The organism is Pseudomonas sp. FG35, from assembly GCF_057809295.1.
On sequence record NZ_JBMDJR010000022.1, the window covers coordinates 1 to 56,222 of the forward strand.

Annotated in this window: 55 protein-coding genes, 1 pseudogene and 1 riboswitch (1 of these 57 running past the window's edge); of the genes and pseudogenes, 16 read left to right on the forward strand and 40 right to left on the reverse strand. The window is 60.8% G+C overall.

The genetic code is table 11. From position 1 onward, the window contains the following. The first annotated feature begins 205 nt into the window (after positions 1-205). From rdgC to sugE, 3 genes are all read left to right on the forward strand, one after another. A complete protein-coding gene (gene rdgC / locus ACODTD_RS27170; protein WP_007950430.1) occupies positions 206-1,126 on the forward strand; it encodes a recombination-associated protein RdgC in 921 nt (306 codons plus the stop codon). A gap of 74 nt (positions 1,127-1,200) precedes the next feature. Then, positions 1,201-2,166 (forward strand): bile acid:sodium symporter family protein, encoded by a 966-nt coding sequence (locus tag ACODTD_RS27175; RefSeq protein ID WP_085611471.1) that lies wholly within the window; start codon positions 1,201-1,203, stop codon positions 2,164-2,166. A 118-nt stretch (positions 2,167-2,284) separates the two neighbouring features. Continuing rightward, a complete protein-coding gene (sugE, locus tag ACODTD_RS27180) occupies positions 2,285-2,599 on the forward strand; it encodes a quaternary ammonium compound efflux SMR transporter SugE (RefSeq protein ID WP_285354599.1) in 315 nt (104 codons plus the stop codon). 42 nt (positions 2,600-2,641) lie between these two features. On the opposite strand, the gene ACODTD_RS27185 is transcribed toward sugE, so the two are convergent. The 4 genes from ACODTD_RS27185 to ACODTD_RS27200 form a co-directional block, all read right to left on the reverse strand. Continuing rightward, complete coding sequence (locus tag ACODTD_RS27185) at positions 2,642-4,516, reverse strand: MFS transporter (protein ID WP_489105386.1); 1,875 nt, start codon at positions 4,514-4,516, stop codon at positions 2,642-2,644. 110 nt (positions 4,517-4,626) lie between these two features. Then, a complete protein-coding gene (locus ACODTD_RS27190; RefSeq protein ID WP_221616133.1) occupies positions 4,627-5,778 on the reverse strand; it encodes a TDT family transporter in 1,152 nt (383 codons plus the stop codon). A gap of 106 nt (positions 5,779-5,884) precedes the next feature. Further along, entirely contained in the window at positions 5,885-6,196 is a 312-nt protein-coding gene (locus ACODTD_RS27195) for a cupin domain-containing protein (protein ID WP_011333157.1), read from the reverse strand. 55 nt (positions 6,197-6,251) lie between these two features. Next, complete coding sequence (locus ACODTD_RS27200) at positions 6,252-7,439, reverse strand: MFS transporter (protein ID WP_221616134.1); 1,188 nt, start codon at positions 7,437-7,439, stop codon at positions 6,252-6,254. Between the two features lie 91 nt (positions 7,440-7,530). Here ACODTD_RS27200 and ACODTD_RS27205 point away from each other — a divergent pair, with 91 nt between their 5' ends. Next, positions 7,531-8,073, forward strand: a complete 543-nt coding sequence (locus ACODTD_RS27205; RefSeq protein WP_221616135.1) for a TetR/AcrR family transcriptional regulator — start codon at positions 7,531-7,533, stop codon at positions 8,071-8,073. 132 nt (positions 8,074-8,205) lie between these two features. After that, on the forward strand, positions 8,206-11,676 hold the full coding sequence (locus tag ACODTD_RS27210) for a hybrid sensor histidine kinase/response regulator (protein WP_285354598.1): 3,471 nt from the start codon (positions 8,206-8,208) through the stop codon (positions 11,674-11,676). A 9-nt stretch (positions 11,677-11,685) separates the two neighbouring features. Here ACODTD_RS27210 and ACODTD_RS27215 read toward each other — a convergent pair whose 3' ends face one another. Both ACODTD_RS27215 and ACODTD_RS27220 read right to left on the reverse strand, forming a co-directional pair. Continuing rightward, positions 11,686-13,050 (reverse strand): DNA recombination protein RmuC, encoded by a 1,365-nt coding sequence (locus ACODTD_RS27215; RefSeq protein WP_285354675.1) that lies wholly within the window; start codon positions 13,048-13,050, stop codon positions 11,686-11,688. 175 nt (positions 13,051-13,225) lie between these two features. Then, positions 13,226-13,549 (reverse strand): SEL1-like repeat protein, encoded by a 324-nt coding sequence (locus ACODTD_RS27220; protein ID WP_011333152.1) that lies wholly within the window; start codon positions 13,547-13,549, stop codon positions 13,226-13,228. A gap of 954 nt (positions 13,550-14,503) precedes the next feature. Here ACODTD_RS27220 and ACODTD_RS27225 point away from each other — a divergent pair. From ACODTD_RS27225 to ACODTD_RS27235, 3 genes are all read left to right on the forward strand, one after another. Continuing rightward, positions 14,504-14,728, forward strand: coding sequence for a hypothetical protein (locus ACODTD_RS27225; RefSeq protein ID WP_007950419.1), 225 nt, complete (start codon positions 14,504-14,506; stop codon positions 14,726-14,728). A 276-nt stretch (positions 14,729-15,004) separates the two neighbouring features. Beyond that, complete coding sequence (locus ACODTD_RS27230) at positions 15,005-15,487, forward strand: hypothetical protein (RefSeq protein WP_011333151.1); 483 nt, start codon at positions 15,005-15,007, stop codon at positions 15,485-15,487. 146 nt (positions 15,488-15,633) lie between these two features. Beyond that, positions 15,634-16,905, forward strand: coding sequence for an OmpP1/FadL family transporter (locus ACODTD_RS27235; protein ID WP_011333150.1), 1,272 nt, complete (start codon positions 15,634-15,636; stop codon positions 16,903-16,905). Positions 16,906-16,984: 79 nt separating this feature from the next. Here ACODTD_RS27235 and ACODTD_RS27240 read toward each other — a convergent pair whose 3' ends face one another. The 14 genes from ACODTD_RS27240 to cobO are packed head-to-tail and all read right to left on the reverse strand — an operon-like array spanning position 16,985 to position 28,228. Continuing rightward, positions 16,985-17,545: a glutathione peroxidase gene (locus ACODTD_RS27240; RefSeq protein ID WP_011333149.1), complete on the reverse strand. Its 561-nt coding sequence runs from the start codon at positions 17,543-17,545 to the stop codon at positions 16,985-16,987. Positions 17,546-17,600: 55 nt separating this feature from the next. Further along, positions 17,601-17,723, reverse strand: coding sequence for a hypothetical protein (locus ACODTD_RS27245; RefSeq protein WP_007950415.1), 123 nt, complete (start codon positions 17,721-17,723; stop codon positions 17,601-17,603). Further along, positions 17,720-18,928, reverse strand: a complete 1,209-nt coding sequence (locus ACODTD_RS27250; RefSeq protein WP_011333148.1) for an MFS transporter — start codon at positions 18,926-18,928, stop codon at positions 17,720-17,722. The genes ACODTD_RS27245 and ACODTD_RS27250 overlap by 4 nt, the downstream gene beginning before the upstream one ends. Positions 18,929-18,982: 54 nt before the next feature. Next, a complete protein-coding gene (locus tag ACODTD_RS27255) occupies positions 18,983-19,387 on the reverse strand; it encodes a MarR family winged helix-turn-helix transcriptional regulator (protein ID WP_007950413.1) in 405 nt (134 codons plus the stop codon). A 56-nt stretch (positions 19,388-19,443) separates the two neighbouring features. Continuing rightward, entirely contained in the window at positions 19,444-20,175 is a 732-nt protein-coding gene (locus tag ACODTD_RS27260; protein WP_489105387.1) for an adenosylcobinamide-GDP ribazoletransferase, read from the reverse strand. A 1-nt stretch (position 20,176) separates the two neighbouring features. Further along, positions 20,177-20,752 (reverse strand): alpha-ribazole phosphatase family protein, encoded by a 576-nt coding sequence (gene cobC / locus ACODTD_RS27265; protein ID WP_201820484.1) that lies wholly within the window; start codon positions 20,750-20,752, stop codon positions 20,177-20,179. Then, a complete protein-coding gene (cobT, locus tag ACODTD_RS27270) occupies positions 20,749-21,804 on the reverse strand; it encodes a nicotinate-nucleotide--dimethylbenzimidazole phosphoribosyltransferase (RefSeq protein ID WP_489105388.1) in 1,056 nt (351 codons plus the stop codon). Before cobT ends, cobC begins: the two co-directional genes overlap by 4 nt. Next, positions 21,801-22,322 (reverse strand): bifunctional adenosylcobinamide kinase/adenosylcobinamide-phosphate guanylyltransferase, encoded by a 522-nt coding sequence (gene cobU, locus ACODTD_RS27275; protein ID WP_011333144.1) that lies wholly within the window; start codon positions 22,320-22,322, stop codon positions 21,801-21,803. The genes cobT and cobU overlap by 4 nt, the downstream gene beginning before the upstream one ends. Next, complete coding sequence (locus ACODTD_RS27280; protein WP_489105389.1) at positions 22,310-23,776, reverse strand: cobyric acid synthase; 1,467 nt, start codon at positions 23,774-23,776, stop codon at positions 22,310-22,312. The genes cobU and ACODTD_RS27280 overlap by 13 nt, the downstream gene beginning before the upstream one ends. Continuing rightward, positions 23,773-24,780 (reverse strand): threonine-phosphate decarboxylase CobD, encoded by a 1,008-nt coding sequence (gene cobD, locus ACODTD_RS27285; protein ID WP_285354595.1) that lies wholly within the window; start codon positions 24,778-24,780, stop codon positions 23,773-23,775. The genes ACODTD_RS27280 and cobD overlap by 4 nt, the downstream gene beginning before the upstream one ends. Next, the gene (gene cbiB / locus ACODTD_RS27290; protein ID WP_285354594.1) at positions 24,773-25,681 is read right to left on the reverse strand and encodes an adenosylcobinamide-phosphate synthase CbiB; all 909 of its coding nucleotides are present in this window, start codon (positions 25,679-25,681) and stop codon (positions 24,773-24,775) included. Before cbiB ends, cobD begins: the two co-directional genes overlap by 8 nt. Continuing rightward, positions 25,678-26,328 carry a 5,6-dimethylbenzimidazole synthase gene (gene bluB / locus ACODTD_RS27295; RefSeq protein ID WP_011333140.1) on the reverse strand — a complete coding sequence of 217 codons (651 nt, stop codon included), beginning with the start codon at positions 26,326-26,328 and terminating at the stop codon, positions 25,678-25,680. Before bluB ends, cbiB begins: the two co-directional genes overlap by 4 nt. After that, the gene (locus ACODTD_RS27300) at positions 26,325-27,620 is read right to left on the reverse strand and encodes a cobyrinic acid a,c-diamide synthase CobB (RefSeq protein ID WP_201820471.1); all 1,296 of its coding nucleotides are present in this window, start codon (positions 27,618-27,620) and stop codon (positions 26,325-26,327) included. Before ACODTD_RS27300 ends, bluB begins: the two co-directional genes overlap by 4 nt. Then, positions 27,617-28,228 (reverse strand): cob(I)yrinic acid a,c-diamide adenosyltransferase, encoded by a 612-nt coding sequence (cobO, locus tag ACODTD_RS27305; RefSeq protein ID WP_489105390.1) that lies wholly within the window; start codon positions 28,226-28,228, stop codon positions 27,617-27,619. The genes ACODTD_RS27300 and cobO overlap by 4 nt, the downstream gene beginning before the upstream one ends. Positions 28,229-28,309: 81 nt before the next feature. Continuing rightward, positions 28,310-28,535, reverse strand: a riboswitch (cobalamin riboswitch). A 166-nt stretch (positions 28,536-28,701) separates the two neighbouring features. On the opposite strand from cobO, the gene ACODTD_RS27310 reads away from it, so the two are divergent. Both ACODTD_RS27310 and ACODTD_RS27315 read left to right on the forward strand, forming a co-directional pair. After that, entirely contained in the window at positions 28,702-29,286 is a 585-nt protein-coding gene (locus ACODTD_RS27310; protein WP_041475179.1) for a hypothetical protein, read from the forward strand. 65 nt (positions 29,287-29,351) lie between these two features. Then, a complete protein-coding gene (locus tag ACODTD_RS27315; protein ID WP_011333137.1) occupies positions 29,352-30,665 on the forward strand; it encodes a PQQ-dependent sugar dehydrogenase in 1,314 nt (437 codons plus the stop codon). Between the two features lie 64 nt (positions 30,666-30,729). Here the strand turns inward: ACODTD_RS27315 and ACODTD_RS27320 are convergent, their stop codons facing one another. From ACODTD_RS27320 to ACODTD_RS27340, 5 genes are all read right to left on the reverse strand, one after another. Next, positions 30,730-31,266: a C40 family peptidase gene (locus ACODTD_RS27320; RefSeq protein WP_011333136.1), complete on the reverse strand. Its 537-nt coding sequence runs from the start codon at positions 31,264-31,266 to the stop codon at positions 30,730-30,732. Between the two features lie 219 nt (positions 31,267-31,485). Then, positions 31,486-32,106, reverse strand: a complete 621-nt coding sequence (locus ACODTD_RS27325) for a C40 family peptidase (RefSeq protein WP_039769810.1) — start codon at positions 32,104-32,106, stop codon at positions 31,486-31,488. Between the two features lie 214 nt (positions 32,107-32,320). Further along, positions 32,321-33,025 (reverse strand): DnaA regulatory inactivator Hda, encoded by a 705-nt coding sequence (gene hda, locus ACODTD_RS27330; protein WP_007950396.1) that lies wholly within the window; start codon positions 33,023-33,025, stop codon positions 32,321-32,323. A 210-nt stretch (positions 33,026-33,235) separates the two neighbouring features. Continuing rightward, a complete protein-coding gene (locus tag ACODTD_RS27335) occupies positions 33,236-34,309 on the reverse strand; it encodes an AI-2E family transporter (protein WP_221616144.1) in 1,074 nt (357 codons plus the stop codon). 35 nt (positions 34,310-34,344) lie between these two features. Further along, positions 34,345-35,403, reverse strand: coding sequence for a DUF2066 domain-containing protein (locus ACODTD_RS27340; RefSeq protein WP_221616145.1), 1,059 nt, complete (start codon positions 35,401-35,403; stop codon positions 34,345-34,347). A gap of 375 nt (positions 35,404-35,778) precedes the next feature. Between ACODTD_RS27340 and purM the strand changes: the two genes are divergently transcribed. From purM to ACODTD_RS27355, 3 genes are read left to right on the forward strand one after another with little or no spacing between them, the layout of a single operon-like run. Further along, positions 35,779-36,837 carry a phosphoribosylformylglycinamidine cyclo-ligase gene (purM, locus tag ACODTD_RS27345; RefSeq protein WP_011333132.1) on the forward strand — a complete coding sequence of 353 codons (1,059 nt, stop codon included), beginning with the start codon at positions 35,779-35,781 and terminating at the stop codon, positions 36,835-36,837. Continuing rightward, on the forward strand, positions 36,837-37,487 hold the full coding sequence (gene purN / locus ACODTD_RS27350) for a phosphoribosylglycinamide formyltransferase (protein ID WP_011333131.1): 651 nt from the start codon (positions 36,837-36,839) through the stop codon (positions 37,485-37,487). Before purM ends, purN begins: the two co-directional genes overlap by 1 nt. A gap of 8 nt (positions 37,488-37,495) precedes the next feature. Continuing rightward, the gene (locus ACODTD_RS27355; RefSeq protein WP_007950391.1) at positions 37,496-38,209 is read left to right on the forward strand and encodes a DUF3108 domain-containing protein; all 714 of its coding nucleotides are present in this window, start codon (positions 37,496-37,498) and stop codon (positions 38,207-38,209) included. A 53-nt stretch (positions 38,210-38,262) separates the two neighbouring features. On the opposite strand, the gene ACODTD_RS27360 is transcribed toward ACODTD_RS27355, so the two are convergent. The 3 genes and pseudogenes from ACODTD_RS27360 to ACODTD_RS27370 all read right to left on the reverse strand — a co-directional run bounded on the left by ACODTD_RS27360 (position 38,263) and on the right by ACODTD_RS27370 (position 41,017). Next, positions 38,263-39,126, reverse strand: a complete 864-nt coding sequence (locus ACODTD_RS27360; RefSeq protein WP_489105391.1) for a methyl-accepting chemotaxis protein — start codon at positions 39,124-39,126, stop codon at positions 38,263-38,265. After that, positions 39,118-39,888, reverse strand: a pseudogene (locus ACODTD_RS27365) (MCP four helix bundle domain-containing protein); the annotation flags it as partial. The pseudogene ACODTD_RS27365 and the gene ACODTD_RS27360, both read right to left, overlap by 9 nt. Positions 39,889-40,018: 130 nt before the next feature. After that, the gene (locus ACODTD_RS27370) at positions 40,019-41,017 is read right to left on the reverse strand and encodes an amidohydrolase family protein (protein WP_373423152.1); all 999 of its coding nucleotides are present in this window, start codon (positions 41,015-41,017) and stop codon (positions 40,019-40,021) included. A 186-nt stretch (positions 41,018-41,203) separates the two neighbouring features. On the opposite strand from ACODTD_RS27370, the gene ACODTD_RS27375 reads away from it, so the two are divergent. Both ACODTD_RS27375 and ACODTD_RS27380 read left to right on the forward strand, forming a co-directional pair. Beyond that, complete coding sequence (locus ACODTD_RS27375; protein WP_007959010.1) at positions 41,204-41,620, forward strand: OsmC family protein; 417 nt, start codon at positions 41,204-41,206, stop codon at positions 41,618-41,620. A gap of 61 nt (positions 41,621-41,681) precedes the next feature. Then, positions 41,682-42,572 carry a pirin family protein gene (locus ACODTD_RS27380; RefSeq protein WP_285354591.1) on the forward strand — a complete coding sequence of 297 codons (891 nt, stop codon included), beginning with the start codon at positions 41,682-41,684 and terminating at the stop codon, positions 42,570-42,572. A gap of 42 nt (positions 42,573-42,614) precedes the next feature. Here the strand turns inward: ACODTD_RS27380 and ACODTD_RS27385 are convergent, their stop codons facing one another. From ACODTD_RS27385 to ACODTD_RS27400, 4 genes are all read right to left on the reverse strand, one after another. Continuing rightward, positions 42,615-43,343, reverse strand: a complete 729-nt coding sequence (locus ACODTD_RS27385) for a dienelactone hydrolase family protein (RefSeq protein WP_285354590.1) — start codon at positions 43,341-43,343, stop codon at positions 42,615-42,617. Between the two features lie 68 nt (positions 43,344-43,411). Further along, positions 43,412-45,316 carry a molecular chaperone HtpG gene (gene htpG / locus ACODTD_RS27390; protein WP_285354589.1) on the reverse strand — a complete coding sequence of 635 codons (1,905 nt, stop codon included), beginning with the start codon at positions 45,314-45,316 and terminating at the stop codon, positions 43,412-43,414. An 81-nt stretch (positions 45,317-45,397) separates the two neighbouring features. Continuing rightward, the gene (locus tag ACODTD_RS27395; RefSeq protein ID WP_011333125.1) at positions 45,398-45,850 is read right to left on the reverse strand and encodes a PaaI family thioesterase; all 453 of its coding nucleotides are present in this window, start codon (positions 45,848-45,850) and stop codon (positions 45,398-45,400) included. Next, on the reverse strand, positions 45,847-46,323 hold the full coding sequence (locus ACODTD_RS27400; RefSeq protein WP_285354587.1) for a PaaI family thioesterase: 477 nt from the start codon (positions 46,321-46,323) through the stop codon (positions 45,847-45,849). The genes ACODTD_RS27395 and ACODTD_RS27400 overlap by 4 nt, the downstream gene beginning before the upstream one ends. A 158-nt stretch (positions 46,324-46,481) precedes the next feature. Here ACODTD_RS27400 and ACODTD_RS27405 point away from each other — a divergent pair, with 158 nt between their 5' ends. Further along, positions 46,482-46,718, forward strand: a complete 237-nt coding sequence (locus ACODTD_RS27405) for a hypothetical protein (protein ID WP_011333123.1) — start codon at positions 46,482-46,484, stop codon at positions 46,716-46,718. A 77-nt stretch (positions 46,719-46,795) separates the two neighbouring features. On the opposite strand, the gene ACODTD_RS27410 is transcribed toward ACODTD_RS27405, so the two are convergent. The 8 genes from ACODTD_RS27410 to ACODTD_RS27445 form a co-directional block, all read right to left on the reverse strand. Beyond that, positions 46,796-47,197, reverse strand: a complete 402-nt coding sequence (locus tag ACODTD_RS27410; protein ID WP_085655465.1) for an MAPEG family protein — start codon at positions 47,195-47,197, stop codon at positions 46,796-46,798. Next, on the reverse strand, positions 47,197-47,934 hold the full coding sequence (locus tag ACODTD_RS27415; RefSeq protein ID WP_011333121.1) for a DUF599 domain-containing protein: 738 nt from the start codon (positions 47,932-47,934) through the stop codon (positions 47,197-47,199). The genes ACODTD_RS27410 and ACODTD_RS27415 overlap by 1 nt, the downstream gene beginning before the upstream one ends. 151 nt (positions 47,935-48,085) lie before the next feature. After that, positions 48,086-49,399, reverse strand: coding sequence for a branched-chain amino acid transport system II carrier protein (gene brnQ, locus ACODTD_RS27420; protein WP_011333120.1), 1,314 nt, complete (start codon positions 49,397-49,399; stop codon positions 48,086-48,088). Positions 49,400-49,727: 328 nt separating this feature from the next. Next, on the reverse strand, positions 49,728-50,612 hold the full coding sequence (sucD, locus tag ACODTD_RS27425) for a succinate--CoA ligase subunit alpha (protein WP_011333119.1): 885 nt from the start codon (positions 50,610-50,612) through the stop codon (positions 49,728-49,730). Then, entirely contained in the window at positions 50,612-51,778 is a 1,167-nt protein-coding gene (gene sucC / locus ACODTD_RS27430; protein WP_007959029.1) for an ADP-forming succinate--CoA ligase subunit beta, read from the reverse strand. Before sucC ends, sucD begins: the two co-directional genes overlap by 1 nt. Positions 51,779-51,979: 201 nt before the next feature. Next, entirely contained in the window at positions 51,980-53,416 is a 1,437-nt protein-coding gene (lpdA, locus tag ACODTD_RS27435; protein ID WP_011333117.1) for a dihydrolipoyl dehydrogenase, read from the reverse strand. Positions 53,417-53,513: 97 nt separating this feature from the next. Beyond that, positions 53,514-54,737 (reverse strand): 2-oxoglutarate dehydrogenase complex dihydrolipoyllysine-residue succinyltransferase, encoded by a 1,224-nt coding sequence (gene odhB, locus ACODTD_RS27440; protein ID WP_085648494.1) that lies wholly within the window; start codon positions 54,735-54,737, stop codon positions 53,514-53,516. Between the two features lie 42 nt (positions 54,738-54,779). Continuing rightward, a protein-coding gene (locus ACODTD_RS27445; RefSeq protein ID WP_011333115.1) for a 2-oxoglutarate dehydrogenase E1 component crosses the window boundary here: on the reverse strand, positions 54,780-56,222 show its 3' portion. It continues 1,389 nt past the right edge of the window; the window shows 1,443 of its 2,832 coding nt (coding positions 1,390-2,832); its start codon lies beyond the right edge, outside the window; the stop codon is at positions 54,780-54,782.

Genomic DNA, 56,222 nt, shown 5'->3' on the forward strand with positions numbered 1-56,222 from the left:
CATTCTGCTTGTAAGGCAGACGCTCTCCCAGCTGAGCTAATCACCCTTCGCTTCGGTGTGGCGCGCATTCTACGGAGCGACCCAACCTCTGGCAAGCACTTTTTTAAATAATTTTCTTAGCCCTTCCAAAGGCTTAGAGAAGGGTTGGCCTATGACCCGGCGAAGACAATAATGCCCCCCTTTGTATGAAGGAGAGACTCACCCCATGTGGTTCAAAAACCTGCTTATCTATCGCCTGACCCAAGACCTGCCTGTCGATGCCGAGGCGCTGGAAACTGCACTGGCCACCAAACTGGCGCGTCCATGTGCAAGCCAGGAGTTGACCACTTACGGTTTTGTCGCGCCGTTCGGCAAGGGCGAAGATGCTCCACTGGTGCACGTCAGCGGTGACTTTCTGCTGATCTCCGCCCGTAAAGAAGAACGCATTCTGCCGGGCAGCGTCGTGCGTGACGCGGTCAAGGAAAAGGTCGAAGAGATCGAAGCCGAGCAGATGCGCAAGGTCTATAAGAAGGAACGCGATCAGATCAAGGATGAAATTATCCAGGCTTTCCTGCCGCGCGCCTTTATCCGCCGCTCGTCGACCTTCGCCGCCATCGCGCCGAAACAGGGTCTGATCCTGGTCAACTCGGCCAGCCCGAAACGCGCCGAAGACCTGCTCTCCACCCTGCGTGAAGTGATCGGCACCCTGCCGGTTCGTCCGCTGACCGTGAAAACCGCGCCGACCGCCGTGATGACCGAGTGGGTCACCACCCAGCAAGCCGCCCCGGACTTCTTTGTGCTGGACGAGTGCGAACTGCGCGACACCCACGAAGACGGCGGCATCGTGCGTTGCAAGCGTCAGGACCTGACCAGCGAAGAAATCCAGCTGCACCTGAGCACCGGCAAGGTGGTGACTCAACTGTCGTTGGCCTGGCAGGACAAACTGTCGTTCATGCTCGACGACAAGATGACCGTCAAGCGCCTGAAGTTCGAAGATCTGTTGCAGGATCAGGCGGAACAGGACGGCGGCGACGAAGCCCTCGGCCAACTGGACGCCAGCTTCACCCTGATGATGCTGACGTTCGGCGACTTCCTGCCGGCGCTGGTTGAAGCACTGGGCGGCGAAGAGACACCGCAGGGGATCTAAGCCTCTGCGCAGTCTTTGGGTTATCTTCAAACGCCACCGCTTCGGTGGCGTTTTCACATAATAAGGAACAGGCCATGCGCGCACTGGCTGCACTGAGTCGTTTTGTCGGCAATACCTTCGCTTACTGGGTTCTGATTTTCGCGGTGATCGCGTTCCTCCAGCCGGCCTGGTTCCTCGGCCTCAAAGGCGCCATCGTGCCGCTGCTCGGGCTGGTGATGTTCGGCATGGGCCTGACCCTCAAACTCGACGACTTCGCCGCCGTCGCTCGCCATCCGTGGCGTGTGGCGCTGGGGGTCGTCGCGCATTTCGTGATCATGCCGGGGATGGCGTGGCTGCTGTGCCAGATCTTTCATTTGCCGCCGGAAATCGCCGTCGGCGTGATTCTGGTCGGTTGCTGCCCGAGCGGCACCTCCTCGAACGTCATGACCTGGCTGGCCCGTGGCGACCTGGCGCTGTCGGTGGCCATCGCCGCCGTCACCACCCTCCTCGCCCCGCTGTTGACCCCGGCGCTGATCTGGCTGCTGGCCTCGGCGTGGTTGCCGGTTTCGTTCATGGAATTGTTCTGGTCGATCCTGCAAGTGGTGCTGCTGCCGATCGTTCTCGGCGTGGTCGCGCAACGTGTGCTTGGTGACAAGGTGCGCCACGCGGTGGAAGTGCTGCCGCTGGTGTCGGTGGTCAGCATCGTGATCATCGTTGCCGCCGTGGTCGCCGCCAGCCAGGCGAAAATTGCCGAATCCGGTCTGCTGATCATGGCCGTGGTGATGTTGCACAACAGCTTCGGCTATTTGCTGGGGTATTTCACCGGACGCCTGTTCGGCCTGCCGCTGCCGCAGCGCAAGTCCCTGGCGCTGGAAGTCGGCATGCAGAACTCGGGGCTGGGTGCTGCGCTGGCCAGTGCGCACTTTTCGCCACTGGCGGCGGTGCCAAGTGCATTGTTCAGTGTGTGGCACAACATTTCCGGGGCGCTGCTGTCGACCTGGTTCCGGCGGATGAGCGAAAAAGAAGACCGTGAGACGTTGGCACAACAGACGGCCGACTGATTCCGGATCGCGGTGCAGCGCACATTTTTAGGTAGTATGTGCGCCACGCGGGGACGACCCTGCGGCTCAATCGAGTTTTCAATCAGGGGACGGCCCCGTCAATCGATGGAGGTCTTCCATGTCCTGGATCATTCTGTTTTTCGCCGGCCTGTTCGAAGTCGGCTGGGCTGTCGGCCTGAAATACACCGACGGCTTCAGCCGTCCGCTGCCCACCGCTCTCACCGTCGCCGCCATGGCAGTCAGCTTGGGCTTGCTGGGGCTGGCGATGAAGGAACTACCGCTGGGCACGGCTTATGCGATCTGGACCGGGGTCGGTGCCGTGGGCACGGTGATTGCCGGAATCATTTTGTTTGGCGAATCGATGGCGTTGATCCGCCTGGCCAGTGTGGCGTTGATCGTCGCAGGGCTGATCGGGCTCAAGGTCAGCGCCTGAGCCGTTGCCGCCATCCGTCAGGGATGGCGGCTTTCTTAACAACTACCTGACAGTCCCGCGCAACTCCCCGACCAACGCCTGCAACTCCGCCGGCTGCGCCGCTTCCACGGCGACCGGTGCACCCGCCACAAGCGTCACCCGCGACCACAAGCGCCGGAATACCCCTTTGTTCGGATCGCGACTGAAGAAACTCCCCCACAACCCCTGCAACGCCAGCGGAATCACCGGCACCGGCGTTTCTTCGAGAATCCGCGTCAGCCCGCCCTTGAACTCGTTGATCTCGCCATCGGCGGTCAACTTGCCCTCCGGGAAGATGCAAACCAGCTCACCGTCCTTCAGATACTGGGCAATCCGGGTGAAAGCCTTTTCGTAGATCTGAATGTCTTCGTGACGTCCGGCGATAGGAATCGTCCCCGCCGTGCGGAAGATAAAGTTCAACACCGGCAGGTTGTAGATCTTGTAGTACATGACAAAGCGAATCGGCCGACGCACCGCGCCGCCGATCAGCAAGGCATCGACGAACGAAACGTGGTTGCATACCAGCAACGCCGCGCCCTCATCGGGAATCGCCTCAAGGTTGCGATGCTCTACGCGGTACATGGAATGGCTGAGCAGCCAGATCATGAAACGCATGCTGAACTCGGGGACGATCTTGAAGATGTAGGCGTTGACGCCGATGTTCAGCAGCGACACCACCAGGAACAGCTGCGGAATCGACAGTTTCACCACACTCAACAACACGATGGTGACAATCGCCGAGACCACCATGAACAGCGCGTTGAGAATGTTGTTGGCCGCGATCACTCGCGCCCGCTCGTTCTCGGCGGTGCGTGACTGGATCAATGCGTACAACGGCACGATGTAAAAACCGCCGAAAATTCCGAGGCCCAACACATCGATCAACACCGCCCACGCATGGCCAAAACCGAGCACTTCGGTCCAGCTGTGGCCGACGGCGCTTTCCGGAATTCCACCGGAATGCCACCACAGCAACAAACCGAAAACCGTCAGCCCGAACGAGCCAAACGGCACCAGGCCGATCTCGACTTTGCGCCCGGACAGCTTCTCGCACAGCATCGAGCCCAGTGCGATACCGACCGAAAACACCGTCAGAATCAGGGTAACGACGGTTTCGTCGCCGTGCATCCACTCCTTGGCATAAGCCGGGATCTGCGTCAGATAAATCGCCCCGACGAACCAGAACCACGAGTTGCCGACAATCGAACGCGACACCGCAGGCGTCTGCCCCAGGCCGAGTTTCAAGGTCGCCCACGACTGACTGAAGATGTTCCAGTTCAGGCGCATTTCCGGGGTCGCCGCTGCTGCGCGCGGGATGCTGCGACTGGCCAGATAACCCAGCACCGCGATGCCGACAATCGCGGCGGACACCACCGGCGCGTAATTGGCCGACGACATCATCACCCCGGCCCCAATGGTCCCGGCCAGAATGGCCAGAAACGTGCCCATCTCCACCAGCCCGTTGCCGCCGACCAGTTCGTCGTCGCGCAAGGCCTGTGGCAGGATCGAATATTTCACCGGCCCGAACAGCGCCGAGTGCGTGCCCATGGCGAACAGCGCCACCAGCATCAATGACAGGTGATCGAACAGGAAGCCGACGGATCCCACGGCCATGATGGCGATTTCTGCCAGCTTGATCAGACGGATCAGCGCATCCTTGGCGAATTTTTCCCCGAACTGCCCGGCCAGCGCCGAGAACAGAAAGAACGGCAGAATAAACAGCAACGCACACAGGTTGACCCAGATCGAGCGGTCACCCTCGATGGTCAGCCGATAGAGAATGGCGAGGATCAGCGACTGCTTGAACACGTTGTCATTGAACGCGCCCAGCGACTGGGTGATGAAAAACGGCAGGAAGCGCCGGGTACGCAGCAGGTTGAACTGTGAGGGGTGACTCATCTTCCGTGTGACCCTGTTGTTTTTGGAAAGAGAAGGTAGTCAGTGGCCTGGCTACGATTATAAGAATCTCGAACCGCGATCCAGGCCACACATTACCTAATCTTCGCAGGTTATTTCTTCAAACCTGCAATGCACGGTGAAACAAACAGCTCGCCGCGCCACGCACCTTGCAGCGTGCGTTTGCCGACGATCAGCCACATCACCGCCAGCAACGCCACCAGCACACAACCGGCCACACTGAAGAACGTCAGGTGCAAGGTGCTGCCCAGTTTCAGGGTTGCCAGCGAATACACACCCAACGGGAAGGTGAAGCCCCACCAGCCGAGGTTGAACGGAATGCCGTCACGCAGGTAACGCAAAGTGATCAGCAGCGCCATCAACATCCACCACAGACCGAAGCCCCACAGCGTGAGCCCGGCGACCAGGCCCAGGCCCGACGCCATTTCGCCGATGCCCGGCAGACCGTTGGCCGTGAAGATCGCCGGGGCGTCGCCACCCAGCAGCAACATGCCCAGGGCGCCGGTGCCGATTGGCCCCAAGGCCAGCCAGCTCGAGGCTGCCATGTTTTCGTGGGGCAGTTTGTGCAAGGCCATGCGCAGCAAGAGGATGGTCAGGATGCTGAACGCCACTGGCAGGGAAAAGGCCCAGAGCACGTAACTGGTCACCAGCACCACCAGTTGCGAGTGCGCATCAGCGAGATGCGGCACCAGCAGTCCACCGCTGGCCGCGGCCACTTCTGCCGCCACCACCGGCAGCAGCCAGACGGCGGTCATCTGATCGATGCTGTGTTCCTGACGGGTAAACATCATGTAGGGGATCAACACACCGCAGGCCAGCGACATCCCCACGTCCAGCCACCACAATGCTTCAGCTAGATGAATGACCCCGTCGCCCCAGCGCGGCAGACCGAACAGCAGAAAGCCGTTGATGATGGTCGCCAGGCCCATGGGAATGGTGCCGAAGAACATCGAAACCGTGGAGTGGCCGAAGATCCGCCGCGCTTCGTCGAAGAACAGAATCCAGCGCGCGGCGTAGGCAGCGGTAAACAGCACGAACAACAGAATGTTGAACAGCCACAGCCCTTCGGCCACCGCGCGCAGGCCGGGAATGGACACCGGCAATTGCGCCAGCGCCAACGCCAGCACGCCGGTGCCCATGGTGGCGGCGAACCAGTTCGGGGTGAATTGACGGATCACTTCAAGCGGGTGCTGAAGCTGGCTGAATGGCTTGATGCCGGGTTTGACGCTATTGGGGCAAATCATTCATGAACTCCTGTCCTCAGGTGAGGTTGAGTCCATGGTAGAACTGAATCGAATATCTATATAACGGGTAATATCTCTAACTGTTATCTGTTTTGTAGATATGCGGTCAGACACTACCTTCGGTTTCGATCACCAGAATCCGCGCTGCGCCCTGAGGATGAGCGACGTGTTCAGTGCCAATGCACGCGTAAAAGATGTCGCCAACGTCGAGCAAGGCCTGCTTCTCCTCACCTTCTTCGCGATAGTGCATGAGCACCTGACCGTCAAGCACCACAAACACTTCTTCACCGTCATTGACGTGCCATTTGTAAGGCTGATCGGTCCAGTGCAGGCGCGTGGTGATGCCGTTCATATTGGCGATGTCGAGCGCGCCCCAGGCGCGCTCGGCGGTAAAGGTCTTGCTGCGGATAATCTTCATGCGTCGATCCGTGAGAAGAAGTGGGGCTGGCCAAGGCTAACCGAATCCGACGGGCTTATGGAGCGCTGCAGGTCTTCGCCGCTTGCGCCCGGAAACTCATCAACAGCGCACCGACCGCCAACACGATCAGCACTGCACCATACACATCGGTGGTGGCCAGCAGGCCCACGCTATGAGTGAAGTGCCCTGCCAGCAACGCCGGCAGGCAGAACGCCAGGTAACTCAGCACATAAAACGCCGACATCAAACCAGCCCGCTCATGGGGCAACGCCAGCGGCACCAGGCTGCGCACAGCGCCGAGAAAACCGGAGCCAAAGCCACAACCGGCCACCAGCGTGCCGAAGAAGAACAGCGACAGGCTGGCGCTGTGCACGCCCAACAGAATCAGCACGACACCGGCCGGCAGCAGACTCGCCCCGAGTTGCAGCGCGCGGGAGGCAGGACGATTGCGCAACGTGAAGATCATCAATGCACCGGTCACGGTCAGCGCCGCCACGGTCGCGCCGCCGATCAGATTGGAGGTGGAGCCGGTGGCCGTGCGCACCAGCGACGGCGCCAGCGAGGCATAGAAGCCGCCGAGCGCCCAGGTCGCGGTGTTCAGCGGCAACACTCGCCACAGCGTCGAGCGGGCCTGAACCGGCACGTGCAGGGTCGGCCGTAACGAGGCCCACGCTCCGGCCTGCGGCGAGACGCTTTCCGGCAGGCGCCAGACATAAATGCCCTGCAACACAAACAGCGCGAGCAGCAGCCAATAGGTCAATTGCAACGGCGCCGGGGCGAATTCCGCCAGCAAACCGCAGCCCATGCCGCCCAACGCCATGCCCAGCAAAGGCGCAACGCTGTTGATCAACGGCCCCTGCTGGCGATCAGTGTCGAGCAGCGTTGCGCTCAACACGGCGGTGGCCATGCCGGTGGCGAAACCTTGCAGCACTCGCGCGCCGATCAGCCAGCCCACGCTGTCGGCATAGATAAACAGCAGCATCGCCAGCGCATTGAGCGTCACGGCGGTGAAGATCACCGGTTTGCGTCCCAAGTGATCCGACAGCGACCCGACCGTCAGCAACGCGGCCAGCAGACTGAGGGCATAGACGCCAAAAATCAGGGTCAGTACCGCTGCCGAAAAATGCAGCTGATCCTGATACAGGTGATACAACGGCGTCGGCGCAGTGGAAGCGGCGAGAAAACTCAGTAAGGTGATCGCCAGAAACCACAGGCTGGAACGGTTGGAAGCAAGGCTGGTCATGGGCACACTCCGCAAAAGCTAATTTTTTGCTTTTGCGGAGTGTGCTCTCGGCTTGCGCTTAAAGCAAATTCTTTGTGTTAAGGTCTGCCGCATGGCTATTAAAGAAGGTTTACGCCCCGGCGGTCGCAGTGCCCGGGTGCAAGAGTCGATTCATTCGGCAGTCCGCGCGCTTCTGCAAGAACAGGAGCGCTCAACGGTGACCGTCCCGCAAATCGCGGCGCGCGCCGGTGTGACGCCGTCGACGATTTATCGGCGTTGGGGCGATCTGGCGACCTTGCTGGCCGACGTCGCCCTCGCCCGCATGCGCCCCGACAGCGAGCCGGCGGAAACCGGCAGTCTGCGCAGCGATATCCGCGCGTGGGCGGAACAATATCTCGACGAAATGAGTTCGGAGCCAGGGCGCAACATGATGCGCGACGTGCAGGCGAGTGCAACGCCGGGCTACTGCGTGGCGATCATCGGCGCGCAGTTGCAGACCATCATCGAGCGCCACCCCAAGGAACCGGCGCCGAGCGTGGATCGGCTGATCAATCTGGTGGTGTCCCCGGTGGTATTTCGCATTCTGTTTTCGGCAGCGCCGCTGGAAGTCGAAGAACTGCACCGCCTGATCGACCTCGCGCTCAAACCGGACTGATCAGAACTGCCCGGTTCTGTTCCTGCGACACCCCGCCGCGCCACGACCTTGGTCGACACTGACTAACCGCCGCGCCCGTGCGAGACTGTCTGACCGGGCGCGAGTCCGGTCGTTTTCTGTCGGGAGTGTTCCATGTCGTTGTCCACCGGGCTGATCGCCGCCGTCGCCCTGGCCTATATGGCCATCATGTTCGCCATCGCCTTCTACGGCGACCGTCGCAGCACCCCGCTGCCGCCACGGGTGCGTGCCTGGGTGTACAGCCTGTCGCTGGCGGTCTATTGCACCAGCTGGACGTTCTTTGGCGCGGTCGGTCAGGCCGCCGAACAACTGTGGTCATTCCTGCCGATCTATCTCGGGCCGATCCTGCTGTTGCTCGGTGCGCCGTGGGTGCTGCAGAAAATGGTGATGATCAGCAAACAGGAGAACATCACCTCCATCGCCGACTTCATCGCCGCCCGCTACGGTAAATCCCAATCGCTGGCGGTGGTCGTCGCGCTGATCTGTCTGGTCGGCGTTCTGCCTTATATCGCTTTGCAGCTCAAAGGCATCGTCCTCGGTGTGAACCTGCTGATCGGGGCCGGCGCCGACGCCATGGGCACCCGTGCCCAGGACACGGCGCTGATCGTGTCGCTGGTGCTGGCGCTGTTCACCATCGTTTTCGGTACGCGCAACCTCGACGCCACCGAGCACCACCGCGGCATGGTGCTGGCGATTGCCTTTGAATCGCTGGTCAAACTGTTTGCCTTCCTCGCCGTCGGCGCTTTCGTCACCTATGGGCTGTATGACGGTTTCGACGACCTGTTCAATCAGGCGATGCTCGCCCCGCGCCTTGAGGAATACTGGAAAGAAACCATCAACTGGCCATCGATGGTGGTGCAGACCGGCGTGGCGATGATGGCGATCATTTGCCTGCCCCGGCAGTTTCACGTGACAGTGGTCGAGAACATCGACCCGCAGGATCTGCGCCTGGCCAAATGGGTGTTCCCCGCCTACCTCGCATTGGCCGCGCTGTTTGTCGTCCCGATCGCCCTGGCCGGTCAGATGATGTTGCCCAGCTCGGTCATCCCCGACTCGTTCGTTATCAGCCTGCCACTGGCCCAGGCTCACCCGGCGCTGGCGATGCTGGCGTTTATCGGCGGTGCGTCGGCAGCCACCGGCATGGTGATCGTGGCGAGCGTGGCGCTGTCGACCATGGTCTCCAACGACATGTTGTTGCCATGGTTGCTGCGCCGCAACAACGCCGAGCGCCCGTTCGAAGTGTTCCGTCAGTGGATGCTCTCGGTGCGTCGGGTCAGCATCGTGGTGATTCTGTTGCTGGCTTACGTCAGCTACCGTTTGCTCGGTTCCACTGCGAGCCTGGCAACCATCGGCCAGATCGCTTTCGCGGCAGTCACCCAACTGGCCCCGGCGATGCTCGGCGCGCTGTACTGGAAACAGGCCAACCGCCGCGGCGTGTTCGCCGGCCTCGCCGCCGGTACGTTCCTGTGGTTCTACACCCTGGTCCTGCCGATCGCTGCGCGCAGCCTGGGCTGGTCGCTGGACAGCTTCCCCGGCCTCGCCTGGCTGCACAGCAACCCGCTGAACCTGCCGATTACCCCGCTGACCCAAGGCGTGGTGCTATCGCTGGCGGGTAACTTCACGTTGTTCGCCTGGGTTTCGGTGCTGTCGCGCACGCGGGTGTCGGAGCACTGGCAGGCCGGGCGCTTCATCGGTCAGGAAATCAGCGCACGGCCAAGCGCACGCTCGATGCTGGCGGTGCAGATCGACGACCTGCTGCAACTGGCGGCACGCTTTGTCGGTGAAGAACGCGCCCGGCAGAGTTTCATCCGCTTCGCCTACCGTCAGGGCAAAGGCTTCAACCCGAATCAGAACGCCGACGGCGAATGGATCGCCCATACCGAGCGATTGCTGGCGGGTGTCCTTGGCGCATCTTCGACGCGAGCTGTAGTAAAAGCCGCCATCGAAGGTCGGGAAATGCAGCTGGAGGACGTGGTACGGATCGCCGACGAAGCGTCGGAAGTGCTGCAGTTCAACCGCGCGCTGCTGCAAGGCGCCATCGAAAACATTACCCAGGGCATCAGCGTGGTCGACCAGTCGCTGAAGCTGGTGGCCTGGAACCGCCGTTATCTGGAGCTGTTTAACTACCCGGACGGCTTGATCAGCGTTGGCCGGCCGATTGCCGACATCATTCGCCACAACGCCGAGCGTGGCTTGTGCGGCCCCGGTGAAGCGGAAGTTCATGTCGCCCGGCGCCTGCACTGGATGCGTCAGGGTCGTGCTCACACGTCCGAGCGTTTGTTCCCCAACGGCCGGGTGATCGAACTGATCGGCAACCCGATGCCCGGCGGCGGTTTCGTCATGAGTTTCACCGACATCACCGCGTTCCGCGAAGCCGAACAGGCCTTGACCGAAGCCAACGAAGGGCTGGAGCAACGGGTCAGCGAACGAACCCAGGAACTGTCGCAACTCAACGTCGCACTGACCGAAGCCAAGGGCAATGCCGAGGCGGCCAACCAGTCCAAGACCCGCTTCCTCGCCGCCGTCAGTCACGACCTGATGCAGCCATTGAATGCGGCGCGGCTGTTCTCCGCCGCCCTCTCCCATCAGGCGGACGGCTTGAGCGAGGAAGCGCAGAAACTGGTGCAGCATCTGGACAGTTCGCTGCGTTCGGCCGAAGACCTGATCAGCGACCTGCTGGACATTTCCCGCCTGGAAAACGGCAAGATCAACCCGGATCGCAAGCCGTTCGCGGTCAATGAGCTGTTCGATATTCTCGGTGCCGAGTTCAAGGCACTGGCCCAGGAACAAGGCCTGAGTTTCCGGGTACGTGGCAGTCAGCTGCGCATCGACAGCGACATCAAGTTGCTGCGACGCATTCTGCAGAATTTCCTGACCAACGCGTTCCGCTACGCAAAAGGCCCGGTGCTGCTGGGCGTGCGTCGGCGTAAAGGCGAAATCTGTCTGGAAGTGTGGGATCGCGGACCGGGGATTCCGGAGGACAAACAGCAAGTGATCTTCGAGGAGTTCAAACGCCTCGACAGTCACCAGACCCGCGCCGAAAAAGGTCTGGGCCTGGGCCTGGCGATCGCCGATGGCCTGTGCCGCGTACTCGGCCACACCTTGCGTGTGCGCTCATGGCCGGGGCGCGGCAGCGTGTTCAGCGTTCGTGTGCCGTTGGCCAAAGCGCAGACCGTGCAGCCAACCGCGGCGGTGGAAATAAACGGTAAATTGCACAGCGGCGCGCAGGTGCTGTGCATCGACAACGAAGACAGCATTCTGATCGGCATGAACAGCCTGCTCACGCGCTGGGGCTGTCAGGTGTGGACGGCGCGCAACCGCGAAGAATGCGCGGCACTGCTCGACGAGGGCGTGCGCCCACAGTTGGCACTGGTGGACTATCACCTGGATCACGGCGAAACCGGCACCGATCTGATGGCCTGGTTGCGCACAAGACTGGGCGAGCCGGTGCCCGGCGTGGTGATCAGTGCCGACGGACATCCGGAAACCGTGGCCCAGGTGCACGCGGCGGGGCTGGATTACCTGGCCAAACCGGTGAAACCGGCGGCGTTGCGGGCGTTGTTGAGTCGCTACTTGCCGCTCTAGCAGAGCGGCTTATTCAGGCAGCTCGACCAGGCCGTCGGCGTCGGTCATCGCGCGTTCCAGCAGATCCGCCGGCAAGCTTTTGCTGGCCCGCGCGCCGAGCAACTTGAGCTGCTCGCTGCGGCTGACCAGGTTGCCGCGCCCTTCCGTCAGCTTGTTGCGCGCCGCGCTGTAGGCCTTGTCCAGTTGCTGCAAGCGATTGCCGACTTCGTCCAGATCCTGAATGAACAACACGAACTTGTCGTACAGCCAGCCGGCGCGCTCGGCGATTTCCCGGGCGTTCTGGCTCTGGCGCTCCTGCTTCCACAAGCTGTCGATGACCCGCAGCGTCGCCAGCAATGTGGTCGGGCTGACGATCACGATGTTGCGGTCGAAGGCTTCCTGAAACAGCGTCGGCTCAGCCTGCAACGCAGCGGAAAACGCCGCTTCGATGGGCACGAAAAGCAAGACGAAATCGAGGCTGTGCAAGCCTTCCAGACGTTTGTAATCCTTGCCGGCCAGGCCTTTGACGTGGCTGCGCAAGGACAGCACGTGCTGCTTCATGGCGATCTGGCCGATGGCATCGTCGTCGGCGGCGACGTATTGCTGATAGGCGGTGAGGCTGACCTTGGAGTCGACCACCACCTGCTTGTCGCCCGGCAGATAAATGATCACGTCCGGCTGGAAACGCTCGCCATCCGGCCCCTTGAGATTGACCTGGGTCTGGTACTCGCGCCCCCTCTCCAGCCCGGCATGCTCAAGCACGCGCTCGAGAATCAGCTCGCCCCAGTTGCCCTGGGTTTTCTGGCCCTTCAGAGCGCGGGTCAGGTTGGTCGCTTCATCGCTCAGGCGCAGGTTCAGTTGTTGCAAGCGTTCCAGTTCCTTGGCCAGCGAAAAACGCTCGCGGGCTTCGGCCTGATAGCTTTCCTCGACGCGTTTTTCGAACGACTGGATGCGCTCCTTCAACGGATCGAGCAATTGGCCGAGGCGTTGCTGGCTGGTTTCGGCGAAACGTTGTTCACGCTCATCGAAGATCTTGCCGGCCAGTTCGGCGAACTGCGCGCGCAGCTCGTCGCGGGAACCTTGCAGGTCATCCAGGCGTTGTTGATGGCTTTCCTGTTGCTCGCGCAACTCGGCATTCAGCGAAGCGGCCTGGGCGTCCAGGCGGCGCAATTCAGCTTCCTTGTTGGCGCGCTCGAGGTTCCAGGCGTGGGCGGCGTCACGAGCGTCATCGCGCTCGATCTGCAGCAGCTCGACTTCCCGGCGCACGGCGGCGAGATCCGCCTGCTTGGCGGCATTGGCCTGGCCGAGGTCGGCGATTTCATCGCGGCAGGCTTCAAGTTGAGCATTGAGGCCATCCTGGGCCATCTGCGCCATGGCCAGCCGCTCTTCGAGCAACGCGACTTCAGACTGGTTCTGACTGGCCCGACGTTGCAGTTGCCAGGCCAGTGCCAGCAGCGGCACCGCCGCACCTGCCAGCCCCAGCAGGATGCTGGTCAAGTCCATCGCCATAGTGATTCCCGCCAATCCGATAAAGCCTGAAGGTTAACCAAGGCGTCTGGTCTTGGACAGCTCAGTCTTCGATCAGGCCGAGTTCCTGTTGCGCGCGTCGGTCACCGGCACGGGCGGCCTGGCGCAGCAGGTCCTGGCCGATCCGCCGATCCCGGGCATTGCCGCACTCGCGGCACATCAACTGGCCGAGGCGACTCTGCGCCGCGACCACCCCCTCCCGGGCCGGTTGCTTGAGCAGGCGGCCGGCGAGGTGCTTGGCATTCTGGCTGTCGCCCAGTCGGGGGCTGTCCAGCAGCCATTCGGCCACGCGCACGGAAAATCGCTTGGGAGCGGTAACACGAGGGGGTTGGGAGGTAACAGAGTCTGTAGCTGAACGAAACTTCATAAAGCACTGTGGGACAGATCGGAAGGCGCGCCACTCTACTCTTTTTTTCGCACAGGTAAAGTCGAAAAAAACCCGGCACGCCCGTGCTAGAGCAAGCGCTCGGGACAATCCACAGAAGCTGTGGATAACTCAGTGGACAACCGTCCTCCAGTCGCCGCAAAGCCTTGTGGAATGGGGCTCTCAGTCAAACTGACGATTTTTTCACCAGTAAAAAAAAGCGATGTTTTTCATTGACTTAAACTTTCGTTACAGGCAGCCACCGGGGTCAGGATCGTTATGACAGCACCGTTACAGTCTGCGCAACTAATGTGCACAAGTACCTGCTACGCGGTTATATCGATGCGCCTTTTCGGGTCGTTTTGGCATTCGGCCTGGGGATAGGCCTCTGCGTCGAGCTTCCGCGCCTGCCAGGTTGTGGCGACCGACGGTCATGATCTGAACCGGATCGGGGCAAGTTTCAAGGCCTGGGCGATATCTCGGGATTTTTTTGTTCAGCGGGTTTGCCTTCTTTGGAGCGTTCGGTTAGTATCCGCGGCGTTAGTACCAAGCTGAAAGTCAATTCCGGTCGAATACACCCCCACGGTCAAGGTTCTCTCACAGAAGCCTTCACCGAAAAAAGCGGGATCGACCCCTCGATGGTTTCCAGGTAAATCTTGCGACGACACAGCCTTTGAACTGAATGCAAAGGGTGTTGCGAAGACCATTTACTCTGACCTAACCAACCTGCAAATTGATCAGGATCTTCACCCCGGGCCCAGAACCTCTGCCCTCGATGTGTTGCCTGTCCTCCTAAGTACCTACCTGCCAGCCCAAGCGCGCCAACTTTTATAGCGCTCGAACTGGCTGCCTTGTTCCAGTCGGGTTCTTCGTTCGACCAATGGTGGTTGACGTTACTGGAACGTTTTAACGTTGCACGGTTCTTATCCGTGTCATTTGTAGGAACACCTAATAACTATGTCGACTCAAATCCAGACTCAGGATGCCATTCGCACCCTAACCAACGCTTTTGCCCCAATGAACTGCCTGATCATGGCCGCTCGCAAAGGCTGCTTCAGCTTCACCGTGGTCAATGAACACGGGATCGCCCGCCACAGCGAGCGTCTGTACCCCGATCAATACTCCAGCGCCGAACCGCTGCAGGCCGTGATTGATCGCACCCGTCAGGCATTGATCGCCTGAGAGGCCGAAATGGCTGCAAAAGCAAAAGCCCCGCTGAAAATGCGGGGCTTTTTATTGCCCGATATTTCACCCTTACCCTTTTCGCTTAAGCACCAACCGATATAACGGTTATAACGCGTCACCGGAAATATTTTAAAAACAGGCCTTTACGTCGCGAATATGACACTACACTTCAACTCAAGCGGCGTGATCCGCTTCCGGCGAGCCTGAGTCGATCCACAGCTGCCAAGCTCCCCTTCAGGTCTCGCCGCCCGAATAACAAGATCCGAGGGTTTTATGGGTATCGCTGCCAGCGAACTGTGCCGCTACGTGATCCGTCCTACGCTGATCTACCTGGGACGCCACTGCGCAACTGCCGAATCCCTTCTGCTGGGCATTGCCGCCAGCCAGTCCGCCCTCGGTTCCGCCCTGCATGACCGCCGTGGCCACGGCCTGTACCGGATTGCCGAACACCGTCATCAGGCCCTCTGGGACCATTACCTGGCGCTGGATCCGGAACGCGCCAGCCTGGTGCGCGGCCTCGCCAGCCAACATGCATTTCTCAGCGGGCCGCACCTCGAACTGACCGTCAACCTGCGTTACGCCACGGCCATCGCCTGGCTGCTGGTGGAAGAACAAAACCCCATCCTCCCCGAGCCGGACGATCTGCTGGGCATGGCGCGCATCTGGCGTCAGACCTTCCAGCCTCAAGGTCGTCTGCGCGATTTCACCTGCGCCTGGCAAACCTGTGTTTCACCGCTGAATCAGGTCGCTTGCTGACCCACCGGTTTTGCAACATCGCCCAACGAGTAGCGAATCTGGTCGGATTGTCCTACAAAACCGCTCTAACTCAAGGCATACGGACTATAGCGCCGGGACGAAAATGTTGGTAATTTTCGCCCCGGTGATCACCAGGAGTTCTAATAATGAAAAAAGTCATGCTCAAAACCACCCTTAGCCTTGCCGTAACCGTGGCATCCACCCAGATCTTCGCGGCTGGCTTTGCCATCAACGAACACAGCATCAGCGGGATGGGGACTGGGTACGCCGGGCGATCTTCTTCTGCCGACGACGCAAGCACTGTTTACGGCAACCCTGCCGGCATGTCGCGCATCACGCGCGAACAAGTCACCGGTGGCGTTGCATTCCTCGATGCAAAAACCGATATCAGCGACGCCAGCTCCAGCCCGAACGGCGGCAGCAACAAAGGCGACATGGTGCCCTTCACCTCCGTACCTATGGGCTACTACGTCAAGCCGATCGACGAGCATTGGGCATTCGGTCTGGGTGTGTACGTACCCTTCGGCCTGATCACCGACTATGAAAACGGCTTCGCCGGCCGTTACTTCGGCAGCAAGTCCGAAGTCAAGATCATTACCTTCCAGCCAACCGTCAGCTACAAGTTCAACGACGTCGTGTCGATCGGTTTCGGCCCGACCATCAACCGTATCGACGGCTCGCTTGAATCAAACCTGTCGATCACCCAGGCTGCGCCGGACGGCAAGGTCAAGATCAAGGGTGACGACACCGCACTGGGCTACAACATCGGGGTGCTGGTACAGGCTACCGACAGCACTCGCCTGGGTCTGACCTACCACTCGAAAGTCGACTACAAGCTCGAAGGCAACACCAAGGTCAACTACGGTGTGCTGGGCGCGATCGGCCTGGGTGCGAACCAGAAGTACGACGCTTCGCTGAAGATCACCACGCCTGAATCCGTGGACCTCTCGGTCACCCAGGCGATCAACGATCGCTGGAACGTCTACGCCGGTACCACCTGGACCCGCTGGAGCCAGCTGGAAAAGATCACCGTCAAGAACTCCGGCGTTCAGCCACTGCTGGCTGGCCAGTTCGGCGAGATCACCGAAGAACAGAACTGGCATGACACCTGGGCGTACGCCATCGGTACGTCCTACCAACTGAACAAGGAATGGGTACTGCGTACCGGTCTGACGTTCGACCAGTCGCCGACCAACAACGTCGACCGTTCGCCACGCATACCGACCGGCGACCGGACCATCTTCAGTATCGGTGCCGGCTGGAGCCCGACCGAAGACCTGACCATCGACGTTGCCTACTCGTACCTGAAGGAAGAGAAGGTCAACATTCGCAACACAAACGATCGTGGCCAGAGCTACAACTCGCAGTATGAAAACTCGGCAAACGGCTTCGGTGTCGGCGCAACCTACCGCTTCTGATGCTGCACGGCGAGGCTAACCCCTCGCCATAAAAAGCCCCGCTCTCTTCACAGAGGCGGGGCTTTTTGATGGGTGTCGATCAGGGTTTCAGCGACTGGGAGGCAATGGCTTTCTCGATGGCTGCCAGAAATTCCGGATCATCCGGTTTGGTCAGGCTGGAGAAGTTGGCAATCACCTTGCCCTGGCGGTCGATGACGTACTTGTAGAAATTCCACTTCGGCGCGCTGCTCTGCCTGGCCAGCACCTGGAACAAGTGAGTCGCATCGTCACCCCGAACCTTCTGCGGCTCGGTCATGGTGAACGTCACGCCGTAGTTGGCGTAGCAGACCTTGGCGGTCTCGGCGCTGTCCTTGGACTCCTGCTTGAAGTCATTGGACGGTACGCCGAGCATTTCCAGGCCCTGGGCCTTGTAGCGCTGATTGAGCGCCTCCAGCCCCTCGAACTGCGGCGCGAAACCACAGAAGCTGGCCGTGTTGATCACTACCAGCGGTTTGTCGGCGTAACGCTGACACAGGTCGATGGATTCCTTGGCCCGCAACTTGGGCAACGAACCTTGCAACAGATCCGGACAATCCGCGGCCTGAGCCAGTCCGGTCAACGCCATCAGCAACGCGGGAACAGCACACCAGCGCTTGAGCATGTCGGGCATCCTTGAGCAATCGTCAGACCTCGACGTTACTCGCCCTCCCGCCGATCTAGCAAGCACCCATGCCCAACTGCATCAGCGCCAGCCCGCCCTGATGCCAGCCCCACCACACCAGCGCCAGCAACGCGGCGCCGAGTGCGGTGACGACGATCTGCGGCCAGAAACGGTTCATGCAGCGCTCGCACGCGGTTGCAGGCGCTCGACCGGACGCTCGCGCACCGGCCAGTTCAGCGCTGCCGCCAACAGGCTCAAGAGAATCGCCACTTGCCAGATCAAGTCATAACTCCCGGTCCGGTCATACACCACCCCGCCCAGCCAGCCGCCGAGGAACGAACCCAACTGATGGAACAGGAACACGATCCCACCGAGCATGGACAGGTTTCGCACGCCGAACAAGGTCGCCACCGTACCGTTGGTCAATGGCACCGTGGACAGCCAAAGAAAGCCCATGGCCATACCGAACAGATAGGCCGAGGTCGTCGTCACCGGCAACCACAGGAATAGCACGATCACCACGGCGCGCAGCAGATAGAGCCCGGTCAGCAGACGCGGTTTGGACATCCGCCCACCGAGCCAACCGGCGGTGTAAGTGCCGAAGATGTTAAACAGGCCGATCAACGCCAGCACGGTGGTGCCGACGGTGGCCGGCAGGTGCTGATCGACCAGATACGCTGGCAAGTGCACGCCAATGAACACAACTTGAAATCCGCAGACGAAGAAGCCGAACGCAAGCAGCCAGAACCCGGAGTGCGAACACGCCTCGCGCAAGGCTTCGGACAGGGTTTGTTCATGGCCGAGTACCGGCAGCGGTTTGTCCTTGAGCATGCTCACCAGCGGCACGATCAGCGCCACCAGCAGGCCCAGCACCAGCAATGCCGCCGACCAGCCGAGCCAGCCGATCAGCCCGAGGGTGCCCGGCAGCATCGCGAACTGGCCGAAAGAACCGGCAGCACTGGCAATACCCATGCCCATGCTGCGTTTTTCCGGCGGCACCGCGCGGCCGACCACGCCGAGAATGACCGAAAACGAGGTGCCGGACAGACCGATACCGATCAGCAAGCCAGCGCTCAGGGACAAGCCCAACGCGGTTTCCGACAGGCCCATGAACACCAGGCCCAAGGCGTAGAGCACCCCGCCGATCAGCACCACTTTTGCTGCGCCGAAGCGGTCAGCCAGTGCGCCGGTAAACGGTTGCGCCAGGCCCCAGATCAGGTTCTGCAAGGCGATGGCGAAAGCGAACACCTCACGGCCCCAGCCAAACTGGGCGCTCATCGGCGACAGAAACAAACCGAAGCCGTGCCGCACGCCCAATGACAACGCCAGAATCAGCGCACTCCCCAGCAACACCCAACCGCACGTACGCCACATCGAACTCATTATTATTCTCCAGTCGCGGGTATATACCCGCTTAGATTCGGAAAAAACCGGCCCTCAGGCCAGTTCATCCAATAGCCGCAGCAAGGTTTCACGCTTCTCGGCACCCAGTCGGTCGATCAACCGCTGTTGCGCCGCTTCCCAGGCTGGCAGTGCCGCTGCCAGGCGTTGCGCACCGGTTTCGGTGAGCCGGACGATGCGGTTGCGCATGTCTTCGCCTTCAGCCAGCGCCACCAGCCCCTCGCCTTCCAGTACCCGCAGATTGCGCCCGAGGGTGCTGCGATCCAGGCCCATCGCCTCGGCCAGTTCGGAAATGCTCGGTTGATCCAGCCGCTGCAGATTGCACAGCAAAGAATACTGGGCAACGTTGATCCCGAAGCCGTCGAGAGCGCCGTCGTAATGCCTGCTGACGCCACGTGCGGCGCGTCGCAGGTTGGTGCACAAACACTGAGATGGAAGCATGATGCGTGTATATACCCGCGACTGTGTTAAATCAAGTTACAGATCAAAGTTACTTATCAAAACAAGGCCAGCCCGACCAGCACTGACATCTCCAGCAATTCCAGCAACGCACCGGCCGTATCACCGGTGGTCCCACCCAGTCGTCGCACCATCAAATGCCGCAGCCAGATGAACACGATGACCGCCAGCAGCAACGCCACGACAGCATTGAACCCGGCAATCACCAAACACACCGCCGCACTCACCGCCAGCACCTGCCAACCTGTCTTGCGTGGCAGATGATCGGCCAGCGCCTGCCCCAACCCGCCGGCCCGCACATAGCTCGTGGTGAGAAACAGTCCGAGCAACGCCGCTCGGCCGATCAGCGGCACGATGATCAACGCCATGCCCTGCTGTTGTTCGATCAAGGCCAGCAACGCGGCGTACTTGAGCAACAACACCAACACCAGCGTCACCACGGCAATCGGCCCGCTGCGCGGATCTTTCATGATCGTCAGCGTACGCTCGCGATCACCGAAACCGCCGAGCCATGCATCGGCGCTATCCGCCAAACCATCAAGGTGCAACGCCCCGCTGAGCAGCACCCACACCGTCAGCAACAGCGCCCCGTGCAACAGCAACGGCGTGCCGGCCAAGGCAATGTTCAGCGCCCAGAGAATGACACCGAACAACAGTCCCACCAGCGGATAAAACAACAGCGACCGGCCGAGCTGTTCCGGCGCCGGCATGCCCGGCAGACGAATCGGCAGGCTACTGAGAAATTGCAGGGCGATCCACAGAGGCAGCATGTCAGAGCACTTCCCTGAGCGAACCGTCGGCCTCGACGATCAGCGAAAACAGCGCGCCGTGACCGACCTCGACATTGAGCAGTTGCTCACGGGGCAAGCCACGGGCCCGCGCCAGCAACAGACGCATCACGCCGCCATGACTGACCAGCAACACCCGCTCACCCGCGTACGCCGCGTGCAGGCGCATCACCGCCGCCAGCACCCGCGCAGAGAAATCGCTGACCGGCTCACCCTGCGGCGGAGTAAAGCCATAGGGATCCGCCCAGAACAGACCCAGCGCCTCGGCATCGGTTTCCATCAACGCTGCTGCACTCTGCCCTTCCCAGGCACCGAAATGCAGCTCCTGCAGATTCTTGTCCAGAGATACCGGCAGATCCCGCTGCGCGCTCAACTCTTCAGCAAACCGCGCGCAACGCTGCAACGGCGAACTGACCAGCCGATCCCACGGCCCCTGCCCAATCACCGCCTCGCGCATCTGCGCCCAGCCCTTTTCGGTCAGTGCATCGTCGAGACTGCCGCGCAGGCCGCCGCCGAGTTCGGTTTCACCGTGGCGCAGCAGGTCCAGACGCAAGGTCATGCCGGGCGATCCGCCACCGCTGCTTCAGCGAAGGTCGCCATCTGGCCGTGCAGATCGCAAGCCAGACGCAGCAACGGCACCGCCAGCGCCGCGCCACTGCCCTCGCCCAGACGCAGGCCCAATTCGAGCAGCGGTTCGGCACTGAGGGTTTCCAGCACATGACGATGACCCCGTTCGGCGCCGCGATGCCCGAACAGCAGCCATTCACGGCAGGCCGGATTCAGACGCACCGCCACCAGCGCGGCGACCGTGCAGATAAAACCGTCCACCAAAACCGCCACACCTTCCTGCGCACAGGCCAGATACGCGCCGACCAAAGCCGCAATTTCGAAGCCGCCGAGATTGAACAGGGTCTGCAACGCATCGCCGCGTTGTGCTGCGTGTAGCGCCAGCGCGCGCTCGATCACCTGCGCCTTGTGACTGACGCCTTCGGCATTCAACCCGGTGCCCGGACCGGTCAGATGAACCACTGGGCAATCGAGCAGCGCACAGGCCAGCGCACTGGCAGCCGTGGTGTTGCCGATGCCCATTTCACCGCCGATGAACAATTGCGCGCCTGCCGCTTTCGCCCGCAGCACACTGTCGCGACCGCCCTGCAAGGCGAGTTCACCCTGGGCCCGAGTCATCGCCGCGCCCTTGGCGAAATTCGCCGTGCCCGGACCGATGTTCAGGTGACGCACGCCCGGCAGGCTCAGCGACGGTGTCACGGTGCCCAGATCCACCACTTCCAGCTGCGCGCCAAGTTGTCGCGCCAGCACACTGATCGCCGCGCCGCCGCTGACGAAATTCAGCAGCATCTGCCCGGTGACCTCCTGCGGAAATGCGGAAACCCCTTCGGCGACAACACCGTGGTCACCGGCAAAAATCGAAATCCAGACGTGATCGAGTGTCGGTTTGACCTGGCCCTGCAATCCGGCCAGTTGCACCGCCACTGATTCGAGCCGCCCAAGAGAGCCGGCGGGTTTGGTCAATTGCTGCTGACGCGCCGCCGCGTTTTCAACGGCGTCCGTATCCACCGATTTGCACGGGTTCAGCCACCAGGCTTGGGTCATAACGCAGGTCCTTTCAGAGTCAGAGGCAGGCCGGCGACCGTCAGGACGACTCGCTGACAACCCTCGGCCAGAGCTTGATGCAGCCAACCGGCTTCATCGACGTAGCGGCGAGTCAATTCGCCCAGCGGCACGACACCCATTCCGGTCTCGTTGCTGACAAAAATGATTTCACCCGGCAGCGACGCCAGGCATTCGAGCAGGGCTTCGCGTTCGGCGGCGAGACGTGCGGCGTCTTCGAGCATCAGCAAATTGGTCAGCCAGAGGGTCAGGCAATCCACTAGCAGGCAACGTTCGGGGCTGGCGGTTTCGCGCAGGACACGGGCCAGTTCCAGCGGCTCTTCGATCAACGCCCATTCGACAGGACGGCGGGCGCGATGATGGGCGACGCGTTCATTCATCTCGCCATCCAGCGGCTGACTGGTGGCGATGTACGTCACTGCCAGCGCGCTGTCAGTGGCGAGTTTTTCAGCCAGGCGACTTTTGCCGGAGCGGGCGCCGCCGAGGATCAGTTGGAGCATGGGGACATTCCACAGAGTTCACGTAACAGCCCGGTATCCAGATGCTTCTCCACCAGATCCGCCAACCGCTCGATGTCGCGTTCGCGCAGGCCGTGGTAATCCACCCCCTGCACATCGTTCAGACCGGCCCAGCGCAACAGCGCCGCACTGGCCGCCGGCGATTCGAACAGGCCATGCAGGTAGGTGCCGAAAATCTGTCCATCGAGACTTTGCGCACCATCACAGCGGCCGTCGTCCAGATGCACAGCGGCGTTTTCCAGCGCAGCTCCCGTGGTCACGCCGGCATGAATTTCATAACCGCTAACCTCTGCATCTTCCAGCGCCAGACGTCCACGCACATTGCGCAACTGCTTTTCGGCTTCGAGCTGCGTTTCAAACGCCAACAAACCCAGACCGGCGCTGGAACCCGGCGCGCCTTCCAGGCCCAGCGGATCGTGCACCTGCTCGCCGAGCATTTGCAGGCCGCCGCAGATCCCCAGCAATTTGCCGCCGTAACGCAGGTGACGGCGGATCGCCGATTCCCAGCCATTGGCCCGCAGATACGCCAAATCACTGCGCACGCTTTTCGAGCCCGGAAGAATGATCAGATCGGCCGGAGGAATCGCCTGCCCCGGGCCGATGAATTGCAGATCCACCTGAGGATGCAGACGCAACGGATCGAAATCGGTGTGGTTGCTGATACGCGGCAGCACCGGCACCACCACTTTCAAAACTTGCTCGGCCTTGTCGGTCTGGCGCTGGTCAATGCCGTCCTCGGCCTCCAGATGCAGGTCCATCACGTACGGCAGCACGCCCACCACCGGTTTGCCGGTGCGCTGTTCCAGCCAGTCGAGGCCCGGTTGCAGCAAGGCGATGTCGCCGCGAAAACGGTTGATGATGAAACCTTTGATCCGTGCCTGTTCGCTCGGCGACAGCAATTCCAGCGTGCCCACCAGATGGGCAAACACGCCGCCACGATTGATGTCGGCGATCAGCAACACCGGGCAATCCACCGCTTCGGCGAAGCCCATGTTGGCGATGTCACCGGCGCGCAGATTGATCTCGGCCGGCGACCCCGCACCTTCGACCATCACCAGCGGATAGGCGGCACTCAAACGTTCGTGGGAAGCGAGAACCGCCTGCATGGCGATGGCTTTATAGTCGTGATAGGCGACGGCGTTCATGCTGGTGACCGCACGACCGTGGATGATCACCTGGGCGCCAGTGTCGCTGTTGGGCTTGAGCAGCACTGGGTTCATGTCAGTGTGCGGTTCCAGAAACGCCGCCTGCGCCTGCACCGCTTGCGCGCGGCCGATTTCGCCGCCGTCGGCCGTCACCGCGCTGTTGAGCGCCATGTTCTGCGGTTTGAATGGCACCACCGCAACGCCCTGACGGGTGGCCCAACGGCAGAGCGCCGTCACCAGCGTGCTTTTGCCGGCGTCGGAAGTGGTGCCCTGCACCATTAATGTGGTCATGCTGGTTTTTCCATGGAGCAATGCTTGGCGAATGCTTGCAGGGCTTGCTCAAGGCGCGCCTCGTCGGCGGCATCGGCGGGCAGCCCGAATCGCAGGCTGCTGTTGTGCGCGAACAGACGCAGAAGAATGCCACGGCGGGCCATGAATTCGTGCAGCGCGGCGGCCTGTTCGGTGATCAGCCACTGAAACAGCGCGCAACCGCCCTGCGGTTTGAAACCGTGGCGCTCAAGCAGCGCAGCCAATCGTTCGCTGGCCTCGTCGCTGCGGATGCGCTGACGGGTATGGCCTTCGGTGTCGCGCAGACAGGCCTGACCCAGCACCCGAGTCGGCCCGCTGACCGCCCAAGGACCGACCTGCTCGGCCAGCAACCGGAGCACTTTGCGCTCGGCCAGCACGAACCCCAGCCGCACACCGGCCAGACCGAAAAACTTGCCGAACGAGCGCAGTACGATCAAACCCACTTGATGCGCATGCGGGGCAAGGCTCAACTGCGGCGTGTTGTCCATGAACGCTTCGTCGACCACCAGCCAGCCGCCGCGCTGGGCCAGCCGTGCGTGCCAGTCGAGCAGGCGCGCCGGGGTCAGGTTCAGGCCTGTTGGATTGTTCGGATTGACCACCACCAGCACGTCGAGGCTGTCGAGAAAGAAGTCGACTTCCTGCTCCAGCACCTCACGCACGATATAGCCGCTGCGCCGCCAGGCTTCGGCATGCTCGGCATAACACGGCGACAGCACACCGACCTTACCGGCGCGGCGCAATCGCGGCAGCAACTGAATGGCCATCTGCGAACCGGCCACCGGCAGCACCTGGCTGGCACCGTAGTAATCGCAGGCGGCCTGCTCCAGGCCGTCATCGTTTTCCGGCAAACGCGCCCACGCCCGCAGCGGAATCTCCGGGACCGGAAACGGCCACGGCGCCAGGCCCGTAGACAGGTCGAGCCAGTCTTCTTCCGCGATGCCGTATTCGAGCGCCGCCCTGCGCAACCGGCCACCGTGCTCAAGCATAGAATTCAGCCCCCACGCAGAGAATCAGCAGCCATAACCATACCCCGCGCTGGACCAATTGCCAGCCGCGATCAATGGAATCGGCATCCGCCGGCGCGCCCTCGCCCAGTTGCGGACGCTCGTGCAGCTCGCCGTGGTAAATCGCCGGGCCACCCAGCTCGACGCCCAAGGCACCCGCGCCGGCGGCCATCACCGGGCCGGCGTTCGGGCTGTCCCATTTCGGCGCCTGGGTGCGCCAGCATTTCAACGCCAGTCGGGTTTTGCCGAGCAAGGCGTAGGTCAACGCCACCAGCCGTGCAGGAATGTAGTTGAGGACGTCGTCGATTTTTGCCGCTGCCCAGCCGAAACGCTCGAAGCGTTCGTTGCGATAGCCCCACATCGCGTCGAGCGTATTGCTCAGACGATAGAGCACCACGCCCGGCGCACCGGCCACGGCAAACCAGAACAGCGCGGCGAACACTGCATCGCTGCCGTTTTCCAGCACCGACTCGGTGGCGGCGCGGGCGACGGCGGTGCTGTCCAGCTCATCGGTCTGACGGCTGACCAGATAACCCACACGCTTGCGCGCCTCCTCCAGATCATCGGCGCGCAAGGCCTTGGCCACCGGCTCGACGTGCTCACCCAGGCTGCGCATGCCGAGGGCGCAATACAGCGCAAGAATCTCAACGACCCAGCCCACATACGGCGCCCAGGAAAACGCGGTGGCCAGCAGGGTCAGCGGCAACACCGCGATCACCCACGCGGTGACGCCATGGCTGCGCCAGCCACGACCAGCGCTATTGAAACGTTGCTCGATGCGCCCGGCGAAATTGCCGAACGCCACCAGCGGATGCCAGCGTTTCGGTTCACCCAGCAGCGCATCCAGCGCAACCGCGGCGGCACTCAGCAACGCCACACTCATTGACTCACTCCCCAGAAATTTTCGTACAGCAGCTCATTCAGCGGACGCGCCTGCGCCCACCCTTCGAGTACCAGCATCGGCGCCGGATAGAATGCCTTGACCGGCCCCAGACAAAGCACCGCCAGCGGCTTGGCCCCGTCCGGCAGTTTCAGCAGATCGGCCAGCGCCTGCGGTTCGAACAGCGACACCCAGCCCATGCCCAGGCCTTCGGCACGCGCGGCCAGCCACAGGTTCTGGATTGCGCAGGACAGCGACGCCATGTCCATTTCCGGCAGCGTGCGACGACCGAAAATATGCCGCTCGCGATCGTCCATCAACGCCGCGACCAACACTTCGGCGCAGTCGTTGATGCCTTCGACCTTGAGCTTCATGAATTCGTCACTGCGCTCGCCGAGGGCTTCGGCGGTGCGCACGCGCTCCTCTTCAACAAGGTTCTGGATCTGGCCACGTAGCGCGCGGTCGCTGATACGGATGAAGCGCCACGGCTGCATCAGGCCGACGCTCGGCGCCTGATGCGCGGCTTCAAGCAATCGTCGCAACACGTCAGGCTCGACCGTACCGCCGCTGAAGTGGCGCATGTCGCGGCGTTCGGCGATGGCGCGGTAGACCGCTTCGCGCTCGGCGTCAGTGAAGGCGTTGTCGGTCATGGCACCAACAGTGCGGCAATCGCCGACGGATTCGACGGGAAGTAAAAATGTACGTACGAGGCGGTCATCCGCCCTTGCCGGTACACCGCTTCTGCGCCGCGCCCCCCATTGGGGCTGTGGCCACGGGCAATCGGCGTCAGTTCGGTGGTGGTCAGGGAATGGTGATAGGTGTGGCCGCGCAACAGGCCTTCCGGCAGGTCGACCTCTTGCAGCGCCAGCGCGGCGAGGCGCTTTTGCATCACGGCGTCGCCACTCAACAGGCCGACCAGCTCCGCGCGGGTGCCTTCGACATCGGTCAGCGAGTCGAGCAAGTACAGCATGCCACCGCACTCGGCGAGCAACGGTTTGCCGGCCGCGTGGTGCGCGCGGATCGCTTTGAGCATGTCGGCGTTCTGCGACAAGGTTACGTGGTGCAATTCCGGATAACCGCCGGGCAGGTACAAGCTGTCGGCGTCGGGCAATTGCGCATCGCGGATCGGCGAGAAGAAACTCAGCTCCGCCCCCATCGCTCGCAACAGATCGAGACTGGCGCCGTAGGTGAAGGCAAAGGCTTCGTCGCGGGCGACGGCAATTCGCACGCCTTCGAGCAGCTTTTCGGTCTCAACGATTTTTGGTGCGGCGAATTCCACGGCCGGTGGCAGCGCTACCTCGCAAGTGCCGGCCAGTGCTTCGGCGGCGGCGTCGAGACGTACGTCGAGGTCATTCAGTTCGCTGGCCTGCACCAGGCCGAGATGGCGGCTTGGCAGTTCGATCCCGGTTTCCCGGGACAACGCGCCGTACCAGCGCAGGCCTTCAGTGAGGCTGCCTTCCAGCAACTGCGCATGGCGCACGGTACCGACGCGGTTGGCCAGCACGCCGGCGAACGGCAGGTCCGGCTGATAGCGCGCCAAACCCAGAGCCAAAGCGCCGAAGGTCTGCGCCATGGCCGTGCCGTCGATCACGCCGAGCACCGGCACGCCGAAATGCCGCGCCAGATCGGCGCTCGACGGCGTACCGTCAAACAAACCCATCACGCCTTCGATCAGGATCAGATCGGCTTCGGCGGCGGCTTCCCACAACAGGCGACGACTTTCCTGCTCGCCGACCATCCACATGTCCAGTTGATAGACCGGCGCACCGCTGGCGCGCTCGAGGATCATCGGGTCGAGAAAGTCCGGGCCGCATTTGAACACGCGGACCTTGCGCCCCTGATTGCGATGCAGACGGGCCAGCGCGGCGGTGACGGTGGTCTTGCCCTGACCGGAAGCCGGCGCGGCGATCAGAACCGCCGGGCAGTGACGTGGTTGATTCAAAGTTCGACGCCTTTCTGCGCTTTGATACCGGCTTGGAAGGCGTGCTTGATCATGCCCATTTCGGTGACGGTGTCGCCCATCTCGATCATTTCCGGCTTGGCAGCGCGACCGGTGACGATCACATGCTGCATCGGCGGACGGGCCTGCAGATCGCTGAGCACCTGATCCAGATCGAGGTAACCGTGCTTGAGGGCGATGTTCAGTTCATCGAGCACCACCAGACCGATCGACGGATCACGCAGCAGTTCGCGGGAGACTGCCCAGGCCGCTTCGGCGGCAGCGATGTCGCGCTGGCGGTCCTGGGTTTCCCAGGTGAAGCCCTCACCCATCACATGAAAACGTACTTGCTCGGGGAAGCGGCGGAAGAACAGTTCTTCGCCGGTGCTGTTGCGCCCCTTGATGAACTGCACCACGCCGCACTGCATGCCGTGGCCCATGGCGCGGGCGAGCATGCCGAATGCCGAACTGCTCTTGCCTTTGCCATTGCCGGTGAGCACCAGCACCAGCCCGCACTCGTCTGGCGAATTGGCGATGCGTTCGTCGATCACCGCTTTTTTGCGCTGCATGCGCGCCAGGTGGCGCTCGTCGCGTTCGGGGGAATCAGTCATGGGGGAGCTCTCCGTTGAGGCTGGATAACGGCGGGCAGGCACAAGAATAGACGGCAACAAGCCTGGCATCGCCCACCGTGATGCCGCTGGATGGATCAGGCCGGTCTCCGGGCTCATGAGCGGCTGGTGCCTGGCTGCGCGCCTTCCCGCTGTTAAGCAGTGGCATCAGACGCAGCTTTTACTCATTTACCGTTGCGGGGGCAGCGCCGGGATCGTGAGGGTTCTTCGCTCGAAGACCCGCCTCACCGGCTTCCCTGTTTCACTCTGTCGACATGCGCCACAGAGCACCTGAAACAAGCCGCGAAGGTTAGAGGGTTGGGGGTGGAGCGTCAATTGAAGAGGGGCTTGTGCGGCGAATAACTGCCGCCGATCAATTAACTGACGCCAATCTTGTGCCACACTGCCATGAGTGATATCAAAGAGCCATGCTTTTTGACTGCAGAGAGCACATCACAATAACAAGGGAGAGCACCATGCAAGGCATGATCATCAGCAATCCGCGGCTGGAATTCCTGCGCCCGGTGCTGGAACGCTGGTTTGACTGTATCGACCGCTACAACGCCGTGCGCGGCGACAATGACACACCTTATTGGCACGACGAAAAAGCCAACCTCGGCCTGCTGTCGGCCGCTGCGTGGATGGCCGAACTGGTCACCCTGCGCGACACTGCCACCCGCAAACAGAATGAAGAAGGCGAGCGCAACGCCCGCGCCGATTTGTTTATTGCTGGCGCCGAGGATCGCGCCTTCATTCAGGCGACCCAACGCTGGCCGCGCGTCACCAGCCTGAATCTGACGCAGGCCCTGGCGGATATCACCAGCGACGCCAGGCGCATCAGCTACGCCAGCGACCTGAAACTCGGCTGCCTGTTCGTCGCCCCGCAAAAAGCCCAGCACAGCGCCAGCCCGGAAGAGTTGCAGGACATGGTCGACGACCTGCAAAAGGAACACACCTGCGCCGTCGCCTGGTACTTTCCCTACGCCTACCGCAAATTGCGCAGCGAAGCCGGCAACTATCACCCCGGCGTTGCCGTGCTGTTCAAGGAAGCTCGCGGCTGAGGGTTGAACCATCGGGCTTGTGCGCTTCTCTATGTTTAGGAATGCATTCATAGGGAAGATCAGCAATGCGCAAGCCCCAGTTCGTTTTCGTCATCATGATCGCCGGAGGGCTCGCCGCCTGTGGTGAATCCTCCAGCCTGCAAGTCTCCGACGGCACCGGTCCGTCACCGAAACTGCCCGAACCGAACAAGACCCTGATCCCGACGGTGAACATCGCCCCGGCCATTGGCTGGCCGGCCGGCGCGAAGCCGACGGCAGCGGCAGGCACTCAGGTGGCGGCTTTCGCCGAAAATCTCGATCATCCGCGCTGGCTCTACGTACTGCCGAACGGCGATGTACTCGTGGCAGAAACCAACGCCCCGCCAAAACCGGACGACAGCAAGGGCATTCGTGGCTGGGTGATGAAAAAAGTCATGGGCCGCGCGGGTGCCGGCGTGCCCAGCCCGAACCGCATCACCCTGCTACGCGATGCCGATCACGATGGCGTGGCCGAGACCCGCACGGTGTTCCTGCAGAACCTCAACTCGCCATTCGGCATGACCTTGGTCGGCAACGATCTGTACGTGGCCGATACCGATCGCCTGCTGCGCTTCAACTACGAGCCCGGCGCGACCGAAATCAAGAGCCAGCCGATCAAGGTCGTGGATTTGCCGGGCGGCACGCTCAACCATCACTGGACCAAGAACGTCATCGCCAGCAAAGACGGCAGTAAGCTGTACGTCACCGTCGGCTCGAACAGTAACGTCGGCGAAAACGGTCTCGATCAGGAAGAAGGCCGCGCGGCGATCTGGGAGGTGGACCGCGCCACCGGCAATCACCGGATCTTCGCCTCGGGCATCCGCAACCCCAATGGCTTGGCCTGGGAGCCGCAAACCGGCGCACTGTGGACCGCCGTGAACGAGCGCGACGAAATAGGCAGCGATCTGGTGCCGGACTACATCACTTCGGTCAAGGACGGTGCCTTCTATGGCTGGCCGTTCAGCTACTACGGCCAACACATCGATGTGCGCGTGGAACCACAGCGCCCGGACATGGTGGCCAAGGCCATCGCTCCGGACTACGCCGTCGGCCCGCACACCGCATCACTGGGCCTGACCTTCGCCGAAGGCAACCGCCTGCCGGCGCAGTTCAAGGAAGGCGCATTCATCGGTCAGCACGGCTCGTGGAACCGCAAACCGCATAGCGGTTACAAGGTGATCTTTGTGCCGTTTGCCGCCGGCAAGCCGAGCGGAACGCCAGTGGACGTACTGACCGGTTTCCTCGACAAGGACGAGAACGCGCTGGGCCGCCCGGTCGGCGTGGTGATCGACCAGCAAGGTGGATTGCTGGTGGCGGATGATGTGGGGAACAAGGTGTGGCGGGTTTCAGCGACCCGTTAATCTATTGCAGGCATAAAAAACCCGTGGGAGCCATTCAGCTGCCACGGGTTTTTATGTATCTGGACTACGGGTTATGCGCCAGATGCTCTGGCTGCAGAACGCGCTTGGCGCTCAGATAGGCTTTCTGCCAATACGCTTTCGACAGGCTGTCCAGCTTCACCGTGCCGCCGGTGGCGGGCGCATGAACGAAGCGCCCTTCCCCGACATAGATCCCCGCATGACTGACCTGTGAGCCGCCATTGGTGGCGAAGAAGATCAGGTCGCCAGTCTGCAGCCCTTCCTTGCCGACATTCGGCGCCTGCATGACGATCATCTCGCGGGTTGAACGCGGCAGGCTGATGCCGGCGGCATCGCGGTAGACAAAACCGATCAGGCCACTGCAATCGAAGCCCGAATCCGGCGTATTGCCACCCCAACGATAGGGCGTACCCACCAGCCCGAGCGCGCGAAACAGCACGTCTTCGGCAGCGGGTGAAAAGGCCTGGGAGGATCCGAACACGATCGGAGCGCGAACCACCGGCGCAGGCGGCGGAGTGCGGCTGGCGCAGGCGCTGAGCAGCGCTGCGAAGAACATCAGGGCAAAGCGGGCCGACATCGTCATTTGCAGAACATCCTGATCTGGCTGCGGCTTTGACTGCCGATTCGATAGAAAACAAAACCGCCTGCGTTGGGACGCAGGCGGTTTGCCATCAATATAGATCAGGATTCTAGCGGCTACGCGGCAAACTTCAAGTAAGACTTTAACTTCACCTTGTAAAGTTTAGGTCTATTGCGTCAGAAGGGCCGCTTTGTCGCCACGAGCGTAGCGACAATCGAGTGATTACTTGCGAGCAGTAACCACGGTCGGAGCGTTCGCCAAAGCGCGTTTGGCTTCGATGAAGGTCTTGCTCCAGTAGCTGTCGCCCAGGCTGTCGATGCGAACACCGCCGCTGCGACGAGAGCTGGAATGGATGAACTGGTTGTCGCCCAGGTAGATCCCGGCGTGGCTGACACGACCGCGACGACCATTGGTGGCGAAGAACAGCAGGTCGCCCGGCTCGAGGTTGCTGCGCGAAACCAGCGGCGCATCAACGTTGATCATTTCGCGGGTGGAGCGCGGCAGGTTCATGCCCGCTTCTTCGCGGAACAGGTAGCCGATGAAACCGCTGCAATCGAAACCGGCTTCAGAGGTACCGCCGAAACGGTAACGGGTACCGATCAGGGACATGCCGCGTTCGAGGATGCTGTCAGCCAGAACCGGAAGCTGGTAAGGCTTCTTGCCGTTGAAGTCGGCGAGTTCTTTTTCGGTGTCCAGCTCTTCCTGGTAAATAACGGAAGACTGTGCGGTGGCAGAATTTTTAACCTGTTGTTGCTGCTCTTGATTAACAGGTGAATGAGCAGCGCAACCGAACAACAGGGTGACGAGTGCGAGAGGCACGAGGGGTGCGAAGCGCTTTAGCATGGGCACGACCGTGGCTGATAGTTGTAAAGAAGCCGAGACTATGCCCGCTATCAGCCTCATTTGCAAATTCAATCGATCTTTTTGTGACTTCCCGGTTTCTCGGTAACATCTAAGCGCTTAAGCCTATTTGAATGGAGACGCGGCCTGTGCAACCCACAGGAAAGCGGGTTTTCTGGCGCCTGAAATATGCCAAAACCGGCTGAAAGCCCCGGTTTTACCAGCCCAGGGTTTCTTTCAGGAAGGGAATGGTCAGCTTGCGCTGAGCCTGCAAAGAGGCCTGATCGAGCTGCTCCAGCAGATCGAAAAGCGCGCTCATACTGCGGGTACCGCGAGTCAAAATAAAATGCCCAACCTCGTCAGTCAGGTGCAGACCGCGACGTGAAGCACGCAGTTGCAGGGCACGCAATTTGTCTTCGTCGGAGAGCGGACGCATCTGGAAGATCAGCGCCAGGGTCAGCCGTGATTTCAGGTCAGCCAGTTTGATCGGCAGTTCACGGGGTGAAGTGGACGCCGCAATCAGCAGACGCCGACCGCTGTCACGCAGACGGTTGAACAGATGAAACATTGCCTCTTCCCAGTCCGCCTTGCCGGCAATCACCTGCAAGTCGTCCAGACAGACCAGTTCGTACTGTTCGAGGTTGTCGAGAATTTCGATGCCGCGATCCATCAACTCGGCCAGCGGCAGGTACACCGCCGGTTCACCCATCTGTTCGAAGCGCAGGCACGCGGCCTGCAACAGATGCGTACGCCCTACTCCGTGCTTGCCCCACAGATAGATCAGGCTTTCGGTCCAGCCGGCGTCGGCTTCGCATAGACGCTCGACATAGCCGAGTGCAGCGGCATTGGCGCCTGGGTAGTAGTTGATGAAGGTGGCGTCGTCACGCAGACGCACACCTAGGGGCAGCTGAATCGGTTTCATGCTGACTGAACAGTTCCCAAGGAACCGTTAGTGGCCTCTGTGTAAAGTGAGCGAAGTTTATACCCGTGAAGCGGAGCGCACAATGCGACAGACCCCAAGCAAAATCAAAGGTTTGCGTTAACGTGCTGGTTTTATGACAGTTTCTTTGGCGCCATGGCCTGCAGGAGACGGGCCAACCCGGTAATCCACCGGACGGCCCGCGCTTCACGATTACAACTCCGGCTCATCCACCCCGCTATAAATCTCGGAATCCTTGTACAGATCGTGGACATGCCGCACCAGCACCATGATCACCGCCGCCACCGGCAATGCCAGTAGCACACCGGTGAAGCCGAACAGCTCGCCACCGGCCAGAATCGCGAAGATCACCGCCACCGGATGCAGACCGATCCGGTCCCCCACCAGCAAAGGCGTCAGCACCATGCCTTCCAGCGCCTGACCGACCATGAACACCGCGACGATTCCGATCATCGGATACAGATCGCCACCGAACTGAAACAACCCGGCAATCAACGCCGCACCGATGCCGATCACGAACCCCATGTACGGCACAATCGCCGCCAGCCCCGCGATCAGACCGATCAACAGGCCCAGCTCCAGGCCGACAATCATCAGACCGGCCGCATAGATCACGCCCAGCGCCAGCATCACCAGCAATTGCCCGCGCACGAACGCGCCCAGCACTTCATGGCATTCACCCGCCAGCGCCACCACTCGCTCTTCACGATCACGGGGCAACAGGCCGCGGATCTTGGCCATCATCACGTCCCAGTCGCGCAGCAGGTAAAAGCTCACCACAGGGATCAGCACCAGATTCGCCAACCAGCCGATCAGCGCCAGGCTTGAGGCCGTCGCCTGACTCAACACCACCCCGACGATGTCAGTGGTCTGGCCCATGTGTTCGCTGATCGCGGCTTTGACCTTGTCGAACTTCCAGAAGCCGTCGGACAGCCCCAGCTTCGATTGCGCCCATGGCACGGCGGTGTGTTGCAACCAGTCGAGCATTTGCGGCGCCAGTTCATACAGCCGCAGCAATTGCTTGGCGAGCATCGGCACCAGCACCAGCAACAGCGCGGTGACGATCAGGGTGAACAAGGCGAACACCGTGATCACACCCCAGGTGCGGGACAGCCCCAGGCGCTCCAGACGATCAACGAGCGGATCGAACAGATACGCGAGCAGCAGCGCCACTAGAAACGGCGTGAGGATCGGATGCAGCAACCAGACAAACGCGCAAAGCAGGAGCACCCCACCGAGCCAGAACCAACGCCGCGTATCGGCCATGTAACACTCCATTGCTTATATATAAGAAAGAAAACCTACCAGCGAAACCGCAAGGACGGCGCCGCCGGTGTCGGTGTCGGCGCAGCAACTGGCGGCGAACCGGCGACCGCAGGCTGAGGCGCAGCGACCGGAGCCGGCGCCTCGGCCGGCAGTTCCTGCAACTTCGCCAGCGACAATTGCGCTCGCAATTGATCGGCACTGCCGTTGACCCGATAGAGGATGCGATCGGCATCGACACTCTGCAGACGCACGCCGAACGGTTCGAGTAACCGCAGCAGCGCCGCGTAGTGCTCCAGATTCATGCCCTGCACTTCCAGGGTCTGCTGGCCGGACGCGCCCGGCTTGGCAACAAAGCGAGGTGCCAGACGTTCAGCGACCGCCAGCATCACCGCATCGGTCACGGCAGCCTGATCCGCGCCCTGCACGTTGCCCGCCTCTTTTTTATCGCCCAGCCACAGTTGCCATTTAGCCTGCCATTGTCCGCCTTCTTCGCGGGCATGCACGGCGAGCAAGGCGTCAGCGCTGTAGCGCTCGGAAGCGTTGCGCAACGGCGCCGGGTCAGCACCCTCAAGCGCCGGCGCCGTGGCGACCAATTGCTCGCTCAAGTCCGCCAACGGCAGTCGCAACGGCAAGCCACGATGCTGAGCCGCACGGCGCAACGGTGCGGCACTGGCCTGACCGTCGCCCACCAGGCTCGAGCCTTCGCTCGAATCGTTCAGCCACCAGCTCAGGATCGAGGGCCGATTGGCGCCCCACAGCGCCAGCCCGGCGCGGCGCAACGCCTGTTCGGTGGTTCCCGGATCGAAATCGACTTTCAGCACTTCCGGCGGCCCGGCATCGAAACCGAACTGACTGATAATCTGCTGCGGATCCTTGCGAACCGGCGCCAGCCCCGGGTTTTGCGGGGCTTTCGGGTCACCGGTCAGGCGCAACACCAGCGTATCCAGTGCGGCCTGGGTCGCGCGATCGCGCTCCTCTGGCGACTGGCCAGTGACCGGTTCGCGCACCTGATAGAGACCTTTGAGATTTTCGGCCTGACTCGCCAGGCTGATCAGAGACAAACCACCCACTAACAGCAATTTACACAAACCCATGGAGAATTCCCGTCGACAAGAGCGGCTGGAACAGGCCGCGTGTACCGTTCTGCAAGCCTGTGACCACAGGCCGTCGCAAAACATTCACACGCGGTCGGTAAGTTTTTGCACAGTCCTAACGATAGACGGTTCCTTATACAGGCACCCGTGATGTCGCCCACAGCGTCAATTGCAAAATTTTTCCACCGATATGCCCCTGCCCGTCGGCGTGAGGATGGCCGCTGCCCCTCAAGCCTGATAAAATCGCGCGCCTTCGCAGACCGGCAACAGCCGGGCACCCCGAACTCCGCGTGAGGCAATCGCCCCCTGTCGGATTCGGCGTTCCCGCTGAACTCGGTCGTTACCCCTGAATCCCCTCCCCTAAAGGCCTGGATCATGAGCAAGCAACCCTCCCTGAGCTACAAGGACGCCGGTGTAGACATCGACGCCGGTGAAGCATTGGTCGAACGCATCAAGAGCGTCGCCAAGCGCACTGCGCGCCCGGAAGTCATGGGCGGCCTGGGCGGTTTCGGCGCCCTCTGCGAGATCCCGGCCGGTTACAAGCAGCCGGTGCTGGTTTCCGGTACTGACGGCGTCGGCACCAAACTGCGCCTGGCGCTGAACCTGAACAAGCACGACAGCATCGGCCAGGACCTGGTCGCCATGTGCGTCAACGATCTGGTGGTGTGCGGCGCCGAGCCGCTGTTCTTCCTCGACTACTACGCCACCGGCAAGCTGAACGTCGACGTAGCGGCCACCGTGGTTACCGGTATCGGTGCAGGCTGCGAACTGGCTGGCTGCTCGCTGGTCGGCGGCGAAACCGCTGAAATGCCTGGCATGTACGAAGGCGAAGACTACGACCTGGCCGGCTTCTGCGTCGGCGTCGTGGAAAAAGCCGAAATCATCGACGGCTCGAAAGTCGCCACCGGTGACGCCCTGATCGCCCTGCCATCGTCCGGCCCGCACTCCAACGGTTACTCGCTGATCCGCAAGATCATCGAAGTGTCCGGTGCCGATATCGAAACCGTTCAGCTCGACGGCAAGCCGCTGACCGAACTGCTGATGGCCCCGACCCGCATCTACGTGAAGCCGCTGCTCAAGCTGATCAAGGACACCGGCGCGGTCAAGGCCATGGCCCACATCACCGGTGGCGGTTTGCTCGACAACATCCCGCGCGTTCTGCCAAAAGGCGCTCAGGCCGTGGTTGACGTGGCCAGCTGGAACCGCCCGGCCGTCTTCGACTGGCTGCAAGAGAAAGGCAACGTCGACGAAACCGAAATGCACCGCGTGCTGAACTGCGGCGTGGGCATGGTGATCTGCGTGGCTCAGGAGCACGTTGAAGTTGCGCTGAACACCCTGCGTGACGCCGGCGAGCAGCCTTGGGTCATCGGTCAGATCGCTGCCGCTGCCGAAGGCGCGGCCCAGGTCGAACTGAAGAACCTCAAGGCTCACTGATGTCCCAGACCTGTGATGTCGTGGTGCTGTTGTCCGGCACCGGCAGTAACTTGCAGGCCCTGATCGACAGCACGCGGACCGGCGACAGCCCGGTCCGCATCGCTGCGGTGATTTCCAACCGCGCCGACGCCTACGGCCTGCAACGCGCCAGTGACGCGGGTATCGCCACCCGCTCGCTGGATCACAAGGGATTCGAGGGCCGCGAGGCCTTCGATACCGCTCTGATCGAACTGATCGACGAATTCAATCCCAAACTCGTGGTACTGGCCGGCTTCATGCGCATTCTCAGCGCTGACTTCGTCCGTCACTACCAGGGTCGCCTGCTCAACATCCACCCGTCGCTACTCCCCAAATACAAAGGGTTACACACTCATCAGCGCGCGCTGGAAGCCGGCGACGCCGAACACGGCTGCTCCGTGCACTTCGTCACCGAGGAACTCGATGGCGGACCACTGGTCGTACAGGCAGTAATACCGGTAGAGTTGCACGATTCGCCGCAAAGTCTGGCGCAGCGGGTTCACGCTCAGGAACACCTGATCTACCCGATGGCCGTACGCTGGTTCGCCGAAGGACGGCTGAGCCTCGGCGAGCAAGGTGCTTTACTGGATGGCCAGTTACTCGGGGCCAGCGGTCACTTGATTCGAAACTAGGAGATTTTATGCGTCGCGCCCTGCTCTTCGCTTGCGCTCTGCTCGCCCTGCCTTTTGCCCAGGCGGCAGACCTTCAACCGTTCTCCGCCAGCTACACTGCCGACTGGAAACAGCTGCCCATGAGCGGCACCGCCGAGCGCAGCCTGACCAAACAGGCCAACGGCGTCTGGAAGCTCAGCTTCAAAGCCTCGATGATGATTGCCAGCCTGTCCGAGGAAAGCACCCTGACCCTGGACAAGGACACCCTGCTGCCACAGTCCTACCACTTTGAACGCGGTGGTCTGGGCAAGGCGAAAAAGGCTGACCTGGACTTCGACTGGGCCAACAAGCTGGTGACCGGCACCGACCGCGGCGACGCGGTGAAAATCCCGCTCAACCGCGGCATGGTCGACAAATCCACCTATCAACTGGCGCTGCAGCATGACGTGGCCGCCGGCAAGAAAAGCATGAGCTATCAGGTGGTCGATGATGGCGAAGTCGATACCTACGACTTCCGCGTGCTGGGTTCGGAGAAAGTCGAAACCAAGGCCGGCCAGATCGATGCGATCAAGGTCGAGCGCGTCCGCGATCCGACACAAAGCAAGCGCATCACCGTCCTGTGGTTCGCCAAGGACTGGGATTACCTGCTGGTTCGCCTGCAACAGGTCGAAACCGACGGCAAGGAGTACAACATCATGCTCCTCGACGGCACGGTCAACGGCAAGACGGTCAAAGGCAGCTGATCCAACGAAAAGCCCCGCAAATGCGGGGCTTTTTTTCGCCTGCCGAACGCTGATCAGACCGAGAACTTGGCCACCATGCTGTTCAGATCCACCGCCAGCCGCGACAGTTCCTGACTCGCGGCACTGGTCTGATTGGCCCCCGCAGACGTCTGCATCGCCAGATCACGAATATTCATCAGGTTGCGATCGACCTCCCGCGCCACGGCCGCCTGCTCTTCCGACGCACTGGCGATCACCAGATTGCGCTCGTTGATCAAGGTGAATGCCGAAGCGATTTCCTCAAGCGCAACGCCGGCGGCCTTCGCCAACTCCAGAGTCGAGCGCGCCCGGACGTTGCTCTGCTGCATCGAGCTGACCGCCGAATCGGTGCCCTGCTGGATGCCGCCGATCATCTGCTCGATCTCCTGCGTCGACTGCTGAGTGCGATGGGCCAGCGCCCGCACTTCGTCCGCCACCACCGCAAAACCCCGCCCGGCATCCCCCGCCCGCGCAGCCTCGATCGCCGCGTTCAACGCCAGCAGATTGGTCTGCTCGGCAATCGAGCGAATCACATCCAGTACTTTGCTGATGCTGTAGACCTTCTGCGCCAGATCTTCCACCTGCGCGGCATTGGCGGTGACATCGTCCGCCAGCAGCTCGATGGACGACACGGTCTGCTGGACCTGCTCACGGCCATGCTGGGCGATTCGATCTGACTCACGGGAGGCCACGGAAGTCGCGACGGCATTGCTCGCCACCTCTTCCACGGCAGCGGTCATCTGATTGACCGCCGTGGCCGCCTGTTCAATTTCCAGACTCTGCTGGTGCAGCCCCCGCGTGGCGTCTTCGGTAACACAGCTCAATTCTTCCGAAGCCGAGGCCAGTTGACTGGAAGACTCCGAGATCTGGCGGATAGTGTCGCGCAGGTTGTGCTGCATGCTCTTGAGCGCGTGCAGCAGTCGCGCCGGTTCGTCCTTGCCGGAAATGCTGATATCCCCGGTCAGGTCGCCACCGGCCACCACTTCCGCAACACTGAGTGATTGCGACAGCGGCAGCACGATGCTGCGGGTCAGCAACAACGCCAGGGCGACGGTAATCAGCGCGGTGATGCCGATCATCACCCCGACCCACACCCGCGAGTTAGTGAACACCAAACGTGCGGCCTCAGTGGCGAGGTTGGCGTTGTGCTTGTTCAGCTCGACCAGTTCACGCAGGGTCACCGCAATTTCATCCGCCAGCGGGCTCATCTGCCCATTGAGAATGGCGGCCGCCTCTTCCACTCGTCCCTGAGCAGACAAGGTCATCACCTGCGCTTGAAACTCCAGATACTTGTGTTCGGCGACCTTGAAGCGGTCGAACAGCGCGCGCTCTTCGGGCAATGCGATCAGGCTGTCGTAACGTTGCTGGGCTTCACTCAGCACACCGCGCAAATCATTGAGCTTGGCCACGTTCTGATCCAGCGCCTGCGGATCGCGATTGAGCAACAGGCGCATGGTCAACGCGCGCAGGCGCAGCATGTCCTGGCTCATCTCGCCCACCGCCATCACGCTGGGCAACCAGTTGTTGTCGACCTCGTCGGACTGCGCGCGCATGTTTGACATCTGCAACAGTGCGAACGCCCCAAGGGCAAACACCATCAGCGCCAGCACGCCAAAACCCAGCCCGGCCCGGGGTGCAATATTGAGACTACGGATACTCATTGCTCTGGTTCCTTCCAAAAGCGCTGCATCAACCCTGCAGCTGGTTGCTCTAGAAGGTATCGGCCCTTGTAAAAAATGCGTAAGACCAAAACGCGATATCAAAAGGCCTTGATCCTACGAACCGTCGGCATTAACGATTCAGCGCAGGTTGACCGGACTTGAGCGCTGTTCGCGGCAAGATCGCCAGGAAGTTGTCCCGTGCGACTTTTTTCGCGACTGCCTCAGGCAAGGCGTCGAGAAACGGCTTGAAGCTATGAATTTCCTTACCGAGTTTGTTGAATCGCCCGACCACGTCCGAACCGATCATGAAGCGATCCGGATAGCGCTCCACCAGTTGCACCCACTCCGCTCGCGGCTGGCCCTTTTCGTCCAGCAGATAAGGCGTCAGCAGGCTCCACGACAGATCGATGAACAGGTTCGGATACGCTTCCAGCATTCGCGTCAGGGTCGGCAGCAGAAAATCCAGTTGCGTCTGATGACGATGGATCTCGGCACTGGTGCCGGCATGGGCCCAAATGAATCGGGTGTGCGGATGATTACGCAGCGGCTCTTCGATTTCCTTCAGGTACAGCGGATTCTTCTCACGCTTGGAAGTGATGTTGGAATGCAGCATCACCGGCAGATCGTTTTCGGCGGCCAGGTGATAGATGCGGGTCATGGCTTCGTTGTTGGCGCGCGGCGTGTCGCCGGAGGTCAGCGCGGTCAGGTCGTCGTGACGGGTGAAGACCTCGCCGATGCCCTGCCACAAGCCGGGATACAGATCGAGCATGCGCTGAATGTGCGCGGCGGAGTTCTTGTCGTTGGGGTTGAAGCCTGAAAGAAACGGGTGAAAGGACTGGCGCTGCTCCGGCGTGAGCTTCTGCACCGCGTCGGCGACGATCACGTCCGTCGCGCTGTACCAATAGGCATCGGCATCATCGCCAGCGTAATAACGCGGGCGCTTCGGCTCGTCTTCGTGCCATTTCTTCGCCACGGGAATGCCGGAAATCATCACATGCTCAATGGAGTTTTCCTTCATGGCCGTGAGCAATTTCGGCATGCCGGCAGTTTCCTGGAAAAAATCCACGTAATGCAGGTGCGCGTCACTGTAGGTGTATTCCCGGGCGCTGGCGGCGCCGGTGAAAACCATCAGGACGGCAAGGCTCAAACGAAACACGGACACAAGCGTTCTCCGGCAGACAGGCATAGCCTAGACCCTCGCCGGGCAACGAGGGTTCACCCGGCAAGAAAGTGGAACGCGCCTGTGTGGGAAATGCTCTATACCTGCAAGGTCTTTTTTGATCGAATCCCTTTTCCTACTGCTTGCGAGGTTCACATGACCGTTACCGTCAATACCGTGTCCGCCGAGGGTTTTCGCCACACCGTTCAGATCGATGAGCATGAGCTGTTTGCCGATGTCCCGACGACTGCCGGCGGTGAAGGCTCGGCTCCCGAGCCGCACGATTACTTCGACGCCGCCCTCGGTGCCTGCAAGGCTCTGACCCTGAAGCTGTACGCGAAGAAAAAGGACATCCCGCTGACCGGCGTCGGCGTTGAGGTCAAACGCGACAACAGCCAGGAGCAGAAAGGCAAATACGCCCTGCACGTGACCCTCACCCTCAAGGGCGTGCTCACCGATGCCCAGCGCGAAGAACTGCTGCGTGTTGCCGACCGCTGCCCGATCCACAAGCTGATGACCACCAGCGAAGTCACCATCGAAACCCACGCACCCGTCGGCTTCGACAGCCAGTAATCACCCCGACGACACCGGCGGGTTATGCTCCACGCATCACCCGCTCAGCCTGGAATGGACCATGGACACCCAACCCCTGATCATCCGCCCGCGCGCCGAAGACGTCGAAGGCCAGCCGATTCTGCGCCCGCTGCCGTCAGCCAAATGCCGCAGCGTCGGACCTTTCGTGTTTTTCGACCACATGCTCGAAACGGTTTATCCGGCGGGCAAAGGCATGAACATCCGACAGCATCCGCACATCGGTCTGTCGACCCTTACGTATTTGTTCGACGGGCAGATCCAGCACAAGGACAGCCTGGGTTCGGATCAGGTGGTCAGCGCCGGCGATGTCAGCTGGATGACCGCCGGCACGGCGATCGCTCACGTCGAGCGCACGCCCGAACCGCTTTGGGAACAAAGCTTCAAGATGCACGGCCTGCAAATCTGGCTCGCCTCGCCCAGGGACCACGAACAAGGCCCGGGGCATTACAGCCACCACCCGGCCTCGACCTTGCCGGTCAGCGATAACCTCGGTGTACAGATCCGCATGATCGCCGGGTCAGGCTTTTGCCTGGAATCGCCGGTGCCGGTGCTTTCTCCTACGCTGTATGCCGAATTGAAGATGCAAACCGCGACCACACTGCTGATCCCGACCGAGCATGAAGAGCGGGCGCTGTACGTGTTGAGTGGTGATGTGCAGCTGAATGGCGAAGCGGTCGAACCCCATGCACTGGTGGTGTTGCCGACCGGGGAAGAGATGAGCCTGTTCGCCGAAAGCGACAGCCACGCGGTGCTGTTCGGCGGTGCGCCACTGGACGGTCCACGGCGGATCAACTGGAATTTTGTCGCGAGCGATCCGGCGGCGATCGATGAGGCGCGGCGCAAGTGGGCGGCCGGGGATTGGCCGACGGTGCCGGGGGAAGTCGAGCGGATCGAGCTGCCTAAATCGCGCAGCGAGCCGACACCGCTGTAAAGCAACACTCCCACACCAGGCGTGGGAGTGTGTTCAGCCGATTCAGCCCTTGAACACCTCTTCCAGCAAGTCATGCATCGACTTGAACGCACGCGCTGCGGTCTTCGCGTCGTACATCATCTTGCCCGGCACATTGGCGTGCGGATCGGTGAACGAGTGCACCGCGCCGCCGTAGCTCAGCAACTGCCAGTCCACACCAGCAGCGTTCATCTCGTCTTCGAATGCCGGCAACTGCTCTTTCGGCACCAGCGGATCGGAAGCACCGTGCAGCACCAGCACCGAGCCCTTGATGTTCTTGGCGTCCGCCGGATTCGGCGAATCCAGGGTGCCGTGGAACGACACCGCCGCTTTTACCGAGGCACCGGTGCGAGCCAGATCCAGCGCACAGCAGCCGCCGAAGCAGAAACCGAACACCGCCAGTTTCGAGGTATCGACCGCCGCTTCGCCCTGCTTCTGCAATTGCTCGAATGCGGCCTGCATACGCTTGCGCAGCAGCGCACGATCATTCTTCAGTGGCATCATCGCCGCACCGGCCTGATCAGCGTTCTGCGGACGCACGGCCTGGCCGTATACGTCAGCGATCAACACCACATAACCCTTGGCCGCCACCGATTTGGCGATCTCTTCAGCGCCAGCGCTGACACCCATCCAGTTCGGCGCCATCAGCAGGCCCGGACGCGCGCCCTTGTGCTCGGCGTCAAATGCCAGGCGACCTTCATAAGGCTGGCCGTCAATCCGATAGACCACGGAACGTACAGTGACTTGGCTCATTTCTGACTCCAGATTGGTTGAATTCCAGAATGAAAAAACCCGCCGAAGCGGGTTTTTCTACAGTTTGATCAAGCCGACAGCTCGACCAGCAGCTTGTTCAGACGGCTCACATAAGCGGCCGGGTCTTTCAAGCTGTCGCCCGCCGCCAGGGCGGCCTGGTCGAAGAGGATGTGCGACAGGTCGCTGAAGCGATCTTCGCTGGCCTCGTTGTCGAGCTTCTCGATCAGCGGGTGGCTCGGGTTGAATTCGAAGATAGGCTTCGAATCCGGCACCTTCTGCCCACTGGCTTCAAGGATCTGACGCATTTGCAGACCCAGGTCCTGCTCGCCAATCGCCAGGATGGCCGGCGAATCGGTCAGGCGATGGGAAACCCGGACTTCGGCAACGGAATCGCCCAGTGCGGTTTTCAGACGCTCGACCAGTCCTTCTTTCGACTTGGCGACTTCTTCTGCGGCCTTCTTGTCCTCTTCCGAGTCCAGGTTGCCCAGGTCCAGGTCACCGCGCGCGACGTCGACAAACGTCTTGCCGTCGAATTCGCTGAGGTAGCTCATCAGCCACTCGTCGATACGGTCGGTCAGCAGCAGCACTTCGATGCCTTTCTTGCGGAAGACTTCCAGGTGCGGGCTGTTCTTGACCTGCGCGTAGGTTTCGCCGGTGAGGTAGTAGATCTTGTCCTGACCTTCCTTGGCGCGCGCCAGGTACTCGGCCAGACCGACGATCTGCTCGCCATCGGTGCCGTTGGTCGATGCGAAACGCAGCAGACCGGCAATTTTTTCCTTGTTGGCAAAATCTTCTGCCGGGCCTTCTTTCATGACCTGACCGAAGTTTTTCCAGAAGCCCTTGTATTGCTCAGGCTCGTTCTTCGCCAGTTTTTCCAGCATGTCCAGAACACGCTTGGTCAGCGCCGACTTCATCGAGTCGATGATCGGGTCTTTCTGCAGGATTTCCCGCGACACGTTCAGCGACAGGTCGTTGGAGTCGACCACGCCCTTGATGAAGCGCAGGTACAGCGGCAGGAAGGACTCGGCCTGATCCATCACGAACACGCGCTGCACGTACAGCTTCAGGCCTTTCGGCGCTTCACGCTGGTACAGATCGAACGGTGCGCGGGCCGGCACATACAGCAGCGAGCTGTACTCGAGCTTGCCTTCAACCTTGTTGTGACTCCACGACAGCGGGTTTTCGAAGTCGTGGGCGATGTGTTTGTAGAACTCCTGATATTCCTCGTCCTTGACTTCGGTGCGAGGACGGGTCCACAGGGCGCTGGCGCGGTTGACGGTTTCCCATTCAACTTCAGGCTTCTCTTCGCCTTCGGCCGCGGCCGCTTCTTTCGGCAGCTCGATCGGCAGCGCGATGTGGTCGGAGTACTTCTTGATGATGTTGCGCAGGCGCCAGCCATCGGCAAACTCGTCTTCACCGGATTTCAGGTGCAGGACGATGCGGGTGCCGCGTTCCGGTTTGTCGATGGTGGCGACTTCGAATTCGCCCTCGCCTTTCGACGACCAGTGCACGCCTTCGCTGGCAGCGGTGCCGGCGCGACGGCTGTACACGTCAACTTTGTCAGCAACGATGAAGGCCGAGTAGAAGCCCACACCGAACTGGCCGATCAGGTGCGAATCCTTCTTCTGATCGCCGGACAGGTTTTTCATGAAATCGGCGGTGCCGGATTTGGCGATGGTACCCAGGTGGGTGATCACATCGTCACGATTCATGCCGATGCCGTTGTCTTCGAGGGTGACGGTCTTGGCGTCCTTGTCGAAGCTCACACGGATTTTCAGTTCATCGCCACCTTCGAGCAACTCAGGCTTTGCCAGGGCTTCGAAGCGCAATTTGTCGACGGCGTCAGAGGCGTTCGAGATCAATTCGCGAAGGAAGATTTCCTTGTTGGAATACAGCGAATGGATCATGAGGTGCAGCAATTGCTTCACCTCGGTCTGGAAGCCCAGGGTTTCCTTTTGAGTTTCCACACTCATGGTCATCAAACTCCAATCAGATGGCATTGGCCGCGACCTTGCCGGTCGGCGGCGGGTTGTTCTGTGAGTTGGGGGCGTGCTTCAGGATTTCAAGGGCTCATCGATTTTGAAATGCGCGCGGGCGGTGGCAATCGGTTCGCTTTCGGTGCTTTGCCAGGCCGTGACCGCGACGTTGGCCACCCGCCGGCCCTGACGGCAGACCTGACACCGGGCCCAGGTGTCGCGAAACTGCCCGGCCCGCAGGTAATCGAGGGAGAAATCGATAATCTTCGGCACACCCGGCGCGCCGGTGAAAATCAACAGGTGCAGGGCGGCGGACAGCTCCATGAACCCGGCAATCACCCCGCCGTGGATCGCCGGCAATAGAGGGTTACCAATGTTGTCCTTGTTTGCCGGCAGCTTGAACAGCAAGTCATCACCGACCCGCGAACACTCGACACCAATCAGCCCGGCATAGGGAATCAGCTTCAGCAGCGGCGCATAGTCACCCTTTGCGTGTGCCTCTTGCAGTTGCTGCTTGAAATCGTCGCTCATGAGCTTTCTCCCTTGATCGCGCCACCAAAGCCTTTCGTGCCTTTAAGGCCTTTGCCCATGCGCATGAAGGTGCCGACGACATGGGCAATCGGCTGCTCGGGATCATCCTGATAGGCAAAGCCGCGAGCGAAGATCACATCTGTGGTGACTCGATAACATTGGGCGAAGCCATACACGTCTTTATGTGGCTCGGCGGCGTGCATGTAGTCGATGCGCAGATCGAGGGTCGGGCAGACTTCGAATTCCGGCAGCACGCACAGGGTCGACATGCCGCATGCAGTGTCCATCAGCGAAGTGATCGCCCCGCCGTGGACCACGCCGGTCAGCGGGTTGCCGACGATCTGCGCACTGTACGGCAGCACCACCGTCAGGCCTTCGTGGCTGGCGCTGTGCACTTTCAATCCCAGTACCTGACAGTGACGCAGGGCCGAGAGAAACCATGTCGCACGCTCAAAAACGGGGTTTTCGGCCATTTGATAATTACTCTTGTTAGTCGCTGTTCCCGGTAGTGGAAAGAACAGCAAAAGTTCCATTGCAAAACAAACTTATATATCTGAAACAAATGAGGAACTTAACCCTTGGGCGCGAGTTCTTAAGGCCAGTAGTTATTTTCCATAAGGAGAAACACCCCATGCGTAAGACTTTAGCTATTGCCTTGATGTTGACCGCTTCCCTCGGTCTCGCTGCCTGCGATAAAAAATCCGAGGACAAAGCTCAAGATGCCAACCAACATGCTGAACAAGCTCAGCAGAAAATGAACGAAGCTCAGGATAAAGTGAACGACGCGGCGAAAGAAAATGCCGAAGCCGCCAAAGATCAGGCCGAATCGAACGCTGCAGCGCAAGAAGAAGCTGCCAAGAAGCAATAAGCCGCTTCTCGCTGGCCAAAAAGAAAACCCGCCAAGTGCGGGTTTTCTTTTGCCTGTGATTTTTTGCCCATGCCGGCTTAGAGCAAGACGGTTCTAAAAGTCGGACTAATCATCAGCAACAATGAACACACTAAGCCGACCAGCCAGACCAGACTGCGCAGCTTGGGAATATCCGCCAGGTAGAACCACAGATAGAAAATCCTTGAGATCACAAAGATGATCGCCAGTGTATCGATCAGCCATCCCGCCGTCTGCGTGGTGTGTGCCATCAGCACACCAACGGCAAACAGGGCGAAGGCTTCGATGCTGTTCTGATGTGCCGCCAGCGCCCGAGCCCCATAACCGGTGAGTTGCGCCTGCTGCTGACGCGGCAAGTGGTTGTTGTAACCGCCCTGCTCTTTCATGGCCCTGCCGACCGGCATGCGCGCCACGTAGATCAACAATGCACTGATAAACACACACCAGAACGGAATACTCATCAAGCAGCCTCTTTGTTCGCTTCGGGCAATGGCGCCTCTGTAGGGGTATAGACCATTACATCGAGCACGTCGGAATGAAACTCCCGGCGATACAACACCAGCACCACGCCTGCGCTCATCAACATGAACAGCCACGGGCTGACGAACCACGCCAGCATGCTCATCCCGAAGTAATAGGAGCGCAGACCGAAGTTGAACTGGTTGGCCGCCATCGAAATCACCCGCGCCGCCCGCGAGGCGAACGCCTTGCGCTCCTGCTCCGAGACCTGCCGCTCACCGATCATCGGGGCCGAGCCGACCAGAATGGCGGCGAAGTTGTACTGGCGCATGCACCAGCTGAAGGTGAAGAAGGCATAGACGAACACCAGCGCCAGGCACAGCAACTTGATCTCCGACATCCCCTGCGAGGCCTGTTGCACCATCGGAATGTCTGCCAGCAGCGACACCGCGCGCTCGGAAGCACCGAGCACGGTCAGGATGCCCGCCAGGATAATCAGTGTGCTGGAGGCGAAGAACGAGGCGTTGCGTTCAAGGTTGCCGATCACGCTAGCGTCGGCGATACGGTTGTCACGCAGCAGCATGCGGCGCATCCAGTCTTCGCGGTACAGGTGCAGCACGCTGGCCAGGCACGCGGTGTCACGGCCCTTCCAGGTGGCATAACGGGTGTAACCGCCCCAGCAGATGACAAACCAGAGCGCGGCCAGCAGATGGATCAGGTTGGCTTGGATGAACGACATGCAATTCCCTGTGATGAAGATTTCGGCTCCCCTTCGACGTTAGTCGAGGGAAAAAGACACTGCCTGAAGCCCATAAAAAATGCCCCGTATCGATTGATACGGGGCATTTCTGTTTAATCGCTCGGCAGCCGCTTGTGGCGACCCGGCAATCTTAAGCGAGTGCTTCGGCGCGCTTGCCCAGCAGGCGGTCGCAAACCACGGCAACCACCAGGGTCATCACGCACGGCACCAGCCACGCCAGACCTTGCTCGCTGAGCGGCAGGTGGGCCAGTTGCGATGGCATCCAGTCCGCCAGACCGGCGCCTTTCAGCGCATCGATGGTGCCGAACACGAACGACACCAGCATCACCGGGCCCATGATGCGGCTCTGCTCATGCCAGAACGCGGCGCAGAAGCTCAGGGCCACCAGCACGATGCACGGCGGGTAGATCGCGGTGAGCACCGGGATCGAGAACGCGATCAGCTTGGTCAGGCCCAGGTTGGATACCAGCAGCGAGAATGCAGCCAGGATGATCACCAGTGTCTTGTAGGACAGTGGCAACACGCGGCTGAAGTACTCAGCACAGGCGCAGGTCAGACCGACCGCCGTCACCAGGCAGGCCAGCGAGATCAGCACCGCAAGGAAACCGCTACCCAGCGAACCGAAGGTGTGTTGCACGTAAGCGTGCAGCACCGCCGCGCCATTGGTAGCGCCAGCGGCCACTTCATGGCTGCCGGAACCCAGACGGAACAGGCTGACATACACCAGCGCCAGACCGACGCCGGCAATCAGCCCGGCGATGATCGCGTACCGGGTGATCAGCGCCGGCGACTCGACGCCACGGGAGCGGATCGCGTTGACGATGACGATGCCGAACACCAGCGCGCCGAGGGTATCCATGGTCAGGTAACCATTGATGAAACCTTGGGAGAACGGTGCCGCAACGTATTCCGGAGTGGCCACGCCGATGTCACCGGCCGGCAGTGCGAATGCGGCGATGCCGAGCACGGCCAGAGCAATGATCTTCAGGGGTGCGAGGAAGCGACCGACGGTGTCCAGCAGACGCCCAGGGTAGAGCGAAATGAAGAACACCAGCAGGAAGTACACCGAACTGTAGAGGAACAGTGCCAGCGGGCTCTCGCCGGTCAGCGGCGCCAAACCCACTTCAAAGGAAACGGTCGCGGTACGCGGGGTGGCGAACAGCGGGCCGACTGCCAGGTAGCACGCGGCAGCCAGTACGCCACCGGCGACCTTGCCGATCGGGCTGCTCAGGGCGTCCATTGCGCCACCGACCTTGGCCAGTGCAACCACGGTGACCACCGGCAGACCGACTGCCGTGATCAGGAAGCCCAGCGCCGCGATCCAGACGTTAGGCCCGGACTGCAAACCGACGATAGGCGGGAAGATGATGTTGCCGGCCCCGACGAACAGGGCGAATGTCATAAAGCCAAGTGCCAGGATGTCCTGACCTTTCAAAACTTTCATTAAGGAAATACCACACTACTGAATCGGAATTTAGAGGGGGATTTCCCTGTGGGGTTAGGGAAATGCTGTCAATCCGTATAAGACTGACCCGTTTAGCGCGTTGCATGCCTTGTGGGCGGCAGACGCAAAATGGCGGCTAGCCTAACGAATTTGCCCGACAAACGCACTGTTAGAGGGCGAACTATCCGATACGCGACGTTTCTGTGTCGCGTTTTTGCATGTTATTGGGTGAGTGCTTATAAATTGCCATCGTCCACCCGAACGCCGGAAACGACAAAGGCCACCCGAAGGTGGCCTTTGTTGCTGGAGCAGAGAAGTCAGCCGAAGCTTACTTCTTCACTTCCCAGCCAGTCAGCTCGGCCAGGGCCTTGCCGATGTCTGCCAGCGAACGCACGGTTTTCACGCCTGCGTCTTGCAGAGCAGCGAATTTCTCGTCTGCAGTGCCTTTGCCGCCGGAGATGATTGCGCCAGCATGGCCCATGCGCTTGCCCGGAGGAGCAGTCACACCAGCGATGTAGGAAACAACCGGCTTGGTCACGTTGGCCTTGATGTAGGCAGCCGCTTCTTCTTCAGCCGAACCGCCGATCTCGCCGATCATGACGATCGCTTCGGTCTTCGGGTCTTCCTGGAACAGCTTCAGGATGTCGATGAAGTTCGAACCCGGGATCGGGTCACCACCGATGCCGACGCAAGTCGACTGACCGAAACCGGCGTCAGTGGTCTGCTTCACAGCTTCGTAGGTCAGGGTGCCGGAACGGGAAACGATACCGACCTTGCCTGGCAAGTGAATGTGACCTGGCATGATGCCGATCTTGCATTCGCCTGGGGTGATCACGCCTGGGCAGTTAGGGCCGATCAGGGTAACACCCAGCTCGTCGCACTTAACTTTGGCGTCCAGCATATCCAGGGTAGGAATGCCTTCGGTGATGCAGACGATCAGCTTGATGCCGCCGAAAGCCGCTTCCAGGATCGAGTCCTTGCAGAAAGGAGCCGGAACGTAGATTACGCTGGCGGTGGCGCCAGTGGCTTCTACAGCTTCTTTCACGGTGTTGAACACTGGCAGGTTCAGGTGAGTGGTGCCACCTTTGCCTGGCGTCACGCCGCCAACCATTTTGGTGCCGTAGGCAATGGCTTGTTCGGAGTGGAAAGTACCCTGCGCACCGGTGAAGCCCTGGCAGATTACTTTGGTGTCTTTATTGATCAGGACGCTCATTACTTGCCCTCCGCAGCTTTAACGACTTGTTGAGCAGCGTCGGTCAGGCTGGTAGCAGCGATGATGTTCAAACCGCTTTCTGCCAGTACTTTAGCGCCCAGTTCAGCGTTGTTGCCTTCAAGACGAACAACAACCGGGATTTTCACGCCGACTTCTTTCACTGCACCGATGATGCCTTCGGCAATCATGTCGCAACGAACGATGCCGCCGAAGATGTTAACCAGTACTGCAGCGACATTGCTGTCGGACAGAATGATTTTGAAAGCTTCGGTTACGCGTTCTTTGGTAGCACCACCACCTACGTCGAGGAAGTTGGCTGGCTTGCCGCCGTGCAGGTTGACGATGTCCATGGTACCCATGGCCAGGCCGGCACCGTTCACCATGCAGCCGATGTTGCCTTCCAGTGCTACGTAGTTCAGTTCGAACTTGGCAGCGTGCGCTTCGCGCGGATCGTCCTGCGACGGATCGTGGAAAGTCTTCAGCTTAGGCTGGCGGTACATTGCGTTGGCGTCGATGTTGATCTTGGCGTCCAGGCAGTGCAGATCGCCGTCAGCCTTGATCACCAGCGGGTTCACTTCCAGCAGAGCCAGGTCGTGATCCTTGAACAGCTTGGCCAGACCTACGAAGATCTTGGCGAACTGAGCAACCTGCTTGCCTTCCAGACCCAGCTGGAATGCCAGCTCGCGACCCTGAAATGGCTGAGCGCCAACCAGTGGATCGATAGTGGCTTTCAGAATTTTTTCTGGAGTGTCGTGAGCGATTTTCTCGATGTCCACGCCACCTTCGGTGGAAGCCATGAACACGATGCGACGGCTCGAACGGTCAACGACAGCGCCCAGGTACAGCTCTTTAGCGATATCAGTGCACGATTCAACCAGGATCTTGGTGACTGGCTGGCCGTTGGCATCAGTCTGGTAAGTCACCAGACGCTTGCCCAGCCACTGCTGTGCGAAGGCTTTGGCGTCTTCTTTGCTGCGAACCAGCTTGACGCCGCCCGCTTTACCGCGACCACCGGCGTGAACCTGGGCTTTGACAACCCACTCGTTGCCGCCGATTTTGTCGCAAGCTTCTGCTGCTGCTTCCGGGGTGTCTACTGCGAAACCAGTGGAAACTGGCAGGCCGTATTCAGCGAACAGCTGCTTACCCTGATACTCGTGAAGATTCATGCTTTTTACCGTCTTCGTTAGGTACTGCGCATTCGGCGCTGCGCTCTTTATGAGTGCCGCGCCACCTGTGACTGCTGCTTGCGTAGCCTTTCCGGATACCCGGTGCAGCTACGCAAGGCTGCGTCCAGCGGACATTCCGCGGTGAGTCTTGCACGCAAGGCTCACGACGGGCCGTACCGCCGTGGTTTCTTATTGTGTGTCTTAACGCTTCTTGCGGTTGGCAATGTGGATGGCGCCGCCATTCACTGCCAAAGCGGCTTCGTGCAAGGCTTCAGACAGGGTCGGATGGGAGAAAACCATCATGCCCAGATCTTCAGCGCTGGTGCCGAATTCCATACCGATCGCGCCCTGCTGAACCAGTTCTGCGGCGCTCGGGCCAATCACGTGCACGCCCAATACGCGGTCAGTCTTGGCATCGGCGATGACCTTGACGAAACCACCGGTATCGTTGGCGGCCATGGCACGGCCGGATGCTGCGAACGGGAAGGTGCCGACGTTAACTTCAACGCCTTCAGCTTTCAAGGCCTGCTCGGTTTTACCGACCCATGCGATTTCCGGGTGAGTATAAATAACCGAAGGGATCAGGTCATAGTTCATCTGGGCCTTGTGACCCTTGATGCGCTCGACAACCATGATGCCCTCTTCCGAGGCCTTGTGAGCCAGCATCATGCCGCGAACCACGTCGCCGATGGCGTAAACGCCCGGTACGGTGGTGGCGCAGTGATCGTCAACGTGCACGAAACCGCGCTCGTCCAGGGTCACGCCGCTATCGGCAGCCAGCAGATCAGTGGTCACCGGACGGCGACCAACGGCTACGATCAGCTTGTCGAAAGTGATGGTCTGTTCGCCGTTGGCGTCGGTGTAGTTCACAACGACTTCGTCGCCGTTCACTTTCGAGCCGGTTACACGGGCGCCCAGCTTGATGTCCAGACCCTGTTTGGTCAGGGTTTTCAGCGCTTCCTTGGAAACCGCGGTGTCCGCTGCCATCAGGAAGGTGTCCAGGGCTTCCAGAACAGTCACTTCTGCACCCAAACGCGACCACACCGAACCCAGTTCCAGACCGATCACGCCAGCGCCGATCACGCCCAGACGTTTAGGTACGGATTGGAATTCCAGAGCGCCAGTCGAATCGACGATGACTTTCTGATCGACCGGAGCCGGTGGAATGTCGATCGGACGCGAACCTGGAGCCAGGATGACGTTTTCGGCTTCGATGACTTCAACCGAGCCGTCCGGCTTGGTGACTTCGACTTTCTTGCCGGCCAGCAGTTTGCCGTGGCCCTGAATCGAAGTAACGCCGTTGGCCTTGAACAGGGTGGCAACACCGCCGGTCAGGTTCTTGACGATACCAGCCTTGCGGCCAACCATCGCAGCGACGTCCATTTTGACTTCGCCGGTCGAGATACCGTGGACGTTGAAGCTTTCTTTCGCTTCCTTGTATTTCCAGGAGCTGTCCAGCAGCGCCTTGGAAGGAATGCAGCCTACGTTCAGGCAGGTGCCGCCCAGGGCTTGCTTGCCTTCAGCATCGGTGTACTTCTCGATGCAGGCAGTGCTCAGGCCGAGTTGCGCGGCCTTGATAGCTGCCACGTAGCCGCCAGGGCCCGCACCGATCACTACTACGTCAAATTTCTGCGACATTCAAAAAATCCTCTTTAGCGAAAAGCTTCAAGCCGCGCGCTGCAAGCCAGGCTGCGTTTTCCCGCAGCTTGAAGCTTGCAGCGCGTGACTGCTTCTATCAGATATCCAGCAACAGACGAGCCGGATCTTCCAGCAGGTTCTTGATGGTCACCAGGAAGGTTACAGCTTCTTTGCCATCGATCAGACGGTGATCGTAGGACAGTGCCAGGTACATCATCGGACGGATCACGACCTGACCGTTGATGGCCATCGGACGCTGGATGATGTTGTGCATGCCCAGAATCGCTGCCTGCGGCGGGTTGACGATCGGGGTCGACATCATCGAACCGAAGGTACCACCGTTGGTGATGGTGAAGGTACCGCCGGTCATTTCGTCCATCGACAGTTTGCCGTCACGGGCTTTCTTGCCGAAGGTGGCGATGCCGCCTTCGATTTCAGCCAGGCTCATGTGTTCGGCGTTACGCAGAACCGGAACCACCAGGCCGCGGTCGCTGGAAACAGCGACGCCGATGTCGGCATAACCGTGGTAAACGATGTCGTTGCCATCGATCGAAGCGTTGACCGCCGGGAAGCGTTTCAGCGCTTCGGTGGCAGCCTTCACGAAGAACGACATGAAGCCCAGGCGTACGCCGTTGTGGGACTTCTCGAACAGATCCTTGTACTTCGAACGCAGGGCCATGACTTCGGTCATGTCGACTTCGTTGAAAGTGGTCAGCATCGCCATGTTCGATTGAGCTTCAACCAGACGCTTGGCAACGGTGGCACGAACGCGGGTCATCGGAACGCGCTTCTCGATGCGGTCGCCAGCGGCGAACACAGGAGCGGCGGCGGCCGGAGCAGCAGCCTTGGCAGGCGCAGCAGCCGGAGCGGCTTTCTTGGCAGCAACGGCTGCAACCACGTCTTCCTTGGTCACGCGACCGCCTTTGCCGGTGCCGGCAACGGAAGCGATGTTGATGCCGTTCTCTTCAGCCAGCTTGCGCGCGGCAGGAGCAGCGATCGGGTCGTCTTCGCCATCAGCGGCAGCAGGTGCAGCGGCGGCTGCGGCCGGAGCAGCAGCGGCAGCCGGAGCGGCAGCAGCAGCGCCGCCTTCAACGATGGAGCCCAGGACTTCGTCGGACAGGACGGTTTCGCCCTCGCCCTTGACGATTGCGCCCAGCACGCCGTCGGCGGTAGCCAGCACTTCCAGTACGACTTTGTCGGTTTCGATGTCGACGATCAGTTCGTCACGCTTGACGGCGTCGCCCGGTTGCTTGTGCCAGGTGGCAACGGTGCCATCGGCAACCGATTCCGGGAAAGTGGGGGCTTTGATCTCGATAGCCATTATCTGTGGTTCCTTAAATTCGGTTTCAGGTGCGCGAAGGCGTTAAACGGTAAACGCGTCTTGCAGCAGTTGTTCCTGCTGCTCGGCGTGCATCGATGCGTAACCACATGCTGGGGCAGCAGAAGCCTCACGGCCCGCGTACTCGAGTACGAGAGATTTGTTGAGGTTGCTGATGCTGCGACGCAGGTGGTGCTGGCTGCAGTACCAGGCGCCCTGGTTCATCGGCTCTTCCTGACACCACACGGCCGCTTTGGCGTTGGTGTAAGGAGCCAGGACTTCTTTCAAGTCGTCCTCAGGGAACGGGTACAGCTGCTCGATACGCACGATGGCGATATCTTCGCGGCCTTCGGCACGACGTTTTTCCAGCAGGTCGTAGTAGACCTTGCCGCTGCACAGAACAACGCGCTCGACCTTTTTCGGGTCCAGGGCATCGATTTCCGGGATAACGGTCTGGAACGAACCTTCGGCCAGATCTTCCAGGGTCGAGATGGCCAGTTTGTGGCGCAGCAGCGACTTTGGAGTCAGAACGACCAATGGCTTGCGCAGCGGGCGAATCACCTGACGGCGCAGCAAGTGGTAGATCTGGGCCGGAGTGGTCGGCATGCACACCTGAATGTTGTGCTCGGCGCACAGCTGCAGGTAACGCTCAAGACGTGCCGAGCTGTGCTCAGGGCCCTGGCCTTCGTAGCCGTGTGGCAGCAGCATGGTCAGACCGCAGAGACGGCCCCACTTGTGCTCGCCGCTGGTGATGAACTGGTCGATAACAACCTGTGCACCGTTGGCGAAGTCGCCGAACTGGGCTTCCCAGATCACCAGCGCGTTCGGCGTGGTGGTCGAGTAACCGTATTCGAACGCCAGTACGGCTTCTTCCGACAGGAACGAGTCGTACAGGTCGAAGCGTGGCTGACCTTCATACAGATGCTTGAGCGGAATGTAGGTACCGGCATCTTTCTGGTTGTGCAGCACAGCGTGACGGTGCGAGAACGTACCGCGGCCGATGTCCTGACCGGTCATGCGGATCGGGTGACCTTCGAACGCCAGGGTCGCGTACGCCATGGTTTCGGCGTAACCCCAGTTGATCGGCAGGCCGCCGGCTTGCATCTTCTGACGGTCTTCGTAGATCTTCGCGACCTGACGCTGAACCACGAAGCCTTCCGGAATTTCCAGCAGCTTGGCGGACAGTTCCTGCAGGGTCTTGAGGTCGAAGCGAGTGTCGTGACGCGCAGTCCAGGCGTGGCCCAGATACGGACGCCAGTCCACGAACAGCTCTTTGTTCGGCTCTTTGACCAGCGATTTCACGACGTGCAGACCGTTGTCCAGCGCGTTGCGGTATTCGTCGACTTTCGCCTGAACACGCTCTGCGTCCAGTACACCGGCCTGGGTCAGACGATCAGCGTACAGCTCACGGGTGGTGCGCTGCTTGGTGATCTGCTGATACATCAGAGGCTGGGTGCCGCTTGGCTCGTCGGCCTCGTTGTGGCCGCG

Coding starts and splice junctions, on each gene's coding strand:
- ACODTD_RS27355 (WP_007950391.1), top strand. CDS start 37,496: ATGCGTCGCGCCCTGCTCTTCGCTTGCGCTCTGCTCGCCCTGCCTTTT.
- ACODTD_RS27235 (WP_011333150.1), top strand. CDS start 15,634: ATGAAAAAAGTCATGCTCAAAACCACCCTTAGCCTTGCCGTAACCGTG.
- lpdA (WP_011333117.1), bottom strand. CDS start 53,416: ATGTCGCAGAAATTTGACGTAGTAGTGATCGGTGCGGGCCCTGGCGGC.
- cobC (WP_201820484.1), bottom strand. CDS start 20,752: ATGACCTTGCGTCTGGACCTGCTGCGCCACGGTGAAACCGAACTCGGC.
- bluB (WP_011333140.1), bottom strand. CDS start 26,328: ATGACCGACAACGCCTTCACTGACGCCGAGCGCGAAGCGGTCTACCGC.
- cobO (WP_489105390.1), bottom strand. CDS start 28,228: ATGACTGATTCCCCCGAACGCGACGAGCGCCACCTGGCGCGCATGCAG.
- purM (WP_011333132.1), top strand. CDS start 35,779: ATGAGCAAGCAACCCTCCCTGAGCTACAAGGACGCCGGTGTAGACATC.
- cobU (WP_011333144.1), bottom strand. CDS start 22,322: ATGCTCCAACTGATCCTCGGCGGCGCCCGCTCCGGCAAAAGTCGCCTG.
- ACODTD_RS27200 (WP_221616134.1), bottom strand. CDS start 7,439: ATGACCAGCCTTGCTTCCAACCGTTCCAGCCTGTGGTTTCTGGCGATC.
- ACODTD_RS27245 (WP_007950415.1), bottom strand. CDS start 17,723: ATGAACCGTTTCTGGCCGCAGATCGTCGTCACCGCACTCGGCGCCGCG.
- ACODTD_RS27320 (WP_011333136.1), bottom strand. CDS start 31,266: ATGACGATGTCGGCCCGCTTTGCCCTGATGTTCTTCGCAGCGCTGCTC.
- ACODTD_RS27315 (WP_011333137.1), top strand. CDS start 29,352: ATGCGCAAGCCCCAGTTCGTTTTCGTCATCATGATCGCCGGAGGGCTC.
- ACODTD_RS27405 (WP_011333123.1), top strand. CDS start 46,482: ATGCGTAAGACTTTAGCTATTGCCTTGATGTTGACCGCTTCCCTCGGT.
- ACODTD_RS27225 (WP_007950419.1), top strand. CDS start 14,504: ATGTCGACTCAAATCCAGACTCAGGATGCCATTCGCACCCTAACCAAC.
- htpG (WP_285354589.1), bottom strand. CDS start 45,316: ATGAGTGTGGAAACTCAAAAGGAAACCCTGGGCTTCCAGACCGAGGTG.
- rdgC (WP_007950430.1), top strand. CDS start 206: ATGTGGTTCAAAAACCTGCTTATCTATCGCCTGACCCAAGACCTGCCT.
- cbiB (WP_285354594.1), bottom strand. CDS start 25,681: ATGAGTGTGGCGTTGCTGAGTGCCGCCGCGGTTGCGCTGGATGCGCTG.
- ACODTD_RS27310 (WP_041475179.1), top strand. CDS start 28,702: ATGCAAGGCATGATCATCAGCAATCCGCGGCTGGAATTCCTGCGCCCG.
- ACODTD_RS27185 (WP_489105386.1), bottom strand. CDS start 4,516: ATGAGTCACCCCTCACAGTTCAACCTGCTGCGTACCCGGCGCTTCCTG.
- sucC (WP_007959029.1), bottom strand. CDS start 51,778: ATGAATCTTCACGAGTATCAGGGTAAGCAGCTGTTCGCTGAATACGGC.
- ACODTD_RS27325 (WP_039769810.1), bottom strand. CDS start 32,106: ATGCTAAAGCGCTTCGCACCCCTCGTGCCTCTCGCACTCGTCACCCTG.
- cobD (WP_285354595.1), bottom strand. CDS start 24,780: ATGCTTGAGCACGGTGGCCGGTTGCGCAGGGCGGCGCTCGAATACGGC.
- ACODTD_RS27190 (WP_221616133.1), bottom strand. CDS start 5,778: ATGATTTGCCCCAATAGCGTCAAACCCGGCATCAAGCCATTCAGCCAG.
- sucD (WP_011333119.1), bottom strand. CDS start 50,612: ATGAGCGTCCTGATCAATAAAGACACCAAAGTAATCTGCCAGGGCTTC.
- ACODTD_RS27195 (WP_011333157.1), bottom strand. CDS start 6,196: ATGAAGATTATCCGCAGCAAGACCTTTACCGCCGAGCGCGCCTGGGGC.
- ACODTD_RS27250 (WP_011333148.1), bottom strand. CDS start 18,928: ATGAGTTCGATGTGGCGTACGTGCGGTTGGGTGTTGCTGGGGAGTGCG.
- sugE (WP_285354599.1), top strand. CDS start 2,285: ATGTCCTGGATCATTCTGTTTTTCGCCGGCCTGTTCGAAGTCGGCTGG.
- ACODTD_RS27280 (WP_489105389.1), bottom strand. CDS start 23,776: ATGACCACATTAATGGTGCAGGGCACCACTTCCGACGCCGGCAAAAGC.
- ACODTD_RS27230 (WP_011333151.1), top strand. CDS start 15,005: ATGGGTATCGCTGCCAGCGAACTGTGCCGCTACGTGATCCGTCCTACG.
- ACODTD_RS27375 (WP_007959010.1), top strand. CDS start 41,204: ATGACCGTTACCGTCAATACCGTGTCCGCCGAGGGTTTTCGCCACACC.
- ACODTD_RS27395 (WP_011333125.1), bottom strand. CDS start 45,850: ATGAGCGACGATTTCAAGCAGCAACTGCAAGAGGCACACGCAAAGGGT.
- ACODTD_RS27260 (WP_489105387.1), bottom strand. CDS start 20,175: ATGCTGCCTCTGTGGATCGCCCTGCAATTTCTCAGTAGCCTGCCGATT.
- ACODTD_RS27410 (WP_085655465.1), bottom strand. CDS start 47,197: ATGAGTATTCCGTTCTGGTGTGTGTTTATCAGTGCATTGTTGATCTAC.
- ACODTD_RS27360 (WP_489105391.1), bottom strand. CDS start 39,126: ATGCAGCACAACCTGCGCGACACTATCCGCCAGATCTCGGAGTCTTCC.
- ACODTD_RS27340 (WP_221616145.1), bottom strand. CDS start 35,403: ATGGGTTTGTGTAAATTGCTGTTAGTGGGTGGTTTGTCTCTGATCAGC.
- odhB (WP_085648494.1), bottom strand. CDS start 54,737: ATGGCTATCGAGATCAAAGCCCCCACTTTCCCGGAATCGGTTGCCGAT.
- ACODTD_RS27205 (WP_221616135.1), top strand. CDS start 7,531: ATGGCTATTAAAGAAGGTTTACGCCCCGGCGGTCGCAGTGCCCGGGTG.
- ACODTD_RS27220 (WP_011333152.1), bottom strand. CDS start 13,549: ATGAAGTTTCGTTCAGCTACAGACTCTGTTACCTCCCAACCCCCTCGT.
- ACODTD_RS27335 (WP_221616144.1), bottom strand. CDS start 34,309: ATGGCCGATACGCGGCGTTGGTTCTGGCTCGGTGGGGTGCTCCTGCTT.
- cobT (WP_489105388.1), bottom strand. CDS start 21,804: ATGACCCAAGCCTGGTGGCTGAACCCGTGCAAATCGGTGGATACGGAC.
- ACODTD_RS27380 (WP_285354591.1), top strand. CDS start 41,682: ATGGACACCCAACCCCTGATCATCCGCCCGCGCGCCGAAGACGTCGAA.
- ACODTD_RS27255 (WP_007950413.1), bottom strand. CDS start 19,387: ATGCTTCCATCTCAGTGTTTGTGCACCAACCTGCGACGCGCCGCACGT.
- hda (WP_007950396.1), bottom strand. CDS start 33,025: ATGAAACCGATTCAGCTGCCCCTAGGTGTGCGTCTGCGTGACGACGCC.
- ACODTD_RS27175 (WP_085611471.1), top strand. CDS start 1,201: ATGCGCGCACTGGCTGCACTGAGTCGTTTTGTCGGCAATACCTTCGCT.
- ACODTD_RS27370 (WP_373423152.1), bottom strand. CDS start 41,017: ATGGTTTTCACCGGCGCCGCCAGCGCCCGGGAATACACCTACAGTGAC.
- ACODTD_RS27210 (WP_285354598.1), top strand. CDS start 8,206: ATGTCGTTGTCCACCGGGCTGATCGCCGCCGTCGCCCTGGCCTATATG.
- ACODTD_RS27240 (WP_011333149.1), bottom strand. CDS start 17,545: ATGCTCAAGCGCTGGTGTGCTGTTCCCGCGTTGCTGATGGCGTTGACC.
- ACODTD_RS27385 (WP_285354590.1), bottom strand. CDS start 43,343: ATGAGCCAAGTCACTGTACGTTCCGTGGTCTATCGGATTGACGGCCAG.
- brnQ (WP_011333120.1), bottom strand. CDS start 49,399: ATGAAAGTTTTGAAAGGTCAGGACATCCTGGCACTTGGCTTTATGACA.
- ACODTD_RS27400 (WP_285354587.1), bottom strand. CDS start 46,323: ATGGCCGAAAACCCCGTTTTTGAGCGTGCGACATGGTTTCTCTCGGCC.
- ACODTD_RS27415 (WP_011333121.1), bottom strand. CDS start 47,934: ATGTCGTTCATCCAAGCCAACCTGATCCATCTGCTGGCCGCGCTCTGG.
- purN (WP_011333131.1), top strand. CDS start 36,837: ATGTCCCAGACCTGTGATGTCGTGGTGCTGTTGTCCGGCACCGGCAGT.